Genomic DNA, 56,792 nt, shown 5'->3' on the forward strand with positions numbered 1-56,792 from the left:
TTGATCGCCCGGCCCAGCGCACCGATGCCGTCCAGACTGGTGCCGTGATGCGTGGCGCCGTAGGTGATCAGGTTCTTCACCTTGGCCGCGCCGCCTTCGAACTTGGTGTACCAGTTCGACATCGACCCGCCCTGCGAATGCGCGACGAGGTCAACCTCCGACGCCCCGGTCGCGGCCAGCACCCGGTCGACGAAGGTGGCCAGCTGCTTGGCCGAGTCCTGGATGTAGCCGGTGCCCATCACCCCGGGCAGCACCGATCCGAGACCGCCGCCCTCGAGCAGGTTGGACCGGCCGTAGTTGAAGGTGAAGGTGCAGAAGCCCGCGTCCTTGATGGGCTGGCCCATGAAGGCGAAGCCGTTGTAGGCGTTCATCCAGGTGCCGTGCACCAGCACCACCGGGCGGGGGTGCTCGGCGGTCGGCTTGCAGCTCCAGTCGTTGGCACCCGGCGGGGCGACGTCCGGATGGGTCAACCCGTAGCCGAACGCGGCCAGCCACGAGGTCATCGGCGGACCGTAACCCACGGTGTCGCTGGCGTATCCGCCGGAGGATCCCGAGCTGCTGCCGGATCCGCCGTAGCAGTCCCCGGATCCGTTGCCCGACCCGGCGCCGCTGCCCGAGGTGCAGGCCGAGCCGGTGCCCGCACTGCCCGAATCCGCCACCGGCGCGGCCGTGCGGCCCGCCGCGATGTAGTCGGCCAACTGCTGTTCGGTGGGCTGAGCCTCCGGCGCCGCGTTCGCGCCGGACGCACCGACGGCGAGCACCGAAACGCTCAGCAGCACCGCCGCCAAGGACGATCGCCCGTAGGTACTTCGTTTCATGATTTGCCTTCCTGCAGAACCACGGTGTTCGACGACCGGCGCCGTTCTCGCTGGTAGACGGCACCGAAGCTGCGCCAACGCTAGAACCGGAAAACGGGACGGCCTATGCGGAAGAGCTGGATCTGGAGACCTCACGAATGCGTTCGGCCACGGCTAGGGAGACGGCACAAAGTACGCGAAAAGGGCATTTTCATGAATTCGGCGAATAGGTCGGCCGGCACAAGCCGATGGCGCCGAAACGGTGAATTTTCCAGATCACCAGGCGATTACGGTTCCGCAACGGCCGACGGCCGCATCATGGATGGACGCTGAACCCAGCCATCGGTGGCCATCCGGTGGCTAACCACTGGGAGATCCCGTGTCCGCCACCATGGTTACCCTCGCCCGCACCGTGCTGGGCGCGTTCGCTGTCACCGCCGCGCTGACCAACCCTCCGCACGCCGCCGCGGACGGCCCTGGCTCCGCCGACGCGAGCCCCTCGATCACCGCGCCGTTCGCCCTCTTCCCCGCCCCGACGCCGACGGTGCGCGGGCCGGTCACCGCCATCGTCGTGCTCGGCTACGGATTACTGCCCGACGGCGGCATGCGCCCGGAACTGATCGATCGTCTGCACGCCGGATACGCGCAGGCGCTGCTGGCGCCCTTCTCACCGATCATCGTGACCGGCGGCAACGCGCGCAACGGCGTCACCGAGGCACGGGCGATGGCCGATTGGCTGATCGCCCGCGGCGTCCCGCCCGCCAGGATCGAGCTCGAGCCGGAGGCCGACACGACCGCGCAGAACGCCGTGCGCTCGGCCACGATCATGCGCGCGATCGGCGCACGCGACGCCGTGGTGATCACGTCGGCCGACCACATGGACCGGGCGGTGGGCACCTTCCACGACGCCGGGGTGGACGTCGTCGGCACCGTGACCCCCGAGCAGGTGCCGCCCGCACTCTGGCGGTTCGGTCCGCTGCCCTGACGGGATGCCGCCGTCGATTACCGTTTCGCAATACAGGAGCAACCATGAACGAGACCGCGGTGAATCCCGCCGAACAGGCGATGTCGCTGGTCGACCATCGTTACCGTTCCACTCTTCGCTACGAGGTGGAACGGGAAAAGATCCGTGAATTCGCCCGCGCCGTCCAGGATTCCCATCCGGCGCATCGAAGCGAGGCCGCCGCGGCCGAACTCGGCTTTTCCGGACTCATCGCGCCCGCGACGTTCAGCTCGATCATTCTCACCAGGGTGCATCGCGAAATACTGGACAAGCTGATCACCGGTTACGACCCGACCCGGATTCTGCACGCGGACCAGGTCTTCGACTTCGGCAGGCCGTTGGTGGCCGGTGATCGGCTGACCTGCGACATCTATTTCGAATCGTTCCGGCACTTCGGCGACTACGACGTCCTCGCGATCAAGAGTGTGTTGATCGATCAGCACGGGGCCGTGGTGCAGACCGGTTCCAGCGCGCTGCTCGCGCACGTCGGCGAGCGTGATCCCGGATCGGCCGATGCGGCGCGCAAAGTCGCCATGGGTCATCGCTGCCCCGAGGAGCCGGCTGCCGGCAGCACCGTCGTCCCGGCCGCGGTGGACTATCTCGCACCGACGCCGGACACCCGGATACCGCGCACGCGTGTGGATTTCGAAGACCTGGCGGTGGGCACCGAGCTGCCCGTTCGCACCATGCGCCTGTCCCGTGGCGACCTGGTCAACTACGCCGGCGTGACCGGCGAATCCAATCCGGTGCTGTTCGACGAACGCGTCGCCGTCGCCAGCGGCCTGCCGACCGTGGTCGCGCCCGGCATGTTGAAACTCGGGCTGGCCACCTCGTTCCTGAGTTCCTGGCTCGGTGATCCCGCGGCGGTCACCCGTTTCCGCGCGCAATTCGCGCACAACACCCATCACCTGCGGATACCGTCGTTGGGGGCGGGCACGATCCACTTCCGCGGCCGGATCACCTCGATCGATGCGCGCAAGCGGCGGGCGACCATCGCGGTCGACGCGCGCGCCGAGGGACGCAGACTGTTCGGCTACGCCGCCGCCGAAGTGCTCTTCCCGTAGGCGATAGCCGGGATCAGGCGGCCCGGCCGGACCGCGCGTCCGCGCGATCGCGGTCTGCGCGGTCGGGCGACAGACCGGTGAGCAGCGCCAGGCGGCGATGCGAATCCAGCCGCGCCGCGCGATCGTAAGTGCTGGTGTGCACGAGGATCTCGGCCGCGCCCGTCCTGGTCACCAGCCGCTCGAGGTGGTCTGCGACCTCGTCCTCGGTGCCGTACAGATGGCCGCGCAACCCCTCCTCGACGATTCGGCGCTCCCGGTCGGTCATGGTGCGTGCCTCGATCTCGGCGGGCGGCAGCAGGGGCGGGAACTCGCCACGGGTGCGCGCGTACGCGGCGGACCACGCCTCCGGCAGCAGCAGCCGGTGGGCCTGCGCGGTGGTGTCGGCGATGACGATCGAACCGGAGACCATCACGTAGGGTTCGCCGCCGGCCAGAGCGGGACGGAATTCGGCGCGGTAGCGTTCGATGGCCTCGACCATGCGGTCCTCGTCGCCGGCCGGGGCGATCACCAGCGGCAGCCCGAAACGGGCGGCGCGTTCGGCGCCGGAGCCGGTCGCCAGCAGGAACGCGGGAACCCGCAGTCCCTCGGCGGGCCAGGCGTGCACCCCCCGCCTTCCCTCGGTGAAGTACGCCAGGAGTTCGGCGAGCCGGGCGTCGAAGTCCTCCGCGTCGCGCTTGTCGTGCCCGAGCGCATGCCGCACGCCGTCGGTGAAGCCGACCGAGCGGCCCAACCCCATGTCGATGCGTCCCGGGTACAGCGATTCCAGCACGCCGAACTGTTCGGCGACCACCAGCGGCTGATGATTGGGCAGCATCACGCCGCCCGTGCCGATGCGGATCCGCGAAGTCGCCGCCGCCGCGGCCGCCGCCAGCACTGTCGGCGCCGAACCCGCCACGCCGGGCACGCTGTGGTGCTCGGACACCCAGAAGCGGTGATAGCCCCACTCCTCGGCGAGCCGGGCGAACTCGACGGTCTCCCGCAGCGCGGCCGGATGGCTCTGACCGCGCCGTACGCGCGACCGATCGAGGACGGAGAACCGGACAGAGGACAGCGCCGAGGTCATACCGATGTCAACGCGAGCGCGCCGCGCTGATTCCGCGCCGATTCACGGCGCGGTGGGCACTCCGAGCGCCTCCGCCAGTACTCGCCAGGCCCGCGGCAGCTGGGCCTGGAAATCCGGCCAGGTGTGCATGCCCTCCGCGGTGTACTCCACGGTCGTGGGAATCCGCAGCTCGGAAAGGCGGGCGGCGAACCGCTCGGTGCAGGCACGGGCGCCCGCCTCCAGCGCCGCGCCGCCGCCCGCGGTGCGCAGCGCGTCCGCGACCGACGGGGAGTTCGCGACCGCCACCAGGTCGGCGCCGGTCGGCAGCCCGGCGGCCGCCGAGAGGTAGACAGCGGTGCCACGCAGGTTCTCCGCATGCAGCAGGCTGTCGTGCGCGGCCCATTCCGGTGAGGACGGCGGGCCCCAGAGATTGTCGACGTTGCCACCGCGCGAGGCGACCGTGATGGTGGTGACCGCGTGACCGAGCGGGTCCGCGGTGGAATAGCACCCGCTCATCCCGGCGACGGCGCGATACCAGCCGGGGTGGCGCTGGGCGAGCATCATCGCCGCCTGCGCCCCCATCGACACCCCGGCGATGGCGCGGCGGCCGTCGGTGCGCAGCAGCGATTCCACGATCGGCGGAAGCTCGGTGGTGAGGAAGGTCTCCCAGCGGTTGAGTCCCAGCGCGGTGTCGTGGCGGACCCAGTCGCTGTACATGCTGCCGGTGCCGCCGCCGGTCAGCACCACGTCGACCGGTTTGCCCGCGAAGAATTCGGCGGCGCCGCCCTTGCCCAGCCATGCCGATGTGGCGTCGCCGTCCACGCCGTCGAGCAGATACAACACCGGGCGTGGCGCCTCGCCGCTGCCGCGCAGCACGTCGACCGAGATGATCCTGCGCATCGCCGCGGAAGCGATGGAGAGCCGTTCATGCCCCTCGGCGACCTTTTCGATCGACAGCAGCCCCGTACGGGTCATGGCCGGGTCCACCGCGGGCGGCGGGGCCTGCGGCACCGGATCGGCGAACACGGGGGCAGCGGTGACCGCGGCGATGAGGGCCATCGCCGCCGCGGTGATCGGTACGCGCGACCTCATCCTGCCGCAGCGGCCCGTTCCGCTCGTCTGGCCGCCGCGCGCTCGCGCTGCTCCTCGAACCGTCGCGCCTTCAGCTCCAGGTCCTCGAGGTAGGCGTGCAGTTCGTCGCGGGCGCGTTCGCCGTCGCCGGTCAGGTCGGTGCGCTCGAAGACATGCCACGTGCGCAGTACCGGGCGCACGACCACGTCGAGATGCTGGCGCAGATCGTAGATGCCATGCTTGGCCAGCAGCACCGCGTTACGCCGAAAGTTCGGCTGGGACAGGCCGGGCATCTGAAAGCGGGTGATCACGGTGGTGATCGCGCGCAGCGCTTCGTTCGGCACGAGGTCCAGAGCGGCGGCGCTGATGTTCCGGTAGAAGATCATATGCAGGTTCTCGTCGGCGGCGACACGTTGCAGCATACGCTCGGCGATCGGTTCCTCGCAGGCCGCTCCGGTATTCCGGCGGCTGATCCTGGTCGCCAGCTCTTGCAGTGTGACGTAGGCCACCGAACGCAGGAACACTTGCTCCGTGTCGGGTTTCGCGAAGCCGGAGGTCATATGCGCCATCCTGGCCTGCTCCAGCAGCACCGGATCGACCGCGCGGGTCACCACCAGATAGTCGCGCATCACGATGGCGTGGCGGTTCTCCTCGGCAGTCCACCGGCCCACCCAGGTGCCCCACACCCCGTCCACGGAGAACGCGTCCGAGATCTCCCGGTGATACGACGGCAGATTGTCCTCGGTGAGCAGATTGGTGATCATCGCCGTCTGTGCGACTTCGGAAAGTCCGGATTGTCCCGGTTCCCAATCGATTCCGCCGAGGGCGGCGAAATTACGCCCGTCGTCCCACGGCACGTAATCGTGCGGATTCCAGGACTTGGCCTTGCGCAGATGATCGTTGAGCAGGCGTTCGGCGGTGGGTTCGAGTTCGCGTAGAATATCGCGATCGGTCAACGCGGTGGTCACTCGCACTCCTTTGCTCACCCTCGATTTCAGGGCACGTTCGACGATACCGGCGAAATTTCAAGCCGAACGGCCGATTACGTGATCGTTGGGCGAGGTGACGATGGTCATATGACCCGGCTGGGGCAGTTCACAACCCGCGATGTCGCCCGCGTCGGCCACCCCGTACAGCCCAGGGGGCCTGCCCGCCGCCCGCAACCGGTCCAGCAGATCGTGGGCGCGCCCGGCCAATTCGGGAATGCGCGCGGTGCGCCCGGTGGCCACGGCGGCGGTCAACGGCACCTCGGCGGCCTCACCGACGATGGCCAGCACGTCAGGGGTCATGCTGAACGTTCCGGTGCGGGCGGGCACGTCATCGATCGGCACCAGCACCGTGCCGCCGGCGGCGGACAGCACCGACAACGCCCGTGAGCCTAGCGGATCGGCCAGCGCGGCCTGGACCCGCCGGAGTTTGCGCCGGGCCGCGTCCGTGCCCGTGACGGGTCTTCGCTCGTCCGGGTGCGCCGGAATGCCCAGCGCCACGACCTGATAGGACCGTGCGATCGGAATGCCGGTCGCCCTGGCGAGCTCGCCGACCGCGTGCCCGCCCAGCAATGCGGAGACCAGCGTCTGGGCGGCGGTCTGATGTTCCCGCGCGACCGCGCGATGCTCGTCCACGTAAGCGGTCGACGCCGCCACCGTCACCATTTCCAGGACGTGGATCGCCAGTCGCGCACCCGCGAGAAAATGGTCGGTCCGCTCGTCGGCGGCATCGTCTGCGAGCAATTCCAGCCCGTTGCGTATTTCGTCGTGATACGCGCCGAGCACCGTTTCCAGCGCGATGCCCTCCCGCGCCCAGCGCGAGGCGAAACCGGCGATCTCCGGGGGTCGCGACGCCGCGTGCGCCGGACGCGGCGCCAGCAGTTCGGCGGCGGCCGCCAAACAGTTTCGCGCGGTGCTCGCGACGTCGCCGGAGGCGTCGTGGCCGACGCGCTCGGCGAGGTGTTCGACGAGTTTCGATGTCAACGTCTCGGTACTCGTTCTCGGCTGCCTGCCCATCATGCCTTCCGAAGGTTAGCGACGGATCGTGATGGAATCGAGATATGTCGCGCCGAATCGGGTAAGTCATCAGTGGTCGACCGACCGGTTGGGCACGATCACAAGCTTTTCGAACGGATCGAGGCCGACGGCGTCCGGCACGGACAGAACCACTCCGGCACCGCGATTTTCGAATCCGGCGCCCGGGCCGTCGCGGGCCCACCGATCTGCGGAGTATGTGACGCAGCGCCGTCCGCGCATTTCCGGCGCTGCGTCGAGTTCACCCTAGATCCGTGGGCACCGGCCTGAGAAGTCCCCTTCGACGCTGTGAGGACGGTTCATCGACGCTCACGGCCACGATTGGGACGTCGCACAGTCCGTGTCGTCGCGGCCGACCGGTCCGGCGCGTGCTATGAACCGTGGGATCGAAAGGCAAACCTGTGAGCTGTTCCATGAGATCTTCCGAACCACTGTGCAGCGGATCGCGGCGCCGATAGCATCGAGCGCCGCGCTGCCGTACGGTGTCGCGACGAGTTTCGAAGGGCTACACCACATATGAGCGGTACGCGAGAGAAGCTGGACGAGCTGCGGGCGATCCTGGAGCTGGCCGAGGAGCCCGCAGGCGAGAACGGCATCGCGAAGCGCAAGAGCAAGGGCATTCCCAGCGCGCGGGAGCGGGTGCGCGCACTCCTCGACCCCGGGAGTTTCGTGGAGATCGGCGCGCTGGTGCGCCAGCCGGGCACCCCGGGCGCCATGTACGGCGACGGCGTGGTCACCGGGCGCGGCCGGATCGACGGCAGGCCCGTCGTGGTGATCGCGCACGATCAGACCGTCTTCGGCGGCTCGGTGGGTGAGATGTTCGGCCGCAAAGTCGCCGCCGCACTGGATTTCGCCACCACGAATGCCTGCCCGGTCGTCGCGATCAACGACTCCGGTGGCGCCCGCATCCAGGACGCGGTCACCTCGCTGGCGTGGTACGCGCTGATGAGCCGCCGCCAGGAACGGCTGTCGGGTTTCGTACCACAGGTATCGATCATGCTGGGCAAATGCGCGGCCGGGTCGGTCTACGCACCGGTGAACACCGACGTCCTGATCGCGACCGAGAAGTCGTACATGTTCGTCACCGGCCCCGAGGTGATCAAGGAGGTCACCGGCGAGGAGGTGACCATGGAGGAGCTGGGCGGCGCGCAGGCGCAGGCCGCCACCGGCACCGTCCACCACGTCGCCGCTACCGAGCAGGACGCTTTCGACTGGGCCAGGACCTATCTGAGCTATCTGCCGTCGAGTTGCCTGGAACCCGGCCCGATCGTCAACCCTGGGCTGGAGCCTCAGGTCACGCCGCACGACCTGGAACTGGACTCGATCGTTCCCGATTCCGATCGGCAGGGCTACGACATGCACGAGATCTTGCTGCGCCTGTTCGACGACGGTGACTTCCACGAGATCAGCGCGGCCACCGCGCAGAACCTGATCACCGGCTTCGCCAGGGTGGACGGGCGCAGCGTCGGGGTGATCGCGAACCAGCCCCTGGTGCTCGGCGGCGCGATCGACGCCAAATGCTCGGACAAAGCAACGCATTTCATCCGCTTGTGCAATGTCTTCGGGTTGCCGCTGATCTTCGTCGTGGACACCCCCGGTGTGCTGCCCGGGGTGGAGGAGGAGCGCAGCGGGGTGATCAAACGCGGCGGGCGGTTCTTCCGCGCGGTGATCGAGGCGACCGTCCCGATCGTCACCGTCGTGGTCCGCAAGGCCTACGGCGGCGGCTACGCCGTGATGGGCTGCAAGCAACTCGGCGCCGACGTCAGCCTGGCCTGGCCGACGGCGCGCATCGCCGTGATGGGCGCCGAGAGCGCGGTGAGCATCGTCGGCAAGCGGCAGATCGCCCAGGTGCCCCCCGAGCAACGCGCGGCGGTGCGCGACTACATGATCGAGCAGTACAACGCCACGGTGGCCACGCCGTGGATCGCCGCCGAGCGCGGCTACATCGATGCGGTGATCGAGCCATCGCGGACCAGACTGGAGATCCGTCGCGCGCTGCGCTTGCTGCGCGAGAAGGAGGCGAGCGCCGAGCCCAACCCGCGCAAGCACAGCCTCTTCCCGGTGTGAGACGACCCCGGCTCCGGTTATGTTGCGTCACAACGTAACCGGATCTATGTGATGGGATCTCCGACGATCCGTGCCGAACGGGGCCGCCCGGCACGCCGATGCCTTAATCTCAAGGTCAGTGCCGGGCCGCTTCGTTCGCCGCGTTGCCGCCCCGGCACGCGACGTGCCCGCTGCGCCTGATCCCTACCCTCGCCCGGCGGGCACGCCGCACCAAGGCTCAGCCGTGCCCCCAGGTGAGGTCGGCGGCCACCCATTCGGTTTCCCACCGGCGCAGCCGCCGCCGATCGAGTCCGCGGCGTAGCAGCAGGTAACTTCCCGCGAGCACGATCGAGACGCCGAGCACCGCACCCGCGGTGAGCATGACCGCTTTGCTGGCAGGCTGGGACGACGAGGGCGGCTCGACGATCGCACCGCGCTCGTTCAGCCAGATCGGCACGGCGGAACCCGGCTCCACCACCGTGGTCGACTGATAGTCGCCGGTGTGGGTCACGCCGTCGGCGTCTTTCCAGGACACGCGCGCGGGCACCACCGGCGCGTACAGCGGCGCCTTCCCGGTTTCGATCACCGTCGCGTCGACCTGATGCAACCGCGCCGTCTCGGCTTGCACCGCGGCCGTCTCCACCCGGTACACCCGGCCGCCGACGGTCACCGCCAGCACGGGCACGATGATCAGGAACACCAGGGCCAGCAGGACCGCGAACCCGGTTTGCACACGGTCTTCCCTGCGGCGCAGCGGATTTCGATCCAGGCCGACGCGGCGGCACGTGCGGCGGTACATGTTCACCGACCCGGTAGACATGACGGTGACTCCTCGTTACGGAATTCGGTGGTGAGGGTGACGAGGGTGTCGAAGAACTCTTCGACGAGGCCGGGCAGACCCATCGGATCCGGGCCCGCGGCCCAGCTCTGCAGCGCCGCCAGCAGGATGCCCGCGCCGGCGCCTACGGCGACCGCCGGACGCGGATCCGTCAGCGGATCCACCCCCAGCCGCGCCGCGATGATCCGGACCGATTCGCGCTGCCCATCGATGCGGATGCGCTGATAGCCGGCGAACAGTTCGGGTTCGTCCTCGAAGCGCTGGAACAAAGCCCAGCGACGGGCCAGCAGGGACGCGCGCGCGCCGCCGTACTCGGTGGCGAACCAGTCGTGGACGGCGTTGCGGTAGGCGGTCAGGGGCGGCTCACCCGGCGGACGGCGGCGCAGCGCGTCGTTGAACAGGTGGACGTCTTGATCGACATCACCCAGAATCGCCTCCTCGATGGAGGCGAAATGCCTGCTGAACGTGCGCCGGGTGACACCGGCCCGCACCGCGATGTCCTCGACGGCCACCGCTTCCAGCCCCCGCTCGGTGAGCAGGTCGAACGCCGCGCGCGACAACGCCTCGCGGCTGCGCCGAGTGCGCAGCCGACGGCCGTCCAGACCGACACCGTCGTCGCTCATACACACAGCTTACCCCCTATTGTCCCAATGGGACAATATTCGGCCCTTTCCCCGGCATGCGGATCATCTCGCACAGGAAATGCCCGATTCGGGCGCGCTGAATCCACGATGGACCGTGCGGGGTGCGGGGCGGCGAGGGAGTTCTCTCCGGCGCGTGAATGCGGCGTGCCGCGGGGCGCGATCCGGTCACCCTCGCGAGTGGTCCACCGGTTCGTCGACCGTCGGCGGCACGCCGTCGCGCAAGACCTGGAGCAGTTGCGGGGAATGCTGCGGAGAAGGGGCCAGCAGCGAAAGTTGGTTCAAGGCGGCGTAGTACACATCCAGGTCGGCGATCTTGTCCAGATACAGCGCGCTGGTCAGCTGCTGAAGGTAGACGATGTCGGGCAGATCCGCCTCGGCGAAACGCAAGATGGTGAACGCGCCGTCGGTGAGGGCGGGGCCGCCGACATGGTCGGCCAGGATCTGGATGGTGATGTTCGGCTGAGCGGCCGCGCGCAGCACGCGGTCGAGCTGGGCGCGCCAGACGGTCGAACCGCCGATCCTGCGGCGCAGCGCGGCCTCCTCGATGATCATCCACAGCTGGGGCGGGTGCGGACCGGCGAGGATGTCCTGCCTGCGCATGCGCAGCGCGACACGCCGTTCGATCGAATCCTCCGGTTCCCCCGGATGCGACAGGGTGAGCAGCGAGCGAGCGTACTCCGGCGTCTGCAGCAGTTCGGGGACCGCTCGCGGTTCGTAGCTGCGGATCAGGCGCGCCGCCTGTTCCAGCCCGAGGTAGGTGTCGAACCATTTCGGCAGCCAGTCGTTGTCCCGCGCCCACCACCCCGACGCGTTGGCCTGCCTGGCCAGTTCCAGGTAGCGCTCCCGTTCCGCGGGATCGGTCACCCCGTAGAAGTCGAGCAGGTCGACCAGATCCCGTTCCCGGCAGCCGGTGCGCCCGAGTTCGAGCCTGCTGATCTTCGAATGCGACCCGCGTATGGCGTCACCGGCCGCCTCGCGGGTGATATTCCGCGACTCGCGTAGGCGGCGCAGCCTGCCGCCGAGGACCATGCGTAGGACCGTCGGCCCGCCGCCGGACACCGCATGACCGCCGGGCCCGGGAGAATCGCTCGCCTGTCGTTCCTTCGAAGGACGCATGCCCCGAGTCTGCCATGTTCACCCAGTCGTTATCTATGGACGAAAGTCCCTGTACCGCTGGGTATTCGTGGTTGCGCCGGGCTCGTCACCGCGCCCGACGGTCAGGCGTGGCCGGACGGCAGCTCCACGATACGCGGCTCGCGCTCGCGCAACGCCGCGATGAGGTCGCGGGTGTACTCGGGCGGCGCGGCGTGCACCGACAGCAGATTCGCCACGGCGCGGTAGGCGGCGAGATCGGCGTCCTTGTCCAGGTACAGCGCGCCGGTGAGCTGCTGGAGATACACGATGTCGGGCAGATCCGCCTCGGCGAAGCGCAGCATGGCGAACGCGCCGTCGGCCAGCGCCGGGCCGCCGACATGATCGGCGAGCACCTGCACCGTGATGTTCGGCGCCTCCGCGGCCCGCAGCAGGTGCTCGAGCTGGGCCAGCCACACCTGCGAGCCGCCGATCCTGCGCCGCAGCGCCGCCTCCTCGACGATCAGCCACAGCTGGGGCGGATCGGGTCTGGTCAGGATCTCCTGGCGGCGCATCCGCAGGGCAACGCGCCGCTCGATCGACTCCTCGTCCTCGTGCGGATGCGCGAGCACGAACAGTGCGCGAGCGTAGTCGGGGGTCTGCAGCAACTCCGGGACGACCCGCGGCTCATAGCAGCGGATGAGCTGGGCGGCCTGCTCCAGCCCGAGGTAGGTGTCGAACCACTTCGGCAGCCAGTCGGCGTCGCGATGCCACCATCCCGAGGTGTTCGCCTGCTTCGCCAGCCGCTTGAACTCCGCGCACTCCTCCTCGTCGGTGACGCCGTACAGCGCGAGCAGGTCCACCAGATCCCGTTCCCGGAAACCGGTGCGCCCCAATTCCAATCGGCTGATCTTGGAGTGCGAGCCGCGGATCGCCTCGCCCGCTTCCTCGAGCGAGATGCCGCATGCCTCCCGCAGCCGCCGCATCCGCCCGCCGAGGATCATCCGCAAGGCGGTCGGGCCGCCCTCGGCGGCGGGAGCCGTTGCACGAGCGGTGGTTTCGTTTTGAGGCCGCACTACCGAAGCACGCATGTACGCAGTCTTGCATGTGCACTGCCCACACTCCAGCACCGAGTCATCGCCGACGACGCGAATGCGCAGGTGTAAGCACATCCGCAAGATCATGCACGGGATAGCGAGCACTTCACTGGCTGCCGGCGGCAGTCACCCGACGTCGCGCACAGCGCTGTGCCGCAGGCCGACTTCGCCCGCCTGCACCAACATACTCCCAGTACGCGCGAAACCCAGGTGCCGCGAAGCCACCGGTTCTCAGGCGGGCGCAGCGCTGAACTTCTCTGGGCGCGAACGCGATACCGGGCGTACAGCTCTTCGACCGAGCCGCATCACCGCGTGATTCCGACGGCACCGGCCCCACCTCTCCGGACGAGGGCGAGGCCACGGCGGCCGCCCGGTTCAGCGCAGCAGCACGTCCGCCGTCGCGCGACCGAACAGCTTCCGGTCACCGCAGGTCGCCGTCAACGCGATGGTGGCCGCGCGGCGATCCGGATCCAATTGCTTGACCCGGCCGTGGAATTCGATCGCGCTGGCCTTGGTCGCGGGGACCGGGGCGAACCCGGCGAACCGCACCCCGTACCGCGTCACAGCGGCGGGATCACCGAGCCACGAGGTGAGATATCCGGCGCCGAGGCCCATCGTCAGCAGACCGTGCGATACCACGTCGGGCAGACCGGCGCTACGTGCGACCTCGTCGCTGAAGTGGATCGGATTCGAATCGCCCGACACACCGGCGTAGTTCACCAGATCACCACGGGACACCAGCACCGTGCGCGGGGCGAGTTCCATGCCGACGGACAAGTCCTCGAAAGCGGGAAGGGTACGCGGCGTGCGCGGCTCGGCGGCCGTGTCCGGTTGCGCCGGCTCATCGAAGCTCTCGACCAGCCCGCCGTCGTCGTCGGCCAGGCGCGCGGCCGCCGCGTCCGCGCGGTCGGCGGCCGACTGCCCGGTCATGATCACGCCATCGACCGCCGCGCGCAGATCGGCGGCGAGCTCGACTCCGGTCTGCGCCACCGCGGTGGTGTGCGCGGTCTGCAACACCTCCTTGTGCTGATTGCTCAGCACGTTCTTGGTGACCATGAAGTCCTTGTCACCGAACTGCCGGAACGACTCGATGTAGGAGTCGCACCGCACCTCGTCGCCCGCGACGATCGGCCGGTGCACCTCGATCGACTGCTCGGTCTGCAGCACTTGGCCGAGGTCGTACCCGGTGAGCACGGACTCGAACATCTTGCGCTGCATCAACATGAGGATGATCGAGGAGAACGTCAGCGGCGCGACGAGTCCGTCGAAGCCCAGGCCCCCGGCGGCGTCTTCGTGCCGGTGCGCCGGATGGCCGTCCTGCAGCGCTCGCGCGAACTCCCGGATCTTCTCCCGACCCACCTCGTACGGGTCGGTCAGGCGGTAGTGCCGCCCCACCAGTGCCTTGGCCTGCTCGGACGCGGTGGTCGTGATGTCGCTCATGTGCCTCTCTCGGGAATTCGGGCGTTACCCCGCCCGGACCGGCCCACCGTACCGAAGCGGCGACGACACCGCACAGCACAATAGCCAGATCTGGGCATACGAACCGAAGGGGACACGTGTTGATCGCACTCGCGGGCGCACGGTGTTAACCGGAGCCCTCACCGCGCCGTCAACCGGTCAGCACTCGTCGGGCGCCCGGACTCCCTGCAGCCTGTCGTCGAGCCAGACCATGGCTTCCGGATAGCCGAGCGCACCCGCGATGATGTGTTCGCCGAGCACACTGCGGTACACCGCGGGCACCCCCAGGCGGCACTGCTCCGCGTAGAGATTGCGCGCACCCTCGGCCGGGATCCAGAACTCCTGCTCGCCGTTGTAGACGTACAGCGGAGTCGCCGACCTCATGCCGGCCATCTTCGTCACCCGATAGATGTCCGCGGCCAGCGCCGAGTGCAGCGGATCGGGGAAGTTCGCGGCGATGTCGATCGGCAGCATCAGCACACCGATCGCGCCGTAGCTGCTGCCGCACATGTTCTTCACCGGTGAGGTGGCGACCCACTGGGCGAGATGGTTCATCCCGGCCAGGATCTCCGGCCGCTCGCGGCCGATCCCGAAGACCGCGCCCATGAACACGGCCGAGGCGAGGTTGCCGTTCATGCTGCGCGCCAGGAGCTCGAAGTCGGCGGGCACCCCGCCGAGTGCGGCGCCGACGATCACGCTCGTCAATTCCGGTGCGTAGCCGTCGATCAGCTTCACCGCGCCGTGCGTCGCGATCGCTCCGCCGGAATACCCCGCGAGCCCGAACTTCGCGGCGCCGAACTCCTCCGGCAACAGACCGCGCACCGCCCTGATCGAGTCCAGCACCGCGTGCCCCGCCACGATCGGCTCGGCGTAGGCCATCGACGGGCCCTCGTGGTCGGGGATCAGCACGGCGTAACCGCGCAGCGCCGCCACGTGCGTCGTGGGTGGCAGGAAATCGGTGAAGCTGGTGTCCGGGTTGAGCCCGTGCGCGAGAGTGTATCCGGGCGTGCAGGTACGGCCGAGGGCGTCGATGGGCAGGTTGTTCACCACCACCGGCCGCTGCCCCGGTCCCGGCCACGGTGCGGCGGGAACGACCAGAGTCGCCGTGGCGTACGACGGCGCGCCGTGCGCGTCCGTCGTGCGGTACTTCATCAGGAGCGCCCGCTGAACGGGCATCAGCATCAACGGCGCGGTGGTCGGGCTCACGTCACGGATTTCGATGACCTGCCCCTCGGACAGTTCGTCGAGATTCGCCGGGCGCAGGTCGAACATCGGATCGCCGACAGCCGACGGCAGGGCGGCCGAGCGCAGCGCCGCCAGCGACGGCGACAGCGTAGTCGCCTCGTGCGCGGGCGAACTCGGCTCCGGCGGCGGCGCGATCGGCGGCGGCGGGATGACCTGATCGATGAGTTGTTGCAGCCCGGGCAGGAGCCCGCCGGGCGGTGGGGCGGGCGCGGGCTCCGCGGCAGCGGGGACGGCCAGGGCCGATCCGGCGGCGAGCAAAGCCACAGCAATGGCACGCGAGATTCTCATGGCACACGCCTTCGGGTGCGAACGGCAACGTCGTCTGGCACCCGGGCGCACTGGCCTTCGACCCCCGAATCGGGCCCCTGTCAGACCGGGAGCCAGGACGTCAGGCTACGTCAGCGGCCACGGCTGGAGGCAGTAAAGCATCCGAGTTGTGTTGTCGCGTATCCATATCGCAACAACCGGGCCGAGACCCGTATCCAGAGAACGGGTCCCGGCTCGGCCGGTCGCGTATTCGTCGCTCAGCAATTGCTCGGCGCGGGCTCCCCTCGGAAGCGGGCGTCCAGCCAGGTCAGCGCCGCTGGAATGCCCAGCACCGCCGCGGTCAGATGGTCCGGAACCGGAATCTGCTCGGCCTGCACCCTGGCGCCCGCCGCACACCACCGCTTGTCGGTGTTGACCACCGCGTCGATCGGGATGAGACCGTCGATCGGCGAATGCCATTCGAATACCGGCATCTTCGGCACGCCGTCGTAGAGCTCGAGGCTGTTCTCCTCGACCACGGCGCGCGCGGTGTCGTCGTTGATCATCGAGGTCGTCTTGGCGAAGTCCAGCGCACCGCGGCCGGCGCCGGTCGAGAGGATGTCGTTGGTGCAGCTGTTGGCGATCTGCGCGCGGGCGGCCAGCCCCCGCTCGTTCAACTGCTCGCTGAGCGGGAAGCGAGTCGGATACTCACGCTCCAGCCCGAATCCGGCGGCGAACGCGAGCCCGAACACCGGGTGCGGGTTCAAACCCAGCCCTTCGAGCATCTTCACGAGATTCATCGGCACGCCGCCCATGGCCGCGCCGGCGATGTCGAGCTCCGGGGCGTACTTCGGTTGCAGGGCGGCCGCCCACGCGGTGGCCATCCCGCCGCCGGAATACCCGACCATCGCCACCGGGCTGCGCTGCACCCCGAGTTCGCCGACCTGCTTGACGGCGCGTATCCCGTCGAGGGTGATCTGCCCGCCGAGCTTCGCGGCGCCGTAGGCGAAATTCGGGCCCAGGTGATCGGGCAGCGCGACGCTCCAGCCGCGCGCCAGCAGCACGTTCCAGCCCGGCGCTTCCCGCACGACCAGGTTCGGGTCACCGGTGTAGAGCACCCGGGAGACCGAGCACTCCGAGCCGAGTCCGTTGATGATGTGCTGGAACGACAGCAGCGGCCCGTCGGTGCGATGCGCCTTGGGCGTCAGCACCGTGGTGGTCGCTGCGATCGGTTTACCCTCCGAACTGGTCGACCGGAACCGGACCACGGTCACCGTGGTCTCCGGGAAGATCGCCAGCGGCGGCATCACCCTGGTCGCGATCACGTCACCCGGCTTGCGGTCGGCGATATCCGCGGGTGTCGCGTAGAAGGGATCCGGATCGGGTTCGGGGTACAGCGGCGCGCTGGTTGCCGCACCGGCCATGCTCGCGACCAGCACCAGGCCCGCGGCCATCGCTCCGATCGCACGTGCGAGACGCCGTCGTCCCACTCCCCCACCCAACGAACGTGGGCCCTGACTCATCGACGTGTGCCTCCTGAATCGTCCAACGCTGTACTCATCCTCGGCAACATCACCTGCGCCGAGCACCACCCGACGCGATCATGTTGACAATTCACAAGTTTCGGGTGCACGGCCTGTGGCGGTCGCGCGCCCCGGCTGGTGACTGTACCCGACCGCCCGGCGTCCGTTCTGTGACATTTCCAGCCGATAACTTGGAACATGTTCTCAACAGTGGCGGCCCTCTACCGTCGGATCCACCGGCACGGCTGCCGAGCCGGTGGGAAGGAGACGGTGGCATGGACGGCACTGCGCGCAGATTCGCCGACCGCGACGACACCCAGGATCCGCCGACCCGGCGGATCACCGTCTACTTCGACGGCTCCACCCCCGAGGACGCGCTGGTCCTGGAATACGCCGCGACCAGGACCGAAGCGTGGGAGTTCACCTCGGCCGCCGCACACGCCGGGCTCACCGTCACCGTCGACGCCCAGGTCCGTCCCGGCCTGCGCAGGCTACCGTGCCGGTCGCTCTGGCGCTGAGTACGCGAGGTCAGGGCCGATCGAGCACGCCGCGCAGGAAAGCGAGCGCGTCGGGAAACGCTTCCCGCGCCGCGCCCAGATGATCGCCGGGGTACCAGCCCACCCGCAGATCGGTGCCGGAGGCGCGCAACTGCGCGATCAGCTCGAGCGTCAACGGCGCGGGCACCTCCAGATCGGTCAGCCCTTGGCCGAGATACAGCGGAACGGAGTAGCCGCTCGTCGGCACCCGCAACATCGCGCGCACCGCGGCCAGCAACGCCGGATCGTCCAAGGGTCGCGACAGCATGGCGCCGATGCCGATACTCGCCACCTGCGCGTCCGCCTCGGCGGCGCAATCCGCCTCCACGATGCGCAGGACGTCCCGGCCCACCGGCGTCAGGTAGCTGTCGATGTCCAGCTCCGGTGCACTGGCGCGCAATCCGGCCAGCAGCATGCCGAAGTAGGTCGTCGTCTTCTGCAGCGGCAGTCGCGGCAGCCAGGGCCCGGCCAGCGGGAAAAGCGCGTCCAGGTTCGACGGCGTCCCGGTCGAGGCGGCACCGCGCAGATCGAGTTCGGGCGCGTCAGCGGGTGCGAGGTGGGCGGTGAACAGCGCCGCGTGCCCGCCCTGCGACTGGCCGAACACCGCCCAGTGTGTGCCGAGCGAGGGTGCGACCGCCCGTGCGGCGCGTACGCCGTCGATGATGCTGCGAGCCTGGGCCGGACCGTCCAGATAGGGATGCACGCCGGGGGTGCCGAGACCGACATAGTCGGAGATCACGACCGCGTATCCCGCGCGCAGCAGGTCCGGGTACACCGACGTGAGGTAGTAGTCCCGGGGTTGCAGCGTGAACGCGCACTCGTCGGCGATCCCCGAGGTGCCGTGCGCGTAGGCGATGATCGGCCAACCTCCCTGCGGCGCAGAGCCTTCGGGCAGATACAGCACTCCGGTGCTCTGCATCGGCCCACGCGGGCCACGCGACCAATAGGTCAGCCGCTCGGCGGTCGTCGCCCCCGCCACACGCAGCCGCCCCGCCAGCTCCATCAGGTCCGTCACGGTGCCCGGCGCCTCGCCCACCCGAGCGGCCGCGGGCCCGGCCAACGCGACCGTCACCGAGACCACGACGCCCGCCGCCCCCACCATGATCCGTCCACACCGCACCGACCGACTATCCCCAGCCGGAGCCGCACCGGCAAGCCACCACATTCGGTGGCGCGGCCGGGGAGTCTCGCCGGAGCCGCCCCGGCTCGCTAGGCTCGGGTGATCACGCCGGAAAGCGGTGCCGAGGAGAACACAGGAGGCTCGACCGTGGCGCAGCGGTACCCGCATCGCCTCGTCACCCGGCGTCGCGCGGCCGCGCTCCTCGCGACGTGCCTGCTTGCCTCGGTGGTCGCCTGCGGTGCCGATTCGTCCGCGCCGTCGGCGGATATCGACCACACGACCACCTCCAGCGCCTCGGCGTCGCCGATCACGACAGCGCAGGCCGCGATACCGTCCGTCGACCCGTACGCGGGGCAGCCGCTGATCGAGGACGTCACCTGGACCGAGACGATCGACGGCCCGCGACTGCTCGTCTTCCCCACGCAGGCCGGTCGGCAGACCACCTTCCCCGGCTCGGACGAACGGGCGTGGCGGGAAGTCGTGGACCGGTCGGCGGACGCCGACGCACCCGGCATGCGCGATCAGTTCATCTGTCACTGGGCGTGGGCACGGCTGGTCCAGCCGAACAAGCCGAGCTGGAACCTGGAACCTTGGCGCCCGGCGGTCGGCTATCCGGCCACCGTCGAAGCGCACTGCAATCCCGGCGGCCCCGAGCGCTGAGCGCGGGCGCCGCCCCGACCGGAAGGAGCGATCCATGCGCGTCGTCATCGCAGGCGGACACGGGAAGATCGCCTTGCTGCTGGCCCCCGTGCTCACCGCGAACGGCCACGAGGTCGCCGCCCTGATCCGCAATCCCGAGCACGCGGACGAGGTGCGCGTCACCGGAGCCGAGCCGGTGCTGTGCGACCTGGAGCACGCGGCCACCGACGAACTGGCGGAGGTCGTGGAAGGCTGCGACGCGGCGATTTTCGCCGCGGGCGCGGGGCAGGGCAGCGGCGTCGAACGTAAATACACCGTCGATCTGGGCGGCTCCGTCCGGCTGGCCGAGACGGCCGAGCGAACCGGGGTGCGCCGTTTCCTGCAGATCTCCACGATGGGCGCGGGCGGGTCGCCCGCTCCCGGTTCCGACGAGGTGTGGGCGGCGTATCTAGATGCCAAGACCGAGGCCGAGAACGATCTGCGCAGCAGAGCTCTCGACTGGACCATCCTGCGCCCCGGCCGGCTGGTCGATGCTCCGGGCACCGGACTGGTGACTCTGGCCCCGCCCCCGGTCCAGCGCAGCGAGGTCCCCCGCGCCGACGTCGCGGCCGTACTGGCCGGACTGCTGCCCGCCGCGCACACCTTCGAGCTGACACTCGAACTCGTTTCCGGCGGCGATCCGATTAGCCAGGCAATAGCGCAACTGGCCGACTGAGCTGTCGTTTCGCTCGCCACCGCCCTTGCCGATCGACCGCAACGGTCACGATGGGAGAACAACCGTGTTCAGTCGAATCGTCTCGATGAAGATCCGTCCCGGCTCTCGCGCCGAGTTCCTCGCGGCCATATCCCGCAGCGCCGAAGCCTCCGTACGGACCGAGCCCGGCTGTCTGCGCTTCGACATCTGCGCTGATCGGGTCGATCCGCACCGATTCTTCCTCTACCAGCTCTACACCGATGACGAGGCAGCGGAAGCGCACCGTTTCACCGAACATTTTCTGGCCTGGCGGGCCGCAGCGGACCAATTCGTCGAGCCGGGTACACAGATCGATTACAGCACGGACGTCCTATTCGCCCGCGACTGAAATACCGGCGCCGGGCACCACATCCGCAAACTTCCGGCCTCGAAATACGCACTGCGCACGTGCAATCGATCGTGCAGATGTGCTTGCATCTGAAAGGTACAGCGGCATAAACTCGGTCCCGCAACGCTTTACAGGGGACCACCAGGGAAGGCCGCGTGGGCGAGCCGAAGGCCGAAGCCGCCGTGGGTTTGCCGCCGCCGGACAAGCAGGGGCGTTCGAATGGAACTACCACTTACCGGCGGTCGGTTCGGATCAACCGACACCGCACTGGCCGACCAGCCAGCGAACGGTAGACATATGAGCACATCGACGGCCCGCAGCGGCCACAGCAATACCGCATTTTCCCGAGAAACCGCCGTGGCATACGTCATCGATGCCGTCGAATCCACCGGGGCGGCAACTCGGCACGATTTCGATATCGACCGGATCGTCACCACCGCGCACGCGATGGCCGACGATTGGGATCTCGAGACATTGCAACCCGCGACATTCTGGCGAATTGCCTCCAGCTTCATCAGGCAGTAGGCCCGAGCCCCGCCGCCCGAGCACCGGCGGATAGCTGAATGCTTTGTGCCACGAGCACTTTTGTCGCGTCGTCCGGCGCAGGCGCGTAGCCACAACGATGCCGCCGACGCCGGGCGCGGATAGACACCATTTCCGCGCCACCGCCGCTTAGCAATTGTACAGCACAACCGAACGGCCATCTCCGATTCCGGAGATGGCCGTTCGGCGTATCGGGGTTTTCCCGGCCGCGAGACGCTATCGCGCGATCTCAGCGCCCCTCGGCGTACTTCTCCATGATCTCGATCGACTTCTCCGGACGCTCGGCCTGCACGCTGAGCCGGTCCATCACCGACAGGTACAGCGCCAGGTCTTGTCGCCGTTCGAGATACAGCGCGCTGGTCAGCTGTTCGAGGTACACGATGTCCGGCAGTTCCGGCTCGGCGAAACGCAGAATACTGAAGGAGCTGCCCGCCGCGGCGTGCTCGCCCGCGGTGAACGGCAGTACCTGGATCGTCACGTTCGGCAGCTTCGCCAGCCGGACCAGGTGCAACATCTGCTCCCGATGCACCTCCGGGCCACCCACCGGTCGCACCAGCGCGGCTTCGTCGAGCACCGCCCAGACCACCGGAGGATCCGAGCGGAAGAGAATTTCCTGCCTGCGCTGACGTACCGCGACCCGCCGCTCCGTATCGACGTCCTCGTACCCGAGCGCCACGACCGCCCTGGCGTATTCGGGTGTTTGCAGCAGGCCGGGAACGAGATGCGACTCGTAGGTGCGAATCTTGTTCGCGGCCTGTTCCAGACCGAGGTAGGTACCGAACCACTGCGGCAGCAGGTCGCTGTAGCGATGCCACCAACCGGGTTCGTTGGCCTGCCTGGCCAATTCGAGGAACGACTCGCGCTCCTCGGGATCGTGGACGCCGTACAGGGTCAGCAGGTCGCGGATGTCACGTTCCTTGAAGCCGGTACGGCCGAGCTCGAGACGGCTGATCTTGGCGTGCGATCCGCGGATCGCATCGCCCGCCGCCTCGCGGGTGATGTTCCTCTTCTCCCGGAGCTTGCGCAGCTGGCCGCCCAGTGCGATGCGTAGCACGGTCGGACCACGTTCCGCGACAACGGATTGCACATGACCATCGTCATCGGGTTCAGCGATCATCGAGTTCGTCTCCGATACTCCGGGGGTTGCCCACAGTGTGTCACAACCACCTGTCGCGAAACACACCGTACCGACCGCTAATGTTACCGCTCAGCTAGTCAAATAGTCGAACTCCCCGGCCTTCGCGCCGCGGACGAACGCGTCGATCTCCGGACGCGTGTAGACGAGGAACCCACCCTCCGGGTCCCGCGAGTTCCGCACCGCCACCTGGCCGTTGGCCGTTTCGGCCACCTCGACGCAGTTGCCGCTCGGATTACTGAAGGAACTCTTACGCCAAGTTCCGATGATCTCGTTGGTGGACGTATCCGACATCTTCCCCACTCCTCGGTTACCGCAGTTAGGCGATTCGGTTCGTGCATATGCACGTTCAAACGTTCTTGCATTTGCACCAACACCGGACGATAGCACGAAGTTCGCCCTCCGTGCGCTCGCAGACCGGAGGCATCAGGGCGGCGATGTGAAACGCCGTTGCCTCGCCTCGAGAACAGCGAGATCAGCTCCCCGATCCACCCCGCTGGACGAGTTCGAATCTTGTAGTGTCGCAGTGCACATCGGATGCACCAGTCATTCGCGACGCCCCCACGCACCCACCCGCACGGCAGTGTCGCGGACACGTTATTGCCGAGGAGTACCACCCCATGCCCGAAGACCACAGCCCCCTCATCCGGACCGACATCCCCCACTCCGCGCGGATCTGGAACTACTGGATGGGCGGCAAGGATTATTACGAGATCGACCGCATCGCAGGCGACGCCGGCATCGAGGTCGATCCGGACATCACCACCATGGCGGTGCAGTCGCGCCAGTTCCTCATCCGCGCGGTGCGCTACCTCGCGGGCGAGATGGGCATCCGTCAGTTCCTCGACATCGGAACCGGCCTGCCCACCATGCAGAACACCCACGAGGTCGCCCAGACCGTCGCGCCCGAGTCCCGGATCGTCTACGTGGACAACGACCCCCTGGTGCTCACCCACGCGCGAGCGCTACTCACCAGCACCACACCCGAAGGCGTCACCACCTACATCGACGCCGACTACCACGATCCCGAGCGGATCGTCAACGACGCCAAGCACGTCCTCAACTTCAACGAGCCCGTCGCCGTGATGTTCATGGGCGTGCTCGGCCATGCCAAGACCTACGACGATCTGCTGCGCATCGTGCACACCGTGCTGGATGCGGTGCCGTCGGGCAGCTACCTGGTGATGTGGGACGGCACCGACGACAGCAAGGCGTATGTCACCCTGTGCGAGAACTACACCGGCACCGGCGGCACTCCTTACGTCCCCCGTCCGCAGGCTCAGATCAAGGCCGTCTTCGACGGTCTGGAACTCGTCGACCCCGGCTTCGTGTCCATCACGCAGTGGCGCTCGGGCGACACCGAGGTCGGTGAGACCCGGCCGATCTCCGCCTACGGAGCGGTAGCCCGCAAACCGTAAGGCCCCTGAACATCAAACCGTAAGCGGCACAGCGGTGGTCGCCGGTCTCGCGCCGGCGGCCGCCGCCGTTTTTTTCTCCGACCGATCGTGCAGATGTACTTGCATCTGTAAGTGACGGAGGCATAGACTCGAACTCGAAATCGGGGAGGTACGCAGGGAGTTCGAGCTTGCGTCACCAGCACTTCGGCCTCCCCGCCGCATGTCGGACGCGAGGGGTAGTCGAATGATCGAGCCATTTCGAACGCCCCGCCGGGTTGCCGTCATCGAAGGGGCCGGCGCCGAACCCTTGCGCCAGTACTCGGCAGCGCCCGAGTTCGCCCTCTCCGATTGCGGGGTCGAGCCCCGCGGCCTCACCTACCGGCAGGCCCGCGACATTCTCTACACCCACGAAGTCCACGGTCCGCAGTGCAGGCAATGGCTGGCCGCCGCCGCCTACCTGTCAGCGGGGCTGGACGACGAGTAACCCTGCCTCGGCAGGCACGCAAGAGCCCTCGCCGCAGGTGAAGCCGACTCCGGCGCCGTGACCGGCCGGTAGCGCTTCGAGATGCGGCACCACGACCGAAGAAGCGTCATCGCGGAATGCGTCCGGCTCCCAGACGATCTCACAGATCACTCCCCGTGCACACGGCCCTTTCGTATAGTGATCGATCGACCCGGGCGCGATTTCTCGCACGCCCGGCGTGGCATTGGGAGCGAACTCGTAATGACCTACTCCGCGTTGGATCTGTCCCCCGACTCGTCCGACCCGGTGCTGGAAATCGGCGGACAGCCGGCTTCGGTGCCCTTGCTGAACGCCGAGAGCGTAGCGTCGCACATGGTCGGATACTTCGAAAACGTCATGGCTCCCTGCCGCACCCTGCCCGGCGAGCAATTACGCGGTGACGTCACGAAACTCACCCGCAGCTGCCTGAACCTCGCTGCCGAGATGTTCGACCGGCGTACCGTACCGGACGAGCACCAGCTCGGCCCGGTCCGCGCGGCCGCTGCTCGCTGGGCGCGCGAGGCCGTGCCGCTGAGCACGATCCTGCGCGCCTATCACGAGGGACTGCGCATCGCCTTCGGTCTGGTCACCGCGCCTGCCGCGGCCGACGACGTCGACGAGGTGCTGGTCGCCGCCGATCTGCTTCTCGAACTGCTCGAGGCGATCACCGCGGCGGTGTCGGATGCCTACGTCGACGAACAGCACCTGGTCGCCAAGGAGCATCAGACGGCGACGCAGACGCTCGCCTCGGCACTGCTCAGCGGTCGCGGCAGCTCGGCTCTGGCGCGGCAGACCGGCATTCCGATCGCGGAGGCCTATCAGGTTGTGGCCCTGTCGATTCCGGAACATCCGGACGAGCGCGATCCGCGCGTCGACGGGAACGTGGCCGCGCGCCGCAAGTTGCGGCGCTGCAGTCCGAGCTGGCCACCGTGTTCGCCTCCCGCGCACTCGCCCTGCTCAGCGCCAAGGGAGGGACGCTGCTCATCCCGTTGGGCGACGAGGCCGAGCCGGTCCTCACCGGCACGACGCTCGAGCTGCTTGCCGCTGCCGCCGAGGTGCCGCTCACCGCGACCGTCGTGCCGACCGACACCGATCAGATCCCCGAATCGGCCGATCAAGCGCACGAGCTGCTCAATCTCGTGCGCGTCGGCGTCCGGCCGCCCGGCCTCTACCAGATGTCGGATCTGGCCGTGGAATACCAGCTCACCCGCAGCGGCCCGGCCACCCGGCGGATCGCGACCATCCTCGACCCGCTCGACGCCCACCCCGAGCTGTTCGACACCATGCGCGCCTACCTCGGCAACGACATGAACCGGCAGCTCACCGCCCGCCAGCTCTACGTGCACCCGAACACCGTCGACTATCGCCTGCGCCGCATCGCCCAGCTGACCTCCGTCGACCTGGCGACCTCGGCGGGCATCTCCCAGGCGGCGATCGCCCTGCTGGCCCGGGATCTGGACCGCAGCGTCGCGCGCAGGCTCTGACCTGCCCACCGTGACCGAACCGTGGCCTGTAACGGATTCGTGCTGGTCACCGCGCCGTGAACTTGCGATCCTGGTAGTGCCCCGACGTCTGGATGGTGAAATATGCGAATTTCGGAGATCCTGCGCAGGAAGGGCAGCGACGTGGCCACGGTCGCACCCGACACGACCGTACGCACACTGCTCGCCACCCTGGCCGAGCGGAATATCGGCGCGGTCGTCGTCTCCCCCGACGGCGACACGATCGCGGGCATCGTCTCCGAGCGCGACGTGGTGCGCAGTCTGCACGCGCGGGGCGCGGAGCTGCTGGACACACCGGTGTCGGCGATCATGACCTCCGCGGTGCGCACCTGCGCACCCGACGACCGGGTCGACGGTCTGCGCCGCACCATGACCGACCATCGCATCCGGCACCTGCCCGTGGTACACGAGGGCAGGCTGGTCGGCATCGTCAGCATCGGCGACGTGGTCAAGAGCGCGATCTCCGAATTGGCGACCGAACGCGAGCACCTCGTCGAGTACCTGCAGGGCAGATATTAGAACGCGCTGGGGTCCCCCAGATCGGCCGACAGCCAGTGCTCCGGCCGCAGGTAAACCGCGACCTGCTCACCGAAGGCCTCGGCCGCCTTCAGGTAGCCGTCGACCGATTCGGCGGGCAGATACCGCGCGGCCATCTCGCGGTGCTGCTCGTCGGTCATCGGGGCGGTCCGGGTTACCGGGCCCTCCACACTCACATATCGGACTGTGGGCTCGACCTGCTGCACCATCAGGCTGAAGCGGCCGGTCTCCCGGAGGTAGCGCATCTTCTGCGACTCCGGGCCGGTCAGGACCCAGATCTCGCCGCCGGGGCTGTATTGGTACCAGATCGGGACGGTCAGCGGGCCACGGCCGGTACCCGCGGCCACCGCGAACGCCGCGACGTGCGGCTGCGCGAGGAACTCTTGACGCTCTTGCGGGCTCAGGGGCATATTCCCCAGGCTAGTCCCGAAAGTCATTGTCGGCGACAAAGCTTCGAAGTCCGCACCGAAAATGCGTATCGTGGGTGACGTCCGAGTTACCGGTGAAGGGAGCGTCGCGTTGCGGTCCCCTGCCCCGAGATCGCCGGTGACGCGGACCGACGAGACTTCCCGGCCACCGGCGACGCCGCCGGTCGCGGCACGGGCGCTGTTCCCGGCGCTCGCCGGCGCCACCGAGGTCTACCTGGACAGCGCCGCGACCACACAGAAGCCGCTTCCGGTGATCGAGACCATCCAGCGCTATCACAGCAACGGCACGGCCAACGTCGGGCGCGGCACCTATCCCTGGGCCACCGGCCTGACCGCCCGGATCGCCCGGATCCGGGAACGCACCGCCGCCTTCATCGGCGCCGAGCACCCGGACGAGGTGGTCTTCACGGCGGGAGCCACCGCCGCACTCAACGCCGTCGCGCTGTCGTGGGGCCTCACGGCGCTCGCCGACGGCGACGAAATCCTCTACAGCGCGAGCGATCACGCGTCGAACGTGTACCCGTGGCAGCACCTTCGCGGACTGCTCGCCCGGTTCGGACGCCGCATCCATCCGATCCCCTACCGGACGACCGCCGCCGGGGAGGCGGACACCGACGACATCCTGGCCAAGATCACACCGCGCACCCGGCTGATCACCACCGGGCATCTGCACCATGTCTTCGGCGGTCTCAGCACCCTGGAGGAATTGCGCGGCCGGATCGACCCGGCCATCCTGCTGTGCTTCGACTGCTCGCAGAGCGGCGGGCATCTTCCGGTCGACGTGACCGCGCTCGGTGCGGATTTCGCGATCTTCGCCGCGCACAAGATGTTCGGGGCGCCGGGCACCGGGATCCTGTACTGCCACCGGCGCGTGCACGACCGGCTCGTGCCGTTCCTGCCCGGCGGCAATTCCGGCATCGCCACCGATCCGGACGGTCTGCGGCCGGGGCCGATGCCCGCGCTGCTGGAAGGCGGCACACCCGACATCCCGGGCATCCTCGCCCTCGGCAGTGCGCTCGAGGTGCTGGAATCGTTCGGCATGGATGTCATCGCCGCGCACAATCGTGCCCTGACCCTGCGCCTGATCGACGGGCTGCGACCGATCCCCGGCCTGGAGTTCCTGCCCGGTCCGGCGCATGCCGCGTGCGAGGTCGGCTACGGCATCGTCTCCTTCACCCTGGACGGGATCTCGGCTACCGACGCGGGATTCGTCCTGAGCGAACTGGGTTTCCTGGTGCGCACCGGCGCGCACTGCGTCCCCGCCGACACCGACGGCGCGGGCTCGGTGCGGGTCAGCACGCACATCTACAACACGCCCGACGAGATCGACCGATTCGTCGCGTGCGTGCGAACCATCGCCGAGGAGGTCACGTGAGTAACGACATCCCCCGCTACGACCGGCGGGCCGCGTCCAGGGTGCTGGCGCACTTGGTGCAGCCCGGGTCGCACAGCGCGCTCGCGCCCGCTCCCCCGCCGCGGCGATTCGAATTCACCTGCGCCGAATTGCGTCCCGAGCCCGACAGCCATCTCACCTATTCCCAGCGGCTGTATCTGGAGCGGTTCATGCGGCCGTGCCGCGCGGATCAGGTGACCAGCGCGACGCACCGGATGGCGTGGACCGACAGCGACGGCATCCCGAACACCGGGCACTTCCGCGCCGGCGGCCTCGGGCCCTCGGTGCCGATCGCGATGCGGGAGACCGTGCTGGCGCTGTGGCACCAGCTCGACGCCGATCCGGCCTTCGCCGCGCGGATCGCGGCGCTCGGGCCGGGCGAACACGCCGTGCTGGCGGGCACGACCACCGACCACGATCCGCGCGACATCTTCCGGGTGGGCATCGAGGCGGCGGGGCGCGTACTCGCCCAGCACGCGCTGCTGGCCGCGCAGACCCCCTACCGCGATGCCGCCGAGTTCGCCGAGGGCCTGCGGGCTTCCGGAATCTTCGCCGCGGTGGCCACTCGATGGTTCTGGGAGCTGCAGGCCTCGACCTATCGGCGGGGCATGATCCCGGTGACGCTCGTCGCACAGCCCGACGGCACCGTTCGCTATTCGGCGGAGACGGTCGCGACCCTGCGCGCCATGAAGGACGCCACCATCGCCGACGCGCACGCCGTGATGGAGCGCGCCACCACGGTCGAAGGTCTCACGGTCGCCGAGGCGATCGCCAAGTATCACGACGACCTGGACCTGATCTCCCGGCAGTACGCACTGCTGCCCGCCGGCAGTCATCCGGCCTGCCTGGCGGCCACGCCGCATCAGCTCGACAGCGGGCATGTCAGTATCCTGCCGTCGCTGGTCGACCGGTTCGTCGCGACGTTCACCGAGATCGTGGGCCGCATCGAGGTCGCGGAGGTGAGCGCCGAGCTCGACGAGGCGAGCGCCGACCGTGCCGCCACCGCCGAGGATCAGGTGTTCTACGTGCCGGATATGACATGCAAACACTGCGTCCGCACGATCGGCGGGGTCCTGGAATCGATGGACATCCGCGTGGTGGAGATCGATCTGGACAGCAAACGCGTGGTGGCCGAGTTCCGCAGCCCGCGCAATCGCGCCCGGGCCTTCGAAGCGATCCGGGACGGCGGCTACAACCCGGTCGCCGAACGCCCCGACGGCGCCACGCGGGCATCGGTCACCGAGGCATCGGAAGCCGCCGTATGACGCCTCGGCCGCCCGCGCTGCCCGCGAAGCTGCATCCGATGGTCCGCGCCTTTCTCGACACCCCCGGCCTCGCGACGGAAACACGGGCGAGTTTCGGATCCCCGATACATCTGGTGTTCCCGCAGGTCTACTCGGAAAATCTGCTCCGTCTGCGCACAGTGCTGGAGCGACGCCTGTCCGGGCACCGAATCTGCTACGCGCACAAGGTGAATCAGTCTCGCGCGTTCGTCCGCACAGCCGAGCGCGCGGGCATCGCCGTCGACGTCGCGTCACCGCACGAGCTGTCCAGCGCCCTCGCCGCCGGGTTCGGTCCGGCGCGTATCGAGGTCACCGGGCCGAAAGGGGAAGTATTCCTGCGCGAGCTCCTCGACCGCGGAGTGACGATCAACGTGGACAACCTGTGGGAACTGGGCCGCATCGCGGAACTGGCCGCCGAGAATGCGGAAATACCGGTGCTGCTACGGGTTTCCGGTATCGGCACGGGACAGGTGAGCCGGTTCGGGATGCCGGTCGCGCATGTCGAGCAGGCGTTCGATCTGCTGTCGGTACGGCGCGGGCGAATCGCCTTTCTAGGGTTCGCCTTTCACCTCGACTCCGGTGATCTCGGCGAACGCGTCCGGGCGATCGATGCCTGCCTGCGCCTGATCGAGCGAGCCTACGATCGCGGGCTCGCCCCTTCGGTGCTCGATATCGGCGGCGGCTTCCGGCAGGTGTTCACCGCCGACGCCGAACGGTTCGACGCCTATGTGCTGGCGCTGCGTGAGTCGCTGCTCGGCCGTGGGGAACCGATGACCTGGGGCAGTAACACCTTCGGCTATCACGTCGCGGGTGGCGCCGTGCACGGCACACCGGTGTTCCACAAATACGCCAACACCGTTCCCGCCGACCGCATGCTCGCCGATCTTCTCGACGCGCCGCTGGAGCGGCACGGCGGGCGGACAGTCGCGCAGGTAGCGGGCGACAATCTGCTGGAGATATGGCTCGAGCCGGGCAAGGCGCTGGTCGACCACGCGGGCATCACGCTGGCCACGGTCGAGTTCGTCAAGGAGGTCGCCGACGGCAGCGTGCTGGTGCACGTCGATCTCAGCCGCGATGCCGTGACGCCCGCCGACCAGGAGGTCATGGTCGACCCGATACTGCTGCCCGGCGCGGGCGTCGCCGCAGGCACCGACCGCGCGGAGGGCCCGGTCGGCGTCTACATCGCCGGACGGTTGTGCCTGGAGCGAGACCTGATCACCAATCACAAGGTGTGGCTGCCCGTCCGCCCCGTGCCGGGCGACACGGTGGTGTTCCCGAACACCGCCGCCTATCACATGGACCTGTCCGCGGCGACGGCCTCCATGCATCCGCTTCCCGCGAAGCTCGCGGTCACCCGGGCGCCCGATGGATTCCGGATCGTCCCCGACACCGCCTACGAACCCGACTTCCCCGTCGAGTCGTCGGGGGCGCGTCCTCTCGCGACGCACGCCGCAGGCCCGGTTCGATCGGTCGAGGCCTCCTGATGCGATACGACCACATCACCGAACTCATCGGCGACACGCCGCTGCTGCGGCTCGACCCCGCGGTGCACGGACTGGCCGGTGTCGAGCTCTACGCGAAACTGGAGTCGCACAATCCCTTCGGCTCGGTCAAGGACCGGGTGGCCTGGGCGATGTTGCGCGACGAACTGACGGAGCTGCGCGGAGGCGGCCGGACGCTCATCGAGGCCTCCAGCGGGAACACGGCCAAAGCGCTGCGCGTCCTCGGCGCGATGTACGGCATCGACCTGCGCGCGGTGACCAACCGGATCAAAGTCGGCGAGGTCCGTGACCTGCTGCAGCTGTTCGGCACCGAGATCGTGGAATTGCCCGGGCTGTCCGAGTGCCCGGACCCGACCACACCGAACGACGTCTACTCGGTGATCGAGGCGACGATGGCGCAGCATCCCGGCGCTTACCGGCATCTGTCGCAGTACACCAACGAGAAGAACATCGAGGCGCACCACCACGGCACCGGACGGGAGATCCACGAGGATCTCGCGGCCGATGGCATCGCCAGGATCGACTATCTGATCGGCGGGCTCGGCACCACCGGTTCCACCAGGGGTACCGCCACCTACCTGCGCAAACACAATCCCGAATTGCGCACCGTCGCGGTTGTCTCGGAGCGGTCGGACTTCATTCCCGGCATCCGGTCGGAGACCGAGATGTGGGATGTCGGGCTGTTCCAGCCGGAGTTCTACGACCGGATCGTCACCGTGTCGGCGGGCGACGCCGTGGACGCGACGCTGCGCCTGGCGACCGGGTACGGCGTCCTGGCCGGGCCGACCAGCGGCGCGGCCTACACCGCCGCGCTGGACACGCTCGGCGCGCTCGATCGCTCGGCCACCGATCCGGACGACCCGATCGTCGCGGTGTTCATCGTCTGCGATCGGCTCGAGCCGTACCTGTCCTACATCAAGAAGCGCAGGCCGGAACTGTTCGGCCGCGCCGAACGCGAAACGGCGCCGAGCGCGGACGAGTTGGCGGCGGTGCCGCGCCTGTCGCCCGAGCAGCTCGCCGAACTGGACCGGACCGGCCGCCCGACCATCGTGGACAGCCGTGGCGCCATGGCCTACCGGATCGGGCACGTGCCCGGCGCGTTGAACATTCGCGACGACCAGCTCGACGACATGTTCGGCCACGGCATCCCGTTCCCGCGCTCGCGGCCCGTGGTCTTCGTCTGCCCGGTGGGCGAACTGTCGGTGCGTTTCGCCGCGCGAGCCCGTCGAGCCGGATACGACGCCGCCGCCCTGGCCGGTGGTGTGGTCGCCTGGCGCGATGCGGGGCTGCCGCTGGAACGAGGCTGATCTCCGCGGGCTCGCGGCCCGTCGGTCACCTCGGTGCGGCGGAAAAGCCCGACAGCCGCGAAACGAGTAAACCGACAGTTACCATGCCGTGACGGCGCGGGATCCATTTCGGCAAGACCGCGGAGGCCGGGCCCGGTGCGCGCGGCGCGGGGGCGCGCCGCCAGGCATTATCGTGGGGCCGTGCAGACAGGTCAGGAAGCAGACGACGACGGGGGCCCGCGGATCTGGGGTGGGACGACGCTCACCGAACGCAGGGAGACGCGGCGGGCGGCGCTGCTGGAGGCCGCGCTCGATTTGATCGGCGAGTCCGGAGCGAGCGGCGTCACCATGCGGGCGGTGTGCCGCAAGGCCAACCTCACCGACCGCTACTTCTACGAGAGCTTCGCCAGCCGCGACGAGTTGCTGGACGTGCTCTACCGTCAGGTCGCCGAGGAATTCCTGGAGCCCATGACGGCCTTCGCCGCCACCGACGACCCGTCCCGCGACCGCGCGCTGTCGGAGATACTCGTGGACAAGGTGCTCGACGATCCGCGCAAGTCGCGGTTGTTCCTGGTCGAGCCGTATTCCAGCACCGGCCTCGGGCAGACCACCTTCGCCGTCATGCCGGTCTTCACCCGGGTCATGCAGGACCATCTGTTCGGCCACATCGACGACCCGGTCAAACGCAGGCTGGCGGCGGTGAGCATGGCCAGCGGAAACGCGGGCATGTTCTCGGCGTGGCTGAACGGCTCGCTGCGCGCCACCCGGGAGCAGATCATCGAGCACTGTCTCGCCATGCTCACCGTGTACCGCTCGCTCTACCGGTCCTGACCCGCGTCGCGGGCCGAGCGCCGGGCGTCAATCCCCGGATCGACCCCGCCAATACGCCAGGGTGTCCTTGGTCCGGATGGTGGCGGCGTGATTCGGGCCGAGGGCCCGCAACTCCGCGACCAGCAGAACCTCCAGTTCCGCGACCGCGCGGTCGAGGTCGCCGTGGCGGGCGCGGCAGCCCGCGAGCTCGTTGCGGGTGCCGAAGGTGTCCGGATGATCCGGGCCGAGCACCCGTAACCGGTCGCCGAGCAGTTTCTCCAGGTCGGTGATCGCACCCTCGAGGTCACCGCTGTCGGCGCGGTAGCCGGCCAGCCTGCCGCGGGTGAGCAGCGTGTCGGGATGGTCCGGGCCGAGCACCCGCAGACGGTCGTCGAGCAGGCGGGTGAACTCCGCGCCCGCACCGGCGAGATCACCGCTGCGCGCGCGGAACGCCGCGAGGTTGTTGCGCGCGCCGAGTGTGTTGGGATGATCGGCGCCGAAGACGCGCAGATAGTCGGCCACGAGTTGCTCGAACTCGGCGCGGGCGCCGTCGAGGTCGCCGCTGTCGGCACGCCAGTACGCCAGGCTGTTGCGGGTGCGCAAGGTGTCCGGATGGTCGGGGCCGAGCACCCGGGCGCGGTCGGCGCGCAGCTGTTCGAAGCGGGCGATGGCCCCGGCGAAATCGCCGACGTCGCCGCGATTGGACGCCAGATTGTTTCTGGTGCGGAGGGTTTCGGGATGGTCGGGGCCGAGCAGGCGCAGCTGGTCGGTGAGCAGTCGTTCGAATTCCTCGCCCGCGCCGCTGTGGTCACCGCAGCGGGCGCGGTAGCTGGCCAGCCTGTCGCGGGTGTCCAATGTGGCCGGGTCGTCGGGGCCGAAGACCCGCAACCGGTCGGCGAGCAACTGTTCGAAATCGGCGATGGCGCCGACCAGGTCGCCGCTCTCGGCACGGTGGAAGGCCCGCCGTTCCCGCGTGGTGAAGGTATCGGGATGATCCGGTCCCAGCGACTCGACGAAGTCCGGGGCCCACGCGGCCCACAGGTCGCGATCGTCGGCCGATCTGCCGGTTTCCAGCTTCGTCAAAAAGTCGATGGCCAAGGCGGAATCACCGTAGGCCAGGCAGTGGCGTACGGCCGCGCCCCGCGCGTAGTCGGCGGCCCGGTCACCGTCGTCGGCCTGGATCGCCGCGACGAGGGCGCGGTGCGCGTCGGCGATGCGCACACCGGAACGACGGCATTCCGCCTCCAGCGCGGGCAGGAACGCGCTGTGGGTGACACCGAGCGACTCGCGAACGGTGCCGGGATGACTGCGGGTGATCAAATCGCCGAGATTCACGGCGATGTCGCGGATCCGGGCGGCGCTGAGGTCGACACCGAGCGACAACAGCGCCGAATCCAGCAGCTCCAGCGGCAGCACGGGCCCGACTCCCGCCGCGGCCAGCAACCCGAGCAGGTTCGCCGTGTCACTCGCGGTCGCGGGATCGGCCCCGCGCAGCGCGGTCTCGACCCGCAGCGCGATGACCCGGTCCAGCCCGATCCCGGACGCGACCGCGCCGTCGGTCAATCTCGAGGCCACCTCCAGCAGGATGCGCGCCACCAGCCAGCCGCCGGAGACCACCCGCGAACCGGTCGCGTCGGTCGGGGTCTCGGCCAGCAGCCGCTGGATCCAGCCGATCCAGTCGACCGGGCCGACCGGCGCCGTTCCGCGCGCCGAGTCCACCACGGCGGCGATGTCATCGGCCGCCGGTTCGGCCACATCGATCCGGTACATGTGCGCCAGCCCCGGATCGTCCTCGACACCGGTGCCGGGCCGGATGCCGATGATCACCCGGACGTGCCGGAGATCTTCTCGGCGGGTCAGATCGGCGATCGCGGCCACCAGCAACCGCCTGGTCCCCTCCTGCGGCTGATTCAATCCGTCGAAGACCAGGGTGACCCGCCGGCCCGCGGTGGACAGGCGCGCCAGCGGGCGGCGCACCAGGATGTCGAAGATGTCGAACTCGTCCCTGGGCCGGTGCGCCCGTGCCGCGCGCGCCGCCTCCCGGAAGCCGGGTAGTCGTGCGTCGAGTTGCGCGGCCAGTTCCGAGGCGACCGACTCCACCGAGCTGTTCACCGTCAGGAACACCGCAGCGGTGATGTAGTCGGGGGTCACGGCGAGTCCGTCGACCAGGCTGGGGCGGATCAGCATGGCCAGCAGCGTGGATTTGCCCACGCCGGCGGGCCCGAGCACCGCCCGCAGCCGGTGGCTGCCCGCGTCGATGATGGCGTCGAGACGCTCGCGCACATCGGGCGTCAACAGCAGACGCCGGGTCAGCTGGTCGACGAACCCGGCGGCGGAACGTCCGCTCACCGCGTCGCGGTGGCGGGCGGTGTTCGGTACCAGCCACAATCCGGGGTCGACGCCCTGGGTCGTGGACACCGCGCCGGAACTGAAGGACAGATGCTGCGGCTGCTGATGGGTGCACTGCCCGGCGATCGGATCGACCAGGTCCGAGGGCAGCAGGTTCTCCCCGCGCAGCGGCAGGCCCAGATCGAAGGTGGCGAGCATGGTGCGGGTGAAGCAGCCGGAGTACGCGGGACCGTCGCCCGAGGCGACCAGCAGCTCCATCCGGCCGCCCGACTGCGCCAGCAGATCGGTCCACCGGCGCGCGGCGCCCTGCACGCCCTGACCTGCTTCGCAGGCGTCGACGAGCAGCACAAGCCCGTCGAGCGCGGCGCGATCGAGCCGCTCGCGGATCTCCTGGGTCAGGTGGAAGGCGTTGTGCGAGGTGGGTTCACCGGGTGAGTCGTGACTCAGCAGGTAGAAGTCCTCGGCAGTCGTCGCCACGCCGTGGCCGATGAAGCCGAGCAGCAGGGTGGCCTGCCGCTGCGATGCCGCCGCGAAGGCCGTGTCGACGGCGGTGAACAATTGCGCGGCAGTGGGATTGAGCACCGGGCCGTCGACATCGATCGCGGGCCGCCAACCTCCCGCTTCGGTCAGGCTCCCGTACAGCCCACGGGCGAGTTCCTCGGTGAAACCCAATTCTCCCAGCGCCGCGCATTCCGACCCCACCACCAGCGCCAGCCGTCCTCCCATGCAAGAAACATACCTGCGCCCCCGCGGCGGTCCCGCCCGGCCGATATCGAAAGGTGCTGTGCGAGACGTAGGCTGACGGGTGGATCGTCGGAAGGAGATCCTGGGATGATCGACCCGGTGGTGGGGTTGACGGGTACGCTCACATCGCCGATCCGGGGCGCCGGGACGCTGGGCGAGGTCCTGGTCGCTATTCGAGGGGGAACCGAGCTGTACATCGCACAGTCCACCGAGCCGATCCCGGCCGGTGCGGCCGTGCTGGTCATCGCGGTCCATCCGGGGCGCGTCGTCGACGTCGTCCCGTGGATTCCGCTCACCCCGGCCGCGGCCGGAGAAACCTGAAAAAGTAAGGGAGACAGACGTGCTGGGTTACCACGTGCCCGACCCGGACGAGGCGATGCTGGTCAGCGGCGCCAAGAGCCGCGACAACGCGCCGTTCAAGGTGGTCATCGGGCGCGGCGCCTGGGTGGTTCCGATGTTCCGGAAAGTCCGCTACCTGTCGCTGGCGATGTTCGAATCCGAGATCAAGGAGCGCTGCGTCACCAAGCAGGCGATCCAGCTCGACGTCCGCGCGGTGATCGCGTTCAAGGTCGCCAACGACACCCAGTCCATCGTGAACGCCGCACAGCGGTTCCTCTCCGAGCAGGAGCGGGAGATGTCGGTGCTGACCGGGCGCATCTTCTCCGGGCACCTGCGGTCGATCGTGGGCTCGATGACGGTCGAGGAGATCATCCGGGAGCGCCAGAAACTGGCCGACGAAGTGCTCGTCGCGTCGAAAGTCGAGATGAGCAATATCGGCCTGTGGGTCGATTCCTTCCAGATCCAGTCCATCGATGACGGCAACCTCGGCTATATCGCCGCGCTCGCCGCGCCGCACAATGCCGCCGTGCAGCGCGACGCGCAGATCGCGCAATCGCAGGCCGCGCAGGCGTCGGCGCAGGCCGAGCAGGAATCCCAGCGCAGGCAGGCGGAATATCAGCGCGAGACGGCGATCCTGCGCGCGCAATACCAGCGCGATATCGACAAGGCCAACGCGGAGGCCGCGCAGGCGGGCCCGCTGGCCGAGGCGATGGCGTTGCAGGAGGTGCTCACCGCCCAGGCCGAGCAGGCGCGCAAAGAGGCCGAGTTGCGGGAGCAGCAGTTGCAGACCGAGGTCGTGAAACCCGCTCAGGCCGAAGCGGATCGGGTGCGCATCCTGGCCGAGGCGGAGGCCGACCGCACCCGCATCCAGGCCGCCGCGGCCGCGTCGAACAACCGGATCGCGCTGGATCAGTTGTTGATCGAACAACTGCCGGAAATCGTGAAGCAGGCGTCGAACGGGCTGGCGAACGCGAATCTCACCGTGCTGAACGGACCGGACGGAGTGGGCGAACTGGTGAACGGAATGGTCGGTCAAGGACTGACCGTTTTCCATTCGTTGCAAAAGGCGCTTTCCACCGACGACGGCGAAAACGCGGGTTAAAGTTGCCCGGTAGCGACGGCGACGAGGAGCGGGTGTTGGTGTCCATCGGGAAATTGGTGTCGTTCGACAGCTCTCGGGGATTCGGATTCATTCGGCCGGAGGACGGTGGACCGGACGTGTTCGTCCACGTCAACGACATCGGCTTGGACGAGGACGAGTTGCGGCAGGGGCGGGTGTTCGAATTCGAGGTGACCGAAGGCGACCGCGGACCCAAGGCGGTCAATCTCAACGTGGTCGGCGGATCGTCCGCGCCTCCGGCGCGGCACAAGGGAAAGGACCGGCCGGGTTCCGGACCGCTCACCGTCGCCGAGCACAAACGCCTGATCACCGAACTGCTCCTGGACGCGAGCCCCGCGCTCACCGCGGGCGAGATCCTCACCATCCGCGACCGGCTCACCGCGTTCGCCGACCAGCAGGGCTGGCTGGAGAACTGAGCCGCGAACTCCACGATCCTGTCGGGGCGCCCGCCTACGATCGAGCCGAGACCACGGCCACAGACCGATGAGTTCGCTGGGCGCGCACCGTCGGTATGGGTGAGGATCGAACCCGAGGAGGATCGCGTGGATCTACCGGTTCTGCCCCCAGTGCGGCCGATGCTGGCCAAAACCGCACCCGCGGTGCCGCGCGAGCCGGGCCTGAGCTACGAACCCAAATGGGACGGTTTCCGCTGCATCGTGTTCCGCGACGGCGCCGAAGTAGAGCTCGGCTCGCGCAATGACCGGCCTCTGACCAGGTATTTTCCCGAGGTCGCCGAGTTGCTGAAGCAGGCGCTGCCGGACCGCTGCGTGGTGGACGGCGAGATCGTGGTGGTCACCGAGCAGGGTTTGGATTTCGACACCTTGCAGAACCGCCTGCACCCTGCCGCGTCCAGGGTCGCCAAGCTGGCCGTGGAGACGCCTGCCAGCTTCGTGGCCTTCGATCTGCTCGCGCTCGGCGACAAGGACCTGACCGGCGAGCCGTTCACCGAACGCAGGCGGCTGCTGGAGACGATCCTGGACACCGCGCTCGCGCGCGTCCACCTCACGCCGATCACCCACGACCCCGACGTGGCCGAGGACTGGTTCACCCGTTTCGAGGGCGCCGGATTCGACGGCGTGATGGTCAAGTCCGACGACCTCGCCTACCTCCAGGACAAGCGGGTGATGCTGAAGGTCAAGCACGAACGCACCGCCGACTGTGTGGTGGCGGGTTTCCGCTGGCACAAGGACGGAGCGGGTGTGGGTTCATTGCTGCTCGGGCTCTTCGACGACGAGGGCCACCTGCATCACGTCGGCGTGGCCAGCAGCTTCACCGCGGCGCGGCGTAGGGAGCTGATCGAGGAGCTGGCGCCGTTGCGGGAGAACGCGCTGGACGATCACCCTTGGCGGCAGTGGGCCGATGCGGCGGCGCAGGCGGCCGCGGACGGCAAGATGCCCGGCGGCGTCAGCCGCTGGACCGGCGGCAAGGATCTGTCCTGGGAGGCGCTGCGACCGGAGCTGGTCGCCGAAGTCCGCTACGAGCACGTGCAGTCGGGCCGGCTGCGCCACGGTGGCAGGCTGGTGCGCTTCCGGAGCGACCGGACCCCGCAGTCGTGTACCTACGCGCAGCTCGACGAAGTCGCGCCGGCGGAATTGAGCATGTTGTTCGGCGAGAGCGCGGCACGATGACCGAGTCCGTCGACATCGAGACCGACGGCCGCACCGTCACGATCAGCAATCCGGGCAAGATCTATTTCACCAAGCGCGGTGAGACGAAACTCGATCTGGTGCGCTACTACCAGGCGGTCGCCGAGCCGTTCCTGAATGTGGTCGGCGGCAGGCCGCTGCTGCTGGAGCGCTACCCGGACGGGGCATCGGGCAAATCCTGGTTCCAGAAGCGGGTGCCGAAATCCGCACCGGAATGGCTGCGCACGGTGGAGGTGACCACGCCGAACGGCACCACCAGCGACGCCCTCGTCGCCCACGATCTCGCCCATATCCTATGGGCGGTGAATCAGGGGTGCCTCGGATTCCACGTCTGGCCCAACCGCGCCGACAATCTGGAGATCGCCGACGAACTGCGCATCGACCTCGATCCCTCGCCGGGCATCACCTTCGCCGACCTGCGCCGGGCCGCGATCCGCACCAGGGATCTGCTGGCCGAACTCGGCATCGAATCCCGAGTCAAGACCTCCGGCTCACGCGGCTTGCATCTGTACTCCGCGCTGGAGCCGAAGTGGGACGGCTATCAGGTGCGCGCCGCCGCGGTGGCGCTGGCGCGCGAGTTGGAGCGCCGGTACCCCGAGGACATCACCGCGCAATGGTGGAAAGAAGAACGCGGCAACCGGGTGTTCATCGATTTCAATCAGAACGCTCCGCACAAAACGGTTTTCGGCGCGTGGTGCGTGCGGCCGAAGGTCGGCGCCCAGGTGTCCACGCCGATCAGCTGGTCCGATCTGGATTCGGTGGTGCCCGACGACCTGACCATCGCGACCGTGCCCGCGCGCTACGCCGAATCCGGCGACCCGTGGGCCGACCGCGCGCCGCAGTCCATCGCCCCGCTGCTGGAGATGTCCGAACGGGACATGGCGGCCGGCCTCATGGACGCGCCGTGGCCACCGCAGTATCCGAAGATGCCCAACGAGCCGCCCCGGGTGCAGCCGAGCCGCGCGAAGAAGCCCGAATAGCGTCGACGGCTACTCGGTCCACAGCACCCATGTGCCGCTGCGGCCGCTGACCTCGCACACCAAGGCCCGGCCGTCGGCGGTGCGCCCGGTCTTGGCGCCGGAGGCGTCGCACTTCGAACCCGCCTGCTGCACGGCGGTCGCCACCACGTGCGGGCCCGACCACTGGTTGCCACCGGCGGCGGTGAGACAGATCAGCGTGCCGCCGGTGGTGGCGCTGCCGATCTTGCCGAGCTGGGCGTCGGTGCACGGCGCGCCCTTCGTGACCGATTCCTGGCTCTCCGGCGGCGTGGTCGTCACCGCGAGGCTGGGTGCGGCGGTCGTGGTGGTCACCACCGGACGCTCGACGGTGGTGGGGGTCGAGGCGACGGGCGCGGGCCCGAGCGAGGCCGTGCGGTTGGTCACGTCCGGCAGCCAATTGCTCGTCATCAGGATGAATCCCGCCACCGCGGTGATCTCGGCTACACCGAGCAGCAGCGCGAACATCGCCATGACTCGGCCGCGGGGATGGCTGAAGGCGATGAAGCCGAACACGATGGCCACCGGGAACAACCCGAGCAGTGCCGCCACCAGGGCGATGATCGCGTACGGATTGACGATCGGCGGGATCTCCACGCGCAGCCGTCCGGTCCGGCGGCGGCTCGGCGGCTCGGGCCGGCGCTCGTCCTCGTCGTCGGGCCAGCGGCCGTCGGGCTCCGGCTCCGCCCAGCGATCCTCCGGCTGCGCCTGCGGCCAGCGATCCGTTTCACGCCGTTCTGCCCGTGTCATCAAGGTCCTCTCCACACCACCACACCGCGCAGGAACCTCGGACTATCCGGACCCGCCCCGATATACCGACACAGAATAGGACGCGCACCGCGAAAAGTTGATCCGAAGTGTCCGACATTTGTGATCGGGCCGTGATAACGAACTCGCGGCTTCGGTAACCGAGACGCATGCTGGTCCACAGGCGGCATGCGTGATTGCCACCCTTCCACGCAGTAATTGCGTCCGATAAGGCGACGTCGAGCCGCCGGGCCCTCCCGCAGGCCTGCCCGGGTCCCGGAATTTGCTCGACGCCAATCTCGACGCCAATTAGGACCGGCCCCGCCTCGCGTTGTGCGTGCTCGCCGTGGCCACCCACCCGCCGACCGTCACCGGATACGGGTTCAACGGGCTGTGCGCCCGTCGACGTGGCGGTGACCGCCGCGCTGTGGATCGCGGCGCCGGGGCACTCCGTCGACCATCGCCGTCACGGTCGCGGGCCGAGTGGCCGCGACCGATTCGCCACAGCGGCGAGTGACGATCCGCGGCGCCGTTCACTGCCTGCGGTCGACTTTGGGCAGCGATTCGGTGACCAAGGTCAGCAACATGTCGCACAGCAGGTCGTGCACCTGCTCGCGGGTGAGCGTGCCGCGCGTGATCCATTCCCGGCCCGCGACCTTCACCAGCCCGCCGTAGGCACGCACCATCGCGCGCAGTTGGGCATCGTGTGCCGAATGGGCGAGGCCGACCATCAGCAGCAGGCGCTCGGCCGCCGCGTCGTCGGCCGCGTCCAGGATCTGCTGCACCTCGGGATCGTCTCCGACTCCCTCGTGGCTGGTCACCTTCACCCAGGTGCTGCCGTGCTCGGCGATGGTGTCCAGCAACCAGCGCACGCTGGCGTCGACCCGCTCGCGCCAGGAGCCGGTGGGCACGGCCATGTTGTCGAGCTTGGGCAGCGTCACCATCCGCCGGACCACCGCCAGGTAGAGATCGCGCTTGTTGCCGAAATAGTGGTTGATCAGACCGCGGGCCACACCGGCCCGCTGCGCCAGTTCGGCGGTGGAGACGGCCGCGTACGGGCGTTCGCCGAACATGTCGATCGCACAGGCGAGGATCTGCGCGCGCCGCTCGTCGGGCTCGAGCCTGCGGCGGCGCGGTAGCGCCGGATCGGCGCCACCGTCCGCGGTCGCGCTCGTGGTGTCAGAGAGACCGGGCAATGAGATCCTTCATCACCTCGTTGCTGCCCGCGAGGATGCGCAGGACGCGGGCACCGGTGTAGAGCTGGGAAATCGGATACTCCGTCATGTAGCCGTAGCCGCCGAACAGTTGCAGGCAGCGGTCCACCACGATACCGAGCTGATCGGTCAGCCAGTACTTCGACATGGCAGCGCTGGGAATATCGAGTTCGCCGCGCAGGTGCTTGTCGAGGCAGTCGTCGAGAAAGGTGCGGGAGACCTTGGTGATGGTCGCGCACTCGGCGAGCTCGAATTTCGTGTTCTGCATGGCGAACAGCGGCTTGCCGAACGCTTCGCGGCCCTTGGTGTAGTCGACGGTGAGCTGCACCGCCTTCTCCATCATGGCGACCGCGATGATGGCCGTGACCAATCGCTCCTGCGCGAGCATCTGCATCATCTGGTAGAAGCCCTGGCCCTCGGCCTCGCCGAGCAGGTTGGACGCGGGCACGCGCAGGCCGTCGAAGAACAGCTCGGCGGTGTCCTGGGCCTTGCCGCCGATCTTGTTCAGGATGCGTCCGCGCTTGAAGCCGGGGGTGTCGTCGCCGACTTCGGCGAAGATCAGCGAGACTCCGGCCGCACCCTTGGTGGGGTCGGTCTTGGCGGCGATGATGATGCCGTCGCAGAGCCAGCCGTTGGTGATGAAGATCTTGGAACCGGTGATGACGTACTCGTCGCCCTCCCGGACCGCGCGGGTCTTGATGTTCTGCAGGTCGGATCCGGTGCCCGGTTCGGTCATGCCGATGGACAGCACGATCTCGCCGCTCGCGGCCTTGGGCAGCACGCGCCGCTTGAGTTCTTCGGAACCGAACTCGTACAGGTACGGCGCGATGATCGAGCTGTGCACGGGGATGCCCATCGATCCGTCGCCCGCGCGCGCCTGCTCCTCGATGATGGCGGCCTCGTGCGCGAAGGTGCCCCCGCCACCGCCGTATTCCGCCGGAATGGCGGGGCACAGCAGACCGAGTTCACCGGCCCGGTTGTACAGGGCGCGATCGGGGTGCCCTTGGGCGACGAATTTCTCCTCGTGGGGCACGACCTCCTTTTCGAAGAAGGTCCTCGCCAGGTCTCGTACCGCCTCGACCTCGTCGTCACTCCACGCCGCGCGTGCCATCGCTCGATCCTTCGCTCGCTCCGGTCCGGTCTCGTCACCGGTTACGCCCCAGATTCCCGGACTATTGGCGAGTTGTCAACAAGCGTCGAGCATCATCGCGACAGCGCTCCGCGGGCGGGCCGGACCTCCGTTGCCGCCAGAGGATTCGATGCCCGGTCGCGAGTCCGTGCGGTGGCCCTCCGGCTCGGGCGGCGAGGTCCCATTCCCCCGTTGGTGAGCTGCGCCATAATCGGGCGTTTCACCTTTCCCTCGATGGGTCAATTCTTCGTACTGTCCGTATCGGAATCACTGACGTCGGGCACGACGGCGACGTGCCATCGGATCGGTAGCCGGCAGCGAAGGGGTAACGACATGGCCGAACTGCTCGACATCACCGAAACGCCCCGCCCGGACCGCACCTGGACGGTCGACCGGGACGGCGCCGATCTCGCGGTCTACGAGTGGGGTGATGCCGCCGCCGAGCCCTTGGTGCTGGTGCACGGCCTCACCGACACACACCGCGTGTGGTCGACGGTCGCGGCCCTGCTGGCCGACGGCTTCCGGGTGATCACCTACGACGTACGCGGTCACGGGCGTTCGGCCACGCCCGCGGCGGTGTCGGAGTATCGCCTCGACCTGCTGGCGGAGGACTTCTTCGCGGTGATCGACGCCGCCAGCCCGCGCAGGCCGGTGCACACCTGCGGCCACGGCTGGGGCGCCGTGCAGCTGTGGGAGGCGGTCTGCGACGAGCGGGCCAACACCCGCATCGCCTCGTTCACCGCGATCGCGGGACCGAACCTCGATCATCTGGGTCTGTGGCTGCGCGCGCTGGCGCCGCGCGCCGGACGCGAACTCGGCGACCTGGGCTGGTGGCTGCGCGGCGTGCGCTGGGCGCTGACGCCGGGCCCGATCGCCCGCAGGCTCTATCCGCCGCGGGTGCGCGGGCTGCTCGTGGGCCGGCTCGGCGGTCTCGCGCCGGTGCCCGCGCGCGTCGCGCCCACCTGGCGCACCGATCTCGTCGCCGGTGCCCGGATCGCCCAGGCCAATCTGCTGCACCACTTGGGCAAGCCGCGGGTGCGGCGGACGGCGGTCCCGGTCCAGCTGCTCGTCGACACCACCGATCCGTTCGTGCCCGCCGCCGTCTACGACGCCTCCACGCGCTGGGTCGACAAGCTGTGGCGCTGCGCCGTTCCGGCGAATCACTGGCTGCCGATCACCGAGCCACTGCTGGTCGCCGAAGCGGTCGCCAACTTCGTCGACGACCTGCGCGCCGACCGGGCGGCCATCTCTCCACGCAGCAGCTGACCGACGCTTCGAGCGGGGCGTGGGCGACCGGGCGACCACCCGGCAGGCGGGGTTTGCGACAATGGGCCGGTCGTCTGCCCAGCTCGATGAAGGATGTCCCCCGCCCCGATGGCCGAAAGCATGATCGATCCCGAGGAGCTCGCGACCTGTCTTCGGGTCCTGGAGCAGGCCGGAACGCTCGAAAAGGATCATCCGGACTCGGTGGCCGTGCAGCGGGCGGTCGGCCACATGTTCAAAAAACTCAAGCAGCGCCGCCGCACCGAAGCGCGCGCGGCGGTCTCGGCCGCCGACCGCGCGGTGGTCGCCGCCACCGCGACCGGATCCCCGAACCGGATCGATGACGAGACCGCGGGCATACCGATCAGCTCGGTCACCGACGGAGCCAGCGCGGGCACGCTGCTCCGCGCGCGCCCCTGCTACATCTGCAAGCAGCGCTACACCCAGGTCGACGCCTTCTACCACCAGCTGTGCCCGGAGTGCGCGGCGAGAAGTCACACCAAACGAAACGCCCGCACCGATCTGACGGGGCGACGGGCGCTGCTCACCGGCGGCCGCGCCAAGATCGGCATGTACATCGCGCTGCGCCTGCTGCGCGACGGCGCGCACACCACCATCACCACCCGCTTCCCCAACGACGCCATCCGGCGTTTCGCGGCGATGGACGACAGCGCGGACTGGCTGCACCGGTTGCGCATCGTCGGCATCGATCTGCGCGATCCGGCTCAGGTGGTCGCCCTGGCCGACGACGTCGCCGCCCAGGGCCCGCTGGACATCCTGATCAACAACGCCGCGCAGACGGTGCGCCGCTCCCCCGGCGCCTACAGCGCCCTGGTCGACGCCGAATCCGGGCCGCTGCCCGCGGGCGCGCTGCCGGAGGTGGTGAGCTTCGGCAAGACCATGCAGGCCCACCCCACCGCGCTGACCGCGTCGCTCACCCCGGCGCTGACCGCCGCCGACGTCGCCGAGCTGGCACTGGTCGCGGGGTCGGCGACGCCGGAACGCATCGCGCGCGGCGTCGCGATCGACGCGGGTGGCCTGGTGCCCGACCTCGCGCACACCAACAGCTGGGTGCAGACCGTCGCGGAGGTGGATCCGACCGAACTGCTCGAAGTGCAGCTGTGCAATTCGGTCGCGCCGTTCATCCTGGTCTCCCGCCTGCGCCCGGCGATGGCCGCCGCCGAGGCCCGCCGGAAGTACGTCGTGAACGTCTCCGCGATGGAAGGGCAGTTCTCCCGCGCCTACAAGGGCCCGGGGCACCCGCACACCAACATGGCCAAAGCGGCGTTGAACATGTTGACCCGCACCAGCGCCCGCGAGATGTTGGAGCAGGACGGCATTCTGATGACCGCGGTCGACACCGGCTGGATCACCGACGAGCGACCGCACTACACCAAGATCAGGCTCGCCGACGAAGGTTTCCACGCCCCGCTGGACCTGGTCGACGGCGCGGCGCGCGTCTACGACCCCATCGTGCAGGGTGAGAACGGCACCGATCTGTTCGGCTGCTTCCTCAAGGACTATCAGCCCTCCCCCTGGTAGCGGTCGATCCGGGATCCGTCACGCGGCGCAGGACTACCCTGGAGGCGTGCTCTACCGGCTGGCAGCCGACGCCACCGCCGTCACGCATTTCGCCTTCGTGGCCTACGTGGTGGTCGGCGGATTCGTCGCATGGCGCTTTCCGCGCACGATCTGGCTCCACCTGCTCGCGGTCTGCTGGGGGTTCGGCACGATCGTGATCGGTTTCGACTGCCCGCTCACGCATCTGGAGAATTGGGCGCGCGAGCACGCCGGCCGAGAGCGGCTACCGTCGAGCGGATTCATCGACCACTACCTCACCGGTGTGATCTACCCCGAACACGCGCTCGGGTTGGTGCGCGCAGTGGCGGCCGCGCTGGTGGTGGCGTCCTGGATCGGTTATGTGTGGGCGCAGCGACGGCCCGCCCCGGCCGCCCGTGTCCACGCACCGCGCTGACGCCGGTGCTCAGGCGCCGAGGTGGCGCGCGACGAAGCCCGCCACCTCCGTGACGTGCTCGTCCAGGTAGAAATGGCCGCCGGGGAAGGTCACCCGGTCGAATCCTCCGCTGGTGTGCGCGCGCCATTCGTCGGCCTGCTCGGGTCGCATCGTCGGGTCCTCGGTGCCGACCAGTGCCGCGATATCGGCGCGCAGCGGCTCTCCCGGCTGATACCGGTAGGTCTCTACGGCGCGGTAGTCGGCGCGCACGGCGGGCAGCACGAGTTCGGCGAGGCCCGGCTCGGCGCGCAGCAGCTCGAGCGGGGCGGGATCCGCGGCCAGCCGCACCAGGTCATCGATGAGTTCGTCGTCGGAGGCCAGGTGCAACCGCTGCGTCTCCTCGAAGGTGGGTGCCGGACGGCCGGATACGAACAGGGTGGCCACCGGCTGCCCGGCGCGCTCGAGCCTGCGCGCGGTCTCGAACGCCACGGTCGCGCCCATGCTGTGCCCGAACAACGACAGCCGCGCGATCCGGCCCCGCGCGAGCACCGCCTGGGCGATCCGGTCCGCCAGCGCGATCAGGTCGGTGATGGGGTCCTCACCCAATCGGTCCTGCCGTCCCGGATACTGCACCGCGAGCACCGCGACGCCCACTCCGAACCGTTGTGCGAGATCCCGGTATGCCGTGGCCGACCCTCCGCCGGGCGGGAAGCACAGCAGGTGTTGCCGCGCGACCGCCTCGGATCGCAGCGTCCGCAACCACTCCGAGTCGGTGCTGCCGCCTGCCACGTTCGGTCTCCCTTCGCCGTCGTCGTCCCACCGCGCGGCCGGACCAGACCACGGTAGTCGCCGCGGTCGAGTGCGGGAGCCTCCTGATGCAGCGGTTCCGAAGCCCGGGCGAGCGACCGAGACCCGGTCAAGGCGTGAAGGTCTGTAGATGATCCACGGTGACGAAGGCGCTCTGCGGACTGGCCGCGGCCACCGCGGTCCGCAGGGCTTCCAGACCGCCCCAGTCGCGAGCGGGTTCGGTGAGCGGATGATCGAAGTCGTCCCAGTGGGTGGGCAGCACATAGCGTGGGTTACCGGTCGCGCGCAGCAGGCGGCCGACGTAATCCTGGATCTTGCCGCCCCCGGCGGGCAGCAGCAGCACATCCGGGCGCAATCCCGCCACCTCCGACTCGATGTAGTTCGAGCCACCGAAGTCCAGCACACTCACCCCGCCGCCACTCACCTCGTAGGCGAGCGTGCCGCCTTCGACCAGATCACGAATCACCTTCGGCTCCGGTAGCGATCCCGCGCCGAGACCGGGGCGGGTGCCCGCGAACGCCACCGTGGCGCGCGGTCCCGAAGCGGAGTGCAGCGAACGCAGCACCCGGATGGCGTACCCGTCGAAACGGAGGAACTCGCCGCCGGTGGCCAAGGCGAGCTGCGCCTCCGGGGCGCCGAGCGCGGCCATCAGGTTCAGGTGCGTCTCGGTGCCGAGCACCGTCGCTCCCGTCTTCTTCGCCAGGTACGGCACATCGGCGAGATGGTCGTAGTGGCCATGGGTGACCAGGATGTGATCGGCGCGCAGTTCGCCGCTGTCGACGTAGCGGTCGATCAGGGCGGTGTCCACGGTGAGCGGGGTCTGCGGGTCCGCGCCCTCGGCGCTGTAGGTTCCGGTATGAAACCTGGTCAGCCAGGGGTCGATGAGCACGGTCTTGCCGCCCGGCACGCGGATCTCCCAGCTGTTGTTGCCCCACCAGCGCAGCGTCATCCCGCCGGACGACTCCTCCGCCGAGACCGTGGTCGTCGCCGCGCTGTTATTGGAATCCGTTGTGCCGCAGGCGACTATGCCCGCAAGCGTGGCCGCTCCCACGGTCGCGCCGAAGAATTCACGCCGTCCGAAACCTCTCATGCGGGCACCACATCACATGCGCGGTAGCCCTGTCCAAGACCGCCGCACGCGCTCGGCGATATCGGAACGGATATCGTCGCAGCGTGGACCAGCTGCGCCAGCTCCGCTACTTCGTCGCCGTCGCCGAGGAATTGCATTTCGGACGGGCCGCCGAACGCCTCGGCATCGCCCAGCCGCCGCTGAGCCAGCGCATCCGCCGCCTCGAGACCGACCTCGGCGCGCGGCTGTTCGACCGCGGCAGCCGCCGGGTCGAACTCACCGAGGCAGGGCAGATCCTGCTCGCGGAGTCCCGCGACCTGCTCGCCCGTTGGGAACGGACGAAAACGCTGGTCGGCAAGGCGCATCGCGGTGAGATGGACGCGGTGCGGATCGGCGTGCCGCCCGAATTGGCCGGGCGGGTGCTCGCCGCGCTGCTCACCGCGTTCGAGGCCAGGGACGTCCGGGTCGACCTCCAGGAACTGACCACCGCCGAACAGGTCCGGCTGCTCGCCGACCGGCAACTCGACGCCGGGTTGCTGCAACACCCGGTCGATGTGGTCGGCCTCGAACTCGGGCCGGTGGTGGAGACGCCGCTGGGCGTGGTGCTGCCCCGCGATTCACCGCTGGCCGCACGGTCGGCGCTGGAACTGGCCGATCTCGCCGGGCACGGCTTGGTGATCTTTCCGCGCGCCGCCGCCCCGGGGCTCTACGACGCCACGCTGCGCCGGTGCTGGGAACAAGGCTTCCGCCCGGCGTCGGTGCAGCACGCGCGCAATCCGGAGTTCGTCCTGGGCATGGTGCTCTCCGGCCGCGGTGTGGCCTTCGATCAGGGCATGGTGGCCCGGAAGGAGCCGCGCGTGGTCTGGCGGCCGCTGCCGGAGGGCGCGCTGAGTCATCGGCTGTCGCTGGCCTGGCCGGTGGGCGTGGCCCATCCGCTGGTCGGCGAGCTGGCCGAACTGGTGGTCACGGTGTTGCAAGGCGACGGCGCGTCGCGGCCCGGCACGGTCGCCGACCCGCCGCAACGGCCGTGGAACGTCGTCTACGGCAGTCCGTGAACGATGCGGCCGATGGCCGCGACGGCGGCGGCGCCGATCGCGCGGTCCACCTCGGGCAATCGCTGCGCCAATGTGGCCGCCCGCGTGAAAACGGCCACGGCGTAACGCTTTCGGTCCGGGTACTCGACGACGCCGATCTCGTTGCGCACACCGGGCAGCGTCCCCGTCTTGGCCCAGACACCCACCTCCGGCGGGAAGGCGGCGGCCAACCGGTACCAATTCACCTGCTGGCGCATCAGGTCACGGACCCACCGGCACGCTTCCGGCGCACCCGCCTGATCCCGCGCGATCAGGGTGAGCAACCGCACCATCTCGCGCGGAGTGCTCGCGGTGGTCCGCCGGGGGTCCAGCGCCCGGGTGCGCAGCACCTGCTCGGCGTTCAGCGCGGGGAACCGGCGGGCGAACTCCGCCGCGTCGGCCGCGCCGATATCCTCGGCCATGGACTGCACGACGGCGCGGGGCGGACCGACGACCCGGGTGGCGGTCAGGCCGAGTTCGCGCAGCAGCGAGCGGACGTTGTCCAGGCCCACGCGGTCGAACAGCAGGTCGGCCGCGGTGTTGTCGCTGACGGTGAGCGCGAAGTACGCGGCGTCGCGCAGACTGAGCTCGACGTCGTCGGCGCAGCCCGCGGTGCCGACGCCGCCGAGCCGATCCGCGGCCCGCGCCCGCACCCGATCCGCGGGATCCACCTGCCCCGCGGCCACCTGCCTGGCGAACTCCAGGACCAGCGGCACCTTCACCACCGAGGCGAGCACCACCGGCTCGTCCGCCCGCGTACCCGCTTCCGCGCCACAGTCGACGCACTGGGCATGAATCCACCCCTCCACGCCTGCGGTCCGAAAGATCTCCTGCACCGATGCAGCTTCCCCGTCCCCGCTGGGGCGGGTGACTCCGGGGTCGTGCGAAGAAAGCGGACGGATCAGGACTCGCCGCGACCGGTTTGCGCGAGCCGCTGTTCGAGTTCGGCGACCCGCCGCCGGTAACCGGCCAATTCATCGAGGCGGGCGTACATCTCGTCGGTCAGCTGGGCGATGCGGCCCAGATAGCGGTGCGCGGGCCGGTCGGCCCAGTAGGCGCCGGCGCGGCCGTACTCCACCGCACGATCGACGTCGCCGGCGGTGACTCCCGCGGCGACCGCGTCCGCCGTCGCCGCCGTGAGCGCGGCCTCGAGTTGCGCCACGCGCAATCGCGTCGCCTGGTCGTGGCCCGCGTTCCCGAGCGACGCGCGCTCCGCGGCGAGGTCCTGGATCTCCCGGAGGTACCCGGCGTTCTGGGCGTCCTGCACGGCCATCAGTTCGTAGTCGTGTTCGATCGGCGCGCGGCGAACCCGGTCCGGGAGCAGAGCGGTGCGCGGACGCATATCGATCCCGAAGACCGGAACGCGCTCCCTTGCTGCGGAGTTCTCTTTCGTCCTGGTCGTCGGCACCGTGTATTCCGCGCTTCCGGCATAGACGTTCGTCATCGTCTCTCGACCTCACATTTCGATGCCGCGGTATTCCTCTGCGGCCGGCCTGCTCTGCCTGTCTCCGCACACGAAGGACAGGACATCGGATCCGCGCGGCGTCCCGCGCCGACTGCTGCCGTGCAGCCTGGGAATATGCTGGCCGATTCCGCGCGGTCCGGCGCGTGTCACTATCCTCACTGGCGAGAAATCCTCTCGGACAGCTCTTTTCGCGCGTGCGAGCCCGAGATTCGCCCGGTCTCGATCCCGCGAGATCGTGGGCCTTCCCCGAAGGTCTCGGCCCCGTCAGCACCTCATCCGCTACCCCGGGAACACGCGTCTGCGATCACGCGGTCACCGCCCGAGCGCCCGCGACGGTCCGACCCGGCCGAACGCGACGGCCGGTCGACGACGGCATCGCCGCATCGGCGCACGGCGCACCGGTGCGCGGAGCCGACGCGTCTTCGAGCCGAATCGGCGCAGGTGGCCGCGGGGAGCGGCGCGGCGGGCGGAAGTGGCGTCCTTCGCGCATGCCGCACCGGAGGGACCACGCCACGCGAGTTCCCCGGGGCGCCAACTAGGCTGAAGCGAGTGAACACGCACGCACGGCTCGTCCAGGACTACGAGGCCGGTATAGGTGTCACCGCCTCGCGCATCTCCCCCGCGCCCGATCCGGGTAGCAATCTCGCCGCGACATTACCGGTCTGGGCACTGGCCGCCGGTTCGATCGCGGCGCTGGCTACGGCCGCGAACCGCATGCGGACCGCACGCGGTCTCGACCCGGTGGCGCATCGCCTCGATCCCGCCCGCATCACCGCGGCCTTCTCCAGCGAGCGTCTGTTACGCATCGGCGGCCGGATGCCGACACCGTTCGCCGATCTTTCCGGCTTCTTCCCCACCTTCGACGGCTGGGTTCGCACGCACGCCAACTATTCGCATCACCGGGCGCGACTGTTCGCCACGCTCGGCCTGCCCGACTCCGCGCCGATCGACCTCGCCGTCGCCCAGATGGCCATGATCCGCGCCTCGGACCTGGAGGAGCAGGCCGCCGCGCACGGGGCCATCGCGGTGCGCGTCCGCACCGAGGAGGAATGGGCCGCGAGCCCGCAGGGACAGGCCGCCGCAGCGGGTCCGCTGGTCGCGATCACCGACCGCCCCGACCGCGGGGAAACCGGCTTACCGGCGGGCGCCGCGCCTCTGCAACCCCTGCGGGGCGTGCGAGTGCTCGATCTGACCAGGGTGATCGCGGGACCGGTCGCGACGCGCGCGCTGGCGTTGCTCGGCGCCGACGTGCTGCGCGTCGACCCGCCGCAGCTGCCCGAGATCTCCTGGCAATTCGCCGACACCTGCCAGGGCAAACGCTCGACGCTGGTGGACCTGCGCACCCACGGCATCGATGATCTGGTCGCCGCCGCCGACGTGCTGATCACCGGATACCGGCCGGGCGCGCTGGAGCGGGCCGGAGTGCGAGCGGCCGCCCGTCCCGGGTTGATCCACGGGCGGGTGTCCGCCTGGGGTGAAGCCGGTCCCTGGGGTGAGCGTCGCGGTTTCGACAGCATCGTGCAGGCCGCGTCCGGCATCTCGATCGTCGAGGGTGCGCCCGCCGTGCCGGGGGCGCTGCCCGCGCAGGCACTCGACCACGCGTCGGGTTACCTGCTCGCCGCGGGCGTGATCGACGCCCTCGTCGCGCGCAGCGGCGACGGCGTCGGACGGGACGTACGAGTGGCCTTGGCGCGCACCGCGTCCTGGCTGCTCGACGCGCCGGACCGCACACCGCGTCACCCCAAGCCCGCGATGCCGAGCGCGGCGCATGTGGTCCGGCACGGGCAGGTCGTCACCGCGCCGCCCGTGCTGGCCGAGTACCCGGATTACGCCTCGCCCGCGCCCGCCTACGGCGCGGACCATCCCGCGTGGCCGCTGCCGACGCACTGACCGTCCCGCCGGGAGATCGCGGAGATCGTCCGCGGCCTCCCGCCGGGAACCTGCCGAGCCGGCACTAGATCTCCACCCCCGCCAGCGCGGCGACCGCCTGCGCCAGGCGGTCACCGTCCGGCAGGTTCGCCTCCGGAGCGATGGTCTGTAGCACGCCGAGCCCCTGCACGAGCACGAAGTACAGCTCGGCGATCGCCTCGGACTGCTCTTCGTTCAGCTGCGGATGCGCCTGCCGCAGCGCGTCGGCCATGTCCCGGTAGGCGCCGGGCAGGCTCTGCGCGAAGAACTCCTGCGACTCCGTCGAGCGCGCGACGCGCACCAGGTTCTCCATGCTCGCCAGCATGCTGTCGCGGTTCTCGGTGAATACCGCGGGCATGCCGTTCCACATGGCGGCGAACGCCGCCAGGGGCGCCGAGCCGCTGCCCTCGCGGATCTTCGCCTCCATGTTGTCGCCGATCGCGGTGCCCAGAGCGTCGCTCAGCGCTTCGGTGATCAATTGGTCCTTGGAGCCGAAGTGGTAGCCGATCGCCGCCAGGCTCACACCGGCCGCCGAGGCGATGTCGCGGGCGGTCGCCTTGGCGACGCCTCGCTCGACGATGACTTTCCGTGCTCCCGCCAGCAGATCCTCGCGATTTCCCATACTCACAGGCTACAACGTCTTAGACAAACGTACTAGACGTATGTACTACCTGCTGCGACCGCCGAGCAATCGGCACCTCGGCGCGGCCCCGGTATCCAGGCTCGCTAGTCTCGTGCCGTGCGGCAGAAGATCATCCTGGACGTCGATACCGGCATCGACGACTCCCTGGCGCTGCTGTACCTGCTCGGCTCCCCCGAGGCCGAGATCGCCGGCATCGCCGCCACCGCGGGCAACGTTCCGGCGGCGCAGGTGGCGACGAACAACCTCGCCTGGCTGGACGTCTGCCGCGCACCCGTGATCGAAGTGGCGCTCGGCGCCGCCGATCCCCTGGCGATCCCGCTGCGCACCACCGAGGACACGCACGGACCCCAAGGCATCGGGTACGCCGAACTTCCCCCCTCGGCTCGCCGTCTCTCGCCGCGATCGGCGGCGCTGATGTGGGCCGAGCTGGTGCGCGCCCATCCCGGCGAGATCGTCGGTCTCTGCACCGGGCCGCTGACCAATCTCGCCCTCGCGTTGCGGATCGAACCGGATCTGCCGCTGCTGCTGAATCGTCTGGTCATCATGGGCGGCGCGTTCAACCATCCCGGCAACACCACGCCCACCAACGAGTGGAATGTGCACGTCGACCCGGAAGCCGCCAAAGAGGTCTTCGACGCGTTCGCCGCGGCGCCCGCCGAGCGCAGGCCGATCGTCTGCGCGCTCGACATCACCGAGACGATCGAGATGCGACCCGAGCACCTGGTCCGTCTGGCCGAGCGGGCGAAAAGCTATCCGGTGGAAGTCGTCTCGCCCGCCGACCCGCCCGAGGCCCGTTCGGCCGCGAGCAATCCGATCGTCCGGCACGTCACCGATGCCGTGCGGTTCTACTTCGACTTCCATCACGGGTACGACCTGGGCTATCTGGCCCACATGCACGATCCGTTCGCGGCCGCGGTGGCGCTGGACCCGGCGCTGGCCCGCACCCGTCCGGCGACCGTGGACGTGGAACTCGCGGGCACCCTCACCCGCGCGACCACGGTCGCCGACTGGGCGGGCATGTGGGGCCGGGAACCCAACGCCGACATCGTGATCGGCACCGACCCGGAGCTGTTCTTCGAACGACTGATCGCCCGGGTCGGCGACCTCGCGCTGACGGTGCACCCGCCCGCGGCGCAGGAGGTCCGATGACCGCCGCCGACGACGCGACCTACCTGTCCGCCTTCCGCGCCGGGCTGGGCCTGCCCGGCATCATCGACGTGCACACCCATTTCATGCCCGACCAGGTGATGCGGAAGGTGTGGGCGTACTTCGACACGGTCGGGCCGCTGACCGGCCGCACCTGGCCGATCACCTACCGCGACGATGCCGAGGTCCGGTTGAAGACTCTGCGCGACTTCGGCGTACGCGCGTTCACCGCGCTGGTGTACCCACACAAACCGGACATGGCGGCGTGGCTCAACGAATGGACCGCCGACTTCGCCGCCGGCACCCCGGATTGCCTGCACACCGCCACCTTCTTTCCCGAGCCGCAGGCGGCCGGTTATGTCGGCGAGGCGGTCGAGCGCGGCGCCCGCGTCTTCAAAGCGCACGTGCAAGTCGGCGGCTACCACCCGGGCGACCCGCTGCTGGACCCGGTGTGGGGCCTGCTGGAGGACGCGCGCATCCCCATCGTCATCCATTGCGGTTCCGGCCCCGCGCCCGGAACGCACACCGGCCCGGAGCCGATCGCCGGTGTGCTGCGGCGCTTTCCGCGCCTGCGGCTGATCATCGCGCACATGGGCACGCCCGAGTATTCCGAATTCCTCGACCTCGCAGGCGATTACGCGGAAGTGCGGCTGGACACCACGATGGTGTGGACCGATTTCTCCGAGGCCGACGCTCCGTTCCCGGCGCACGAGCACGGCAGGCTGCGCGCCTTCGCCGACCGCATCCTGTTCGGCAGCGACTTTCCCAATATCCCGCACTCCTACGGTCATTCGATCGAGGCGCTCGAACGGCTCGAACTCGGTGACGATTGGTTGCGTCAGGTCTGCTACCGCAACGCGGCGACGCTGTTCGGTATCGAGTGAACGGGCGTGCTCGGGTATCGGACGTGACTGCGAAGTCGGTTCTGCTCGGTATCCGTCTGCTGGCGTGGGTTGCGGCTCTGGCCGCCGTCGCCGGGATCGCCCTGCACTTCAACGGGTCGTCGTCTCGAATACTGGTTCTGGCGGCGTCGGGCGCGCCGTATCTGATGGGTTCTGCCGTCCTGGGTGCGGTCGCCTTCGTCGCCATGCGGCACCGCATCGGCGCGGGAGTCGCGATCGTGGTCGTCGCCATCGCGACGTGGACGCAAGCGCCGCTGTATGTCGGCCACCCGGACGACAGTGACGGGCACACCGTGACCGTGATGCAGGCCAATCTCCTGTTCGACGGAGCCGACCCCCGGGCGCTGGTCGATGAGGTGCGCGCACGGAACGTCGCCGTGCTCACCGTCGACGAGCTCACTCCCACGGCGGTAGAGGATCTCGGCCGGGCAGGTCTCGATCAGGTACTGCCGTACCGTTTCCTCTCGCCGGGAAGAACCGCGACCGGGACGGGAATCTGGAGCGGCCACCCTCTGTCGGAAACCGTGGAGTACGACGGCTTCGTGTTGAACCAGCTCTCGGCGACCGCGCAGATCCCGGGCGCCGGGCCGGTCACGGTGTACGCCTTCCACCCGGTACCGCCGGTGTACGGGACGCGCGTCTGGGCCGACGAATTGTCCCGGCTGCGCGACATTCTCGACCGCTCGCCCGCGAATCGACCGGCGATCGCCGGCGGCGACTTCAACGCGACCTACGATCACCGGCAGTTCCGTGCGATGCTCTCCGGCTGCTTCGGCGACGCCACCGAACAGGCGGGCGCGGGGCATCTGGTCACCTATCCGACCGACAAGCGCTGGCCGCCCCTCGTCGGCATCGACCACATTCTCGTCGCGAACGGTCGCGCGGTCGCTGTGGAGACCGTAGACCTCCCGGGAGCCGACCACCGCGCGCTGGTGGCGCAGGTCCGCTTGCCCAGGAAGCAACGGTAAGCCACCCGGCGAGGTCGGCCGGGTCCCGGGACCGTCGAGTGTCCGCCGCGCGACGGTCGCGCAGGCCCAGGTGATCCCGCAGTATCGACCCGGCCGCCATCGCGATCCCGCACGACGCGACCTTCGCGCCTACGGCAGGTCAGCGTCCGTCGAACGCGCGCAGCAGTTCCTCGGCGGCGAGTGCGGCGGTCAGGGTACCGTCGCGGACCTGTTTTTCCACCTGCGTCCGAATGGCTTTCACCTCGGGGTTGTCCGCGAGCCTGCGCAGCAACTGGTCGTGCACCATGGTCCAGGTCCAGTCGACCTGCTGGCGACGCCGCTTCTCGGCGAACTCACCGGCGTCGGTGAGCACACGACGGTGTTCGAGCACCGTGTCCCAGAACCGGTCCAGACCGACGCCTTCCAATCCGCTCATGGTCAGCACCGGCGGCCGCCACAGCGCGTCGTGCG

Annotated in this window: 56 protein-coding genes and 1 pseudogene (2 of these 57 cut by a window edge); 31 read left to right on the plus strand and 26 right to left on the minus strand. The window is 69.1% G+C overall.

Features of this window, described 5'->3' with window-relative positions; all coding sequences use genetic code 11:
- Positions 1–818 carry the 5' portion of an esterase/lipase family protein gene (locus NG1_RS01830; protein WP_062967333.1) on the minus strand. Its footprint begins 382 nt before the window's first position, so only the first 818 of its 1,200 coding nucleotides appear in the window; its start codon is at positions 816–818; the stop codon falls past the left edge of the window.
- A gap of 358 nt (positions 819–1,176) precedes the next feature.
- Here NG1_RS01830 and NG1_RS01835 point away from each other — a divergent pair, with 358 nt between their 5' ends.
- Both NG1_RS01835 and NG1_RS01840 read left to right on the plus strand, forming a co-directional pair.
- A complete protein-coding gene (locus NG1_RS01835) occupies positions 1,177–1,782 on the plus strand; it encodes a YdcF family protein (protein ID WP_062967335.1) in 606 nt (201 codons plus the stop codon).
- Between the two features lie 44 nt (positions 1,783–1,826).
- On the plus strand, positions 1,827–2,864 hold the full coding sequence (locus NG1_RS01840) for a fused (3R)-hydroxyacyl-ACP dehydratase subunits HadA/HadB (RefSeq protein WP_062967337.1): 1,038 nt from the start codon (positions 1,827–1,829) through the stop codon (positions 2,862–2,864).
- Between the two features lie 13 nt (positions 2,865–2,877).
- Here NG1_RS01840 and NG1_RS01845 read toward each other — a convergent pair whose 3' ends face one another.
- From NG1_RS01845 to NG1_RS01860, 4 genes are read right to left on the minus strand one after another with little or no spacing between them, the layout of a single operon-like run.
- Complete coding sequence (locus NG1_RS01845; protein ID WP_062967339.1) at positions 2,878–3,927, minus strand: LLM class flavin-dependent oxidoreductase; 1,050 nt, start codon at positions 3,925–3,927, stop codon at positions 2,878–2,880.
- 42 nt (positions 3,928–3,969) lie between these two features.
- Positions 3,970–4,998, minus strand: coding sequence for an alpha/beta hydrolase (locus tag NG1_RS01850; protein ID WP_062967341.1), 1,029 nt, complete (start codon positions 4,996–4,998; stop codon positions 3,970–3,972).
- Entirely contained in the window at positions 4,995–5,945 is a 951-nt protein-coding gene (locus tag NG1_RS01855; RefSeq protein WP_062967343.1) for an acyl-ACP desaturase, read from the minus strand. The genes NG1_RS01850 and NG1_RS01855 overlap by 4 nt, the downstream gene beginning before the upstream one ends.
- 57 nt (positions 5,946–6,002) lie before the next feature.
- On the minus strand, positions 6,003–6,947 hold the full coding sequence (locus NG1_RS01860) for an RsbRD N-terminal domain-containing protein (protein WP_245659751.1): 945 nt from the start codon (positions 6,945–6,947) through the stop codon (positions 6,003–6,005).
- Positions 6,948–7,514: 567 nt separating this feature from the next.
- Between NG1_RS01860 and NG1_RS01865 the strand changes: the two genes are divergently transcribed.
- Entirely contained in the window at positions 7,515–9,065 is a 1,551-nt protein-coding gene (locus NG1_RS01865; RefSeq protein WP_062967345.1) for an acyl-CoA carboxylase subunit beta, read from the plus strand.
- Between the two features lie 217 nt (positions 9,066–9,282).
- On the opposite strand, the gene NG1_RS01870 is transcribed toward NG1_RS01865, so the two are convergent.
- The 7 genes from NG1_RS01870 to NG1_RS01900 form a co-directional block, all read right to left on the minus strand.
- Positions 9,283–9,864, minus strand: a complete 582-nt coding sequence (locus NG1_RS01870) for an Rv1733c family protein (protein WP_157113811.1) — start codon at positions 9,862–9,864, stop codon at positions 9,283–9,285.
- Positions 9,846–10,505: a TetR/AcrR family transcriptional regulator gene (locus tag NG1_RS01875; RefSeq protein WP_062967349.1), complete on the minus strand. Its 660-nt coding sequence runs from the start codon at positions 10,503–10,505 to the stop codon at positions 9,846–9,848. Before NG1_RS01875 ends, NG1_RS01870 begins: the two co-directional genes overlap by 19 nt.
- 186 nt (positions 10,506–10,691) lie before the next feature.
- Positions 10,692–11,642 carry a Sco1979 family transcriptional regulator gene (locus NG1_RS01880; protein WP_245659752.1) on the minus strand — a complete coding sequence of 317 codons (951 nt, stop codon included), beginning with the start codon at positions 11,640–11,642 and terminating at the stop codon, positions 10,692–10,694.
- A 101-nt stretch (positions 11,643–11,743) separates the two neighbouring features.
- Positions 11,744–12,688 carry a Sco1979 family transcriptional regulator gene (locus tag NG1_RS01885; protein ID WP_062967725.1) on the minus strand — a complete coding sequence of 315 codons (945 nt, stop codon included), beginning with the start codon at positions 12,686–12,688 and terminating at the stop codon, positions 11,744–11,746.
- A 381-nt stretch (positions 12,689–13,069) separates the two neighbouring features.
- Positions 13,070–14,134 (minus strand): fused (3R)-hydroxyacyl-ACP dehydratase subunits HadA/HadB, encoded by a 1,065-nt coding sequence (locus NG1_RS01890; protein WP_062967353.1) that lies wholly within the window; start codon positions 14,132–14,134, stop codon positions 13,070–13,072.
- A gap of 177 nt (positions 14,135–14,311) precedes the next feature.
- Positions 14,312–15,685, minus strand: a complete 1,374-nt coding sequence (locus NG1_RS01895; RefSeq protein WP_062967355.1) for a lipase family protein — start codon at positions 15,683–15,685, stop codon at positions 14,312–14,314.
- 236 nt (positions 15,686–15,921) lie between these two features.
- The gene (locus tag NG1_RS01900) at positions 15,922–17,097 is read right to left on the minus strand and encodes a lipase family protein (protein WP_062967357.1); all 1,176 of its coding nucleotides are present in this window, start codon (positions 17,095–17,097) and stop codon (positions 15,922–15,924) included.
- 344 nt (positions 17,098–17,441) lie between these two features.
- Here NG1_RS01900 and NG1_RS01905 point away from each other — a divergent pair, with 344 nt between their 5' ends.
- Positions 17,442–17,684, plus strand: coding sequence for a hypothetical protein (locus NG1_RS01905; protein WP_040866591.1), 243 nt, complete (start codon positions 17,442–17,444; stop codon positions 17,682–17,684).
- A gap of 10 nt (positions 17,685–17,694) precedes the next feature.
- Here NG1_RS01905 and NG1_RS01910 read toward each other — a convergent pair whose 3' ends face one another.
- Positions 17,695–18,804: an alpha/beta hydrolase gene (locus tag NG1_RS01910; RefSeq protein ID WP_062967359.1), complete on the minus strand. Its 1,110-nt coding sequence runs from the start codon at positions 18,802–18,804 to the stop codon at positions 17,695–17,697.
- A 165-nt stretch (positions 18,805–18,969) separates the two neighbouring features.
- Here NG1_RS01910 and NG1_RS01915 point away from each other — a divergent pair, with 165 nt between their 5' ends.
- From NG1_RS01915 to NG1_RS01930, 4 genes are all read left to right on the plus strand, one after another.
- Positions 18,970–19,482 (plus strand): DUF2599 domain-containing protein, encoded by a 513-nt coding sequence (locus NG1_RS01915; protein ID WP_062967727.1) that lies wholly within the window; start codon positions 18,970–18,972, stop codon positions 19,480–19,482.
- 34 nt (positions 19,483–19,516) lie between these two features.
- A complete protein-coding gene (locus NG1_RS01920) occupies positions 19,517–20,176 on the plus strand; it encodes an SDR family oxidoreductase (protein WP_062967361.1) in 660 nt (219 codons plus the stop codon).
- A 64-nt stretch (positions 20,177–20,240) separates the two neighbouring features.
- Entirely contained in the window at positions 20,241–20,543 is a 303-nt protein-coding gene (locus tag NG1_RS01925; protein ID WP_040866588.1) for a putative quinol monooxygenase, read from the plus strand.
- A 297-nt stretch (positions 20,544–20,840) separates the two neighbouring features.
- Positions 20,841–21,068 carry a hypothetical protein gene (locus NG1_RS01930; protein WP_040866587.1) on the plus strand — a complete coding sequence of 76 codons (228 nt, stop codon included), beginning with the start codon at positions 20,841–20,843 and terminating at the stop codon, positions 21,066–21,068.
- A gap of 247 nt (positions 21,069–21,315) precedes the next feature.
- On the opposite strand, the gene NG1_RS01935 is transcribed toward NG1_RS01930, so the two are convergent.
- Positions 21,316–22,203 carry a Sco1979 family transcriptional regulator gene (locus NG1_RS01935; RefSeq protein ID WP_062967363.1) on the minus strand — a complete coding sequence of 296 codons (888 nt, stop codon included), beginning with the start codon at positions 22,201–22,203 and terminating at the stop codon, positions 21,316–21,318.
- 90 nt (positions 22,204–22,293) lie between these two features.
- On the minus strand, positions 22,294–22,515 hold the full coding sequence (locus tag NG1_RS01940; RefSeq protein ID WP_040866650.1) for a DUF397 domain-containing protein: 222 nt from the start codon (positions 22,513–22,515) through the stop codon (positions 22,294–22,296).
- Between the two features lie 326 nt (positions 22,516–22,841).
- Between NG1_RS01940 and NG1_RS01945 the strand changes: the two genes are divergently transcribed.
- From NG1_RS01945 to NG1_RS01960, 5 genes and pseudogenes are all read left to right on the plus strand, one after another.
- Complete coding sequence (locus NG1_RS01945) at positions 22,842–23,639, plus strand: SAM-dependent methyltransferase (protein ID WP_174315388.1); 798 nt, start codon at positions 22,842–22,844, stop codon at positions 23,637–23,639.
- Positions 23,640–23,862: 223 nt separating this feature from the next.
- Complete coding sequence (locus tag NG1_RS01950; RefSeq protein WP_062967365.1) at positions 23,863–24,102, plus strand: hypothetical protein; 240 nt, start codon at positions 23,863–23,865, stop codon at positions 24,100–24,102.
- A gap of 375 nt (positions 24,103–24,477) precedes the next feature.
- Positions 24,478–24,789 (plus strand): annotated as a pseudogene (locus NG1_RS39300) (RsbRD N-terminal domain-containing protein); the annotation flags it as partial.
- 260 nt (positions 24,790–25,049) lie between these two features.
- Entirely contained in the window at positions 25,050–25,604 is a 555-nt protein-coding gene (locus NG1_RS38020; RefSeq protein WP_245659755.1) for a PucR family transcriptional regulator, read from the plus strand.
- A 102-nt stretch (positions 25,605–25,706) separates the two neighbouring features.
- Positions 25,707–26,141, plus strand: a complete 435-nt coding sequence (locus tag NG1_RS01960; RefSeq protein WP_040866584.1) for a CBS domain-containing protein — start codon at positions 25,707–25,709, stop codon at positions 26,139–26,141.
- Here NG1_RS01960 and NG1_RS01965 read toward each other — a convergent pair.
- Positions 26,138–26,569 (minus strand): pyridoxamine 5'-phosphate oxidase family protein, encoded by a 432-nt coding sequence (locus tag NG1_RS01965; protein WP_062967367.1) that lies wholly within the window; start codon positions 26,567–26,569, stop codon positions 26,138–26,140. The two genes, NG1_RS01960 and NG1_RS01965, sit on opposite strands and share 4 nt — an antisense overlap.
- A 136-nt stretch (positions 26,570–26,705) precedes the next feature.
- On the opposite strand from NG1_RS01965, the gene NG1_RS01970 reads away from it, so the two are divergent.
- The 5 genes from NG1_RS01970 (at position 26,706) to NG1_RS01990 (ending at position 32,882) form a co-directional block, all read left to right on the plus strand.
- Positions 26,706–27,962 carry an aminotransferase class V-fold PLP-dependent enzyme gene (locus tag NG1_RS01970; RefSeq protein ID WP_245659756.1) on the plus strand — a complete coding sequence of 419 codons (1,257 nt, stop codon included), beginning with the start codon at positions 26,706–26,708 and terminating at the stop codon, positions 27,960–27,962.
- The gene (locus tag NG1_RS01975) at positions 27,959–29,245 is read left to right on the plus strand and encodes a heavy-metal-associated domain-containing protein (protein WP_062967368.1); all 1,287 of its coding nucleotides are present in this window, start codon (positions 27,959–27,961) and stop codon (positions 29,243–29,245) included. Before NG1_RS01970 ends, NG1_RS01975 begins: the two co-directional genes overlap by 4 nt.
- Positions 29,242–30,747: a type III PLP-dependent enzyme domain-containing protein gene (locus NG1_RS01980; RefSeq protein ID WP_062967370.1), complete on the plus strand. Its 1,506-nt coding sequence runs from the start codon at positions 29,242–29,244 to the stop codon at positions 30,745–30,747. Before NG1_RS01975 ends, NG1_RS01980 begins: the two co-directional genes overlap by 4 nt.
- Positions 30,747–32,072, plus strand: coding sequence for a pyridoxal-phosphate dependent enzyme (locus tag NG1_RS01985; RefSeq protein ID WP_062967372.1), 1,326 nt, complete (start codon positions 30,747–30,749; stop codon positions 32,070–32,072). The genes NG1_RS01980 and NG1_RS01985 overlap by 1 nt, the downstream gene beginning before the upstream one ends.
- A gap of 180 nt (positions 32,073–32,252) precedes the next feature.
- Positions 32,253–32,882 (plus strand): TetR/AcrR family transcriptional regulator, encoded by a 630-nt coding sequence (locus NG1_RS01990; RefSeq protein ID WP_051175165.1) that lies wholly within the window; start codon positions 32,253–32,255, stop codon positions 32,880–32,882.
- A gap of 27 nt (positions 32,883–32,909) precedes the next feature.
- Here NG1_RS01990 and NG1_RS01995 read toward each other — a convergent pair whose 3' ends face one another.
- Positions 32,910–35,936, minus strand: a complete 3,027-nt coding sequence (locus NG1_RS01995; protein WP_062967374.1) for an ATP-binding protein — start codon at positions 35,934–35,936, stop codon at positions 32,910–32,912.
- 105 nt (positions 35,937–36,041) lie between these two features.
- On the opposite strand from NG1_RS01995, the gene NG1_RS02000 reads away from it, so the two are divergent.
- The 5 genes from NG1_RS02000 (at position 36,042) to ligD (ending at position 40,039) form a co-directional block, all read left to right on the plus strand.
- Complete coding sequence (locus NG1_RS02000) at positions 36,042–36,275, plus strand: NfeD C-terminal domain-containing protein (RefSeq protein WP_062967376.1); 234 nt, start codon at positions 36,042–36,044, stop codon at positions 36,273–36,275.
- A gap of 19 nt (positions 36,276–36,294) precedes the next feature.
- The gene (locus NG1_RS02005; RefSeq protein WP_062967378.1) at positions 36,295–37,395 is read left to right on the plus strand and encodes an SPFH domain-containing protein; all 1,101 of its coding nucleotides are present in this window, start codon (positions 36,295–36,297) and stop codon (positions 37,393–37,395) included.
- Between the two features lie 32 nt (positions 37,396–37,427).
- Positions 37,428–37,829, plus strand: coding sequence for a cold-shock protein (locus NG1_RS02010; RefSeq protein ID WP_062967733.1), 402 nt, complete (start codon positions 37,428–37,430; stop codon positions 37,827–37,829).
- Between the two features lie 126 nt (positions 37,830–37,955).
- Positions 37,956–39,041, plus strand: coding sequence for an ATP-dependent DNA ligase (locus tag NG1_RS02015; RefSeq protein ID WP_218018930.1), 1,086 nt, complete (start codon positions 37,956–37,958; stop codon positions 39,039–39,041).
- Positions 39,038–40,039 (plus strand): non-homologous end-joining DNA ligase, encoded by a 1,002-nt coding sequence (gene ligD, locus NG1_RS02020; protein WP_062967381.1) that lies wholly within the window; start codon positions 39,038–39,040, stop codon positions 40,037–40,039. The genes NG1_RS02015 and ligD overlap by 4 nt, the downstream gene beginning before the upstream one ends.
- 9 nt (positions 40,040–40,048) lie before the next feature.
- On the opposite strand, the gene NG1_RS02025 is transcribed toward ligD, so the two are convergent.
- From NG1_RS02025 to NG1_RS02035, 3 genes are all read right to left on the minus strand, one after another.
- On the minus strand, positions 40,049–40,804 hold the full coding sequence (locus NG1_RS02025) for a DUF4190 domain-containing protein (protein WP_157113813.1): 756 nt from the start codon (positions 40,802–40,804) through the stop codon (positions 40,049–40,051).
- Positions 40,805–41,334: 530 nt separating this feature from the next.
- Entirely contained in the window at positions 41,335–41,997 is a 663-nt protein-coding gene (locus NG1_RS02030; RefSeq protein WP_062967385.1) for a TetR/AcrR family transcriptional regulator, read from the minus strand.
- Entirely contained in the window at positions 41,981–43,126 is a 1,146-nt protein-coding gene (locus tag NG1_RS02035) for an acyl-CoA dehydrogenase family protein (protein ID WP_040866574.1), read from the minus strand. The genes NG1_RS02030 and NG1_RS02035 overlap by 17 nt, the downstream gene beginning before the upstream one ends.
- A gap of 351 nt (positions 43,127–43,477) precedes the next feature.
- On the opposite strand from NG1_RS02035, the gene NG1_RS02040 reads away from it, so the two are divergent.
- From NG1_RS02040 to NG1_RS02050, 3 genes are all read left to right on the plus strand, one after another.
- Positions 43,478–44,410 (plus strand): alpha/beta fold hydrolase, encoded by a 933-nt coding sequence (locus tag NG1_RS02040; RefSeq protein WP_062967387.1) that lies wholly within the window; start codon positions 43,478–43,480, stop codon positions 44,408–44,410.
- Positions 44,411–44,518: 108 nt separating this feature from the next.
- Entirely contained in the window at positions 44,519–45,949 is a 1,431-nt protein-coding gene (locus NG1_RS02045; RefSeq protein WP_062967389.1) for an SDR family NAD(P)-dependent oxidoreductase, read from the plus strand.
- A 46-nt stretch (positions 45,950–45,995) separates the two neighbouring features.
- A complete protein-coding gene (locus tag NG1_RS02050) occupies positions 45,996–46,382 on the plus strand; it encodes a DUF2784 domain-containing protein (protein WP_062967391.1) in 387 nt (128 codons plus the stop codon).
- A 9-nt stretch (positions 46,383–46,391) separates the two neighbouring features.
- Here the strand turns inward: NG1_RS02050 and NG1_RS02055 are convergent, their stop codons facing one another.
- Both NG1_RS02055 and NG1_RS02060 read right to left on the minus strand, forming a co-directional pair.
- Positions 46,392–47,150, minus strand: a complete 759-nt coding sequence (locus NG1_RS02055; protein ID WP_062967394.1) for a thioesterase II family protein — start codon at positions 47,148–47,150, stop codon at positions 46,392–46,394.
- A 127-nt stretch (positions 47,151–47,277) separates the two neighbouring features.
- A complete protein-coding gene (locus tag NG1_RS02060; protein WP_062967396.1) occupies positions 47,278–48,258 on the minus strand; it encodes an MBL fold metallo-hydrolase in 981 nt (326 codons plus the stop codon).
- An 83-nt stretch (positions 48,259–48,341) separates the two neighbouring features.
- On the opposite strand from NG1_RS02060, the gene NG1_RS02065 reads away from it, so the two are divergent.
- Entirely contained in the window at positions 48,342–49,292 is a 951-nt protein-coding gene (locus tag NG1_RS02065) for a LysR family transcriptional regulator (RefSeq protein WP_062967398.1), read from the plus strand.
- Here the strand turns inward: NG1_RS02065 and NG1_RS02070 are convergent.
- Together NG1_RS02070 and NG1_RS02075 are read right to left on the minus strand one after the other, a co-directional pair.
- Positions 49,277–50,146, minus strand: coding sequence for a serine hydrolase (locus NG1_RS02070; protein ID WP_062967400.1), 870 nt, complete (start codon positions 50,144–50,146; stop codon positions 49,277–49,279). The genes NG1_RS02065 and NG1_RS02070 overlap by 16 nt on opposite strands.
- Before the next feature lie 65 nt (positions 50,147–50,211).
- Entirely contained in the window at positions 50,212–50,754 is a 543-nt protein-coding gene (locus NG1_RS02075; RefSeq protein WP_062967402.1) for a hypothetical protein, read from the minus strand.
- Between the two features lie 570 nt (positions 50,755–51,324).
- Here NG1_RS02075 and NG1_RS02080 point away from each other — a divergent pair.
- Entirely contained in the window at positions 51,325–52,665 is a 1,341-nt protein-coding gene (locus NG1_RS02080; RefSeq protein WP_174315386.1) for a CoA transferase, read from the plus strand.
- A 64-nt stretch (positions 52,666–52,729) separates the two neighbouring features.
- Here the strand turns inward: NG1_RS02080 and NG1_RS02085 are convergent, their stop codons facing one another.
- Positions 52,730–53,305 (minus strand): TetR/AcrR family transcriptional regulator, encoded by a 576-nt coding sequence (locus NG1_RS02085; protein ID WP_062967404.1) that lies wholly within the window; start codon positions 53,303–53,305, stop codon positions 52,730–52,732.
- 117 nt (positions 53,306–53,422) lie between these two features.
- Between NG1_RS02085 and NG1_RS02090 the strand changes: the two genes are divergently transcribed.
- The 3 genes from NG1_RS02090 to NG1_RS02100 are packed head-to-tail and all read left to right on the plus strand — an operon-like array spanning position 53,423 to position 56,342.
- Positions 53,423–54,475 carry a nucleoside hydrolase gene (locus tag NG1_RS02090; RefSeq protein ID WP_062967406.1) on the plus strand — a complete coding sequence of 351 codons (1,053 nt, stop codon included), beginning with the start codon at positions 53,423–53,425 and terminating at the stop codon, positions 54,473–54,475.
- Positions 54,472–55,356: an amidohydrolase family protein gene (locus tag NG1_RS02095; RefSeq protein ID WP_062967408.1), complete on the plus strand. Its 885-nt coding sequence runs from the start codon at positions 54,472–54,474 to the stop codon at positions 55,354–55,356. Before NG1_RS02090 ends, NG1_RS02095 begins: the two co-directional genes overlap by 4 nt.
- Before the next feature lie 23 nt (positions 55,357–55,379).
- The gene (locus tag NG1_RS02100; protein ID WP_062967410.1) at positions 55,380–56,342 is read left to right on the plus strand and encodes an endonuclease/exonuclease/phosphatase family protein; all 963 of its coding nucleotides are present in this window, start codon (positions 55,380–55,382) and stop codon (positions 56,340–56,342) included.
- A 139-nt stretch (positions 56,343–56,481) separates the two neighbouring features.
- Here the strand turns inward: NG1_RS02100 and meaB are convergent, their stop codons facing one another.
- Positions 56,482–56,792, minus strand: partial view of a methylmalonyl Co-A mutase-associated GTPase MeaB gene (gene meaB, locus NG1_RS02105; protein WP_062967412.1) — the final stretch only. 733 nt of this gene lie beyond the right edge of the window; 311 of the gene's 1,044 nt are visible here — the last part of the coding sequence; its start codon lies beyond the right edge, outside the window; it ends in the stop codon at positions 56,482–56,484.

Source organism: Nocardia gamkensis NBRC 108242, assembly GCF_001612985.1.
GTDB classification, from domain to species: domain Bacteria; phylum Actinomycetota; class Actinomycetes; order Mycobacteriales; family Mycobacteriaceae; genus Nocardia; species Nocardia gamkensis.

Coding starts and splice junctions, on each gene's coding strand:
- NG1_RS01840 (WP_062967337.1), top strand. CDS start 1,827: ATGAACGAGACCGCGGTGAATCCCGCCGAACAGGCGATGTCGCTGGTC.
- NG1_RS01845 (WP_062967339.1), bottom strand. CDS start 3,927: ATGACCTCGGCGCTGTCCTCTGTCCGGTTCTCCGTCCTCGATCGGTCG.
- NG1_RS01850 (WP_062967341.1), bottom strand. CDS start 4,998: ATGAGGTCGCGCGTACCGATCACCGCGGCGGCGATGGCCCTCATCGCC.
- NG1_RS01865 (WP_062967345.1), top strand. CDS start 7,515: ATGAGCGGTACGCGAGAGAAGCTGGACGAGCTGCGGGCGATCCTGGAG.
- NG1_RS01870 (WP_157113811.1), bottom strand. CDS start 9,864: ATGTCTACCGGGTCGGTGAACATGTACCGCCGCACGTGCCGCCGCGTC.
- NG1_RS01875 (WP_062967349.1), bottom strand. CDS start 10,505: ATGAGCGACGACGGTGTCGGTCTGGACGGCCGTCGGCTGCGCACTCGG.
- NG1_RS01880 (WP_245659752.1), bottom strand. CDS start 11,642: ATGCGTCCTTCGAAGGAACGACAGGCGAGCGATTCTCCCGGGCCCGGC.
- NG1_RS01885 (WP_062967725.1), bottom strand. CDS start 12,688: ATGCGTGCTTCGGTAGTGCGGCCTCAAAACGAAACCACCGCTCGTGCA.
- NG1_RS01890 (WP_062967353.1), bottom strand. CDS start 14,134: ATGAGCGACATCACGACCACCGCGTCCGAGCAGGCCAAGGCACTGGTG.
- NG1_RS01895 (WP_062967355.1), bottom strand. CDS start 15,685: ATGAGAATCTCGCGTGCCATTGCTGTGGCTTTGCTCGCCGCCGGATCG.
- NG1_RS01900 (WP_062967357.1), bottom strand. CDS start 17,097: ATGGCCGCGGGCCTGGTGCTGGTCGCGAGCATGGCCGGTGCGGCAACC.
- NG1_RS01905 (WP_040866591.1), top strand. CDS start 17,442: ATGGACGGCACTGCGCGCAGATTCGCCGACCGCGACGACACCCAGGAT.
- NG1_RS01910 (WP_062967359.1), bottom strand. CDS start 18,804: ATGGTGGGGGCGGCGGGCGTCGTGGTCTCGGTGACGGTCGCGTTGGCC.
- NG1_RS01920 (WP_062967361.1), top strand. CDS start 19,517: ATGCGCGTCGTCATCGCAGGCGGACACGGGAAGATCGCCTTGCTGCTG.
- NG1_RS01930 (WP_040866587.1), top strand. CDS start 20,841: ATGAGCACATCGACGGCCCGCAGCGGCCACAGCAATACCGCATTTTCC.
- NG1_RS01935 (WP_062967363.1), bottom strand. CDS start 22,203: ATGATCGCTGAACCCGATGACGATGGTCATGTGCAATCCGTTGTCGCG.
- NG1_RS01940 (WP_040866650.1), bottom strand. CDS start 22,515: ATGTCGGATACGTCCACCAACGAGATCATCGGAACTTGGCGTAAGAGT.
- NG1_RS01945 (WP_174315388.1), top strand. CDS start 22,842: ATGCCCGAAGACCACAGCCCCCTCATCCGGACCGACATCCCCCACTCC.
- NG1_RS01950 (WP_062967365.1), top strand. CDS start 23,863: ATGATCGAGCCATTTCGAACGCCCCGCCGGGTTGCCGTCATCGAAGGG.
- NG1_RS01960 (WP_040866584.1), top strand. CDS start 25,707: ATGCGAATTTCGGAGATCCTGCGCAGGAAGGGCAGCGACGTGGCCACG.
- NG1_RS01965 (WP_062967367.1), bottom strand. CDS start 26,569: ATGCCCCTGAGCCCGCAAGAGCGTCAAGAGTTCCTCGCGCAGCCGCAC.
- NG1_RS01980 (WP_062967370.1), top strand. CDS start 29,242: ATGACGCCTCGGCCGCCCGCGCTGCCCGCGAAGCTGCATCCGATGGTC.
- NG1_RS01985 (WP_062967372.1), top strand. CDS start 30,747: ATGCGATACGACCACATCACCGAACTCATCGGCGACACGCCGCTGCTG.
- NG1_RS01995 (WP_062967374.1), bottom strand. CDS start 35,936: ATGGGAGGACGGCTGGCGCTGGTGGTGGGGTCGGAATGCGCGGCGCTG.
- NG1_RS02000 (WP_062967376.1), top strand. CDS start 36,042: ATGATCGACCCGGTGGTGGGGTTGACGGGTACGCTCACATCGCCGATC.
- ligD (WP_062967381.1), top strand. CDS start 39,038: ATGACCGAGTCCGTCGACATCGAGACCGACGGCCGCACCGTCACGATC.
- NG1_RS02025 (WP_157113813.1), bottom strand. CDS start 40,804: ATGACACGGGCAGAACGGCGTGAAACGGATCGCTGGCCGCAGGCGCAG.
- NG1_RS02035 (WP_040866574.1), bottom strand. CDS start 43,126: ATGGCACGCGCGGCGTGGAGTGACGACGAGGTCGAGGCGGTACGAGAC.
- NG1_RS02040 (WP_062967387.1), top strand. CDS start 43,478: ATGGCCGAACTGCTCGACATCACCGAAACGCCCCGCCCGGACCGCACC.
- NG1_RS02045 (WP_062967389.1), top strand. CDS start 44,519: ATGGCCGAAAGCATGATCGATCCCGAGGAGCTCGCGACCTGTCTTCGG.
- NG1_RS02060 (WP_062967396.1), bottom strand. CDS start 48,258: ATGAGAGGTTTCGGACGGCGTGAATTCTTCGGCGCGACCGTGGGAGCG.
- NG1_RS02075 (WP_062967402.1), bottom strand. CDS start 50,754: ATGACGAACGTCTATGCCGGAAGCGCGGAATACACGGTGCCGACGACC.
- NG1_RS02085 (WP_062967404.1), bottom strand. CDS start 53,305: ATGGGAAATCGCGAGGATCTGCTGGCGGGAGCACGGAAAGTCATCGTC.
- NG1_RS02095 (WP_062967408.1), top strand. CDS start 54,472: ATGACCGCCGCCGACGACGCGACCTACCTGTCCGCCTTCCGCGCCGGG.